The 57,671-nt window shown below is 49.9% G+C and carries 51 protein-coding genes and 1 tRNA gene (1 of these 52 running past the window's edge); 29 read left to right on the plus strand and 23 right to left on the minus strand.

The genetic code is table 11. From position 1 onward, the window contains the following. Window positions 1-46 precede the first annotated feature (46 nt). Window positions 47-2,461 (minus strand): DNA topoisomerase (ATP-hydrolyzing) subunit B, encoded by a 2,415-nt coding sequence (gyrB, locus tag PHT49_00815; GenBank protein ID MDD5450426.1) that lies wholly within the window; start codon window positions 2,459-2,461, stop codon window positions 47-49. Window positions 2,462-2,476: 15 nt separating this feature from the next. Continuing rightward, window positions 2,477-3,592, minus strand: a complete 1,116-nt coding sequence (gene dnaN / locus PHT49_00820) for a DNA polymerase III subunit beta (protein ID MDD5450427.1) — start codon at window positions 3,590-3,592, stop codon at window positions 2,477-2,479. A gap of 637 nt (window positions 3,593-4,229) precedes the next feature. Between dnaN and dksA the strand changes: the two genes are divergently transcribed. The 5 genes from dksA (at window position 4,230) to PHT49_00845 (ending at window position 9,656) form a co-directional block, all read left to right on the plus strand. Next, entirely contained in the window at window positions 4,230-4,592 is a 363-nt protein-coding gene (dksA, locus tag PHT49_00825) for an RNA polymerase-binding protein DksA (GenBank protein MDD5450428.1), read from the plus strand. Window positions 4,593-4,637: 45 nt separating this feature from the next. Continuing rightward, the gene (locus PHT49_00830; protein MDD5450429.1) at window positions 4,638-6,800 is read left to right on the plus strand and encodes a glycoside hydrolase family 57 protein; all 2,163 of its coding nucleotides are present in this window, start codon (window positions 4,638-4,640) and stop codon (window positions 6,798-6,800) included. 75 nt (window positions 6,801-6,875) lie between these two features. Further along, window positions 6,876-7,874 carry a galactose-1-phosphate uridylyltransferase gene (gene galT, locus PHT49_00835; protein MDD5450430.1) on the plus strand — a complete coding sequence of 333 codons (999 nt, stop codon included), beginning with the start codon at window positions 6,876-6,878 and terminating at the stop codon, window positions 7,872-7,874. Window positions 7,875-7,915: 41 nt separating this feature from the next. After that, window positions 7,916-9,283: an ATP-binding protein gene (locus tag PHT49_00840; protein ID MDD5450431.1), complete on the plus strand. Its 1,368-nt coding sequence runs from the start codon at window positions 7,916-7,918 to the stop codon at window positions 9,281-9,283. 13 nt (window positions 9,284-9,296) lie between these two features. After that, window positions 9,297-9,656 carry a response regulator gene (locus PHT49_00845; protein MDD5450432.1) on the plus strand — a complete coding sequence of 120 codons (360 nt, stop codon included), beginning with the start codon at window positions 9,297-9,299 and terminating at the stop codon, window positions 9,654-9,656. Window positions 9,657-9,722: 66 nt separating this feature from the next. Here the strand turns inward: PHT49_00845 and PHT49_00850 are convergent. From PHT49_00850 to ilvD, 3 genes are all read right to left on the minus strand, one after another. Continuing rightward, window positions 9,723-9,797 (minus strand) — tRNA-Thr (locus tag PHT49_00850). Between the two features lie 102 nt (window positions 9,798-9,899). Continuing rightward, window positions 9,900-10,913: an AmmeMemoRadiSam system radical SAM enzyme gene (gene amrS / locus PHT49_00855; protein MDD5450433.1), complete on the minus strand. Its 1,014-nt coding sequence runs from the start codon at window positions 10,911-10,913 to the stop codon at window positions 9,900-9,902. Then, window positions 10,910-12,577: a dihydroxy-acid dehydratase gene (gene ilvD / locus PHT49_00860; GenBank protein ID MDD5450434.1), complete on the minus strand. Its 1,668-nt coding sequence runs from the start codon at window positions 12,575-12,577 to the stop codon at window positions 10,910-10,912. Before ilvD ends, amrS begins: the two co-directional genes overlap by 4 nt. 300 nt (window positions 12,578-12,877) lie before the next feature. Between ilvD and PHT49_00865 the strand changes: the two genes are divergently transcribed. The 5 genes from PHT49_00865 to asnS all read left to right on the plus strand — a co-directional run bounded on the left by PHT49_00865 (window position 12,878) and on the right by asnS (window position 18,447). Further along, a complete protein-coding gene (locus PHT49_00865) occupies window positions 12,878-14,008 on the plus strand; it encodes an iron-containing alcohol dehydrogenase (protein ID MDD5450435.1) in 1,131 nt (376 codons plus the stop codon). Between the two features lie 523 nt (window positions 14,009-14,531). Then, window positions 14,532-15,359 (plus strand): undecaprenyl-diphosphatase UppP, encoded by an 828-nt coding sequence (gene uppP, locus PHT49_00870; GenBank protein ID MDD5450436.1) that lies wholly within the window; start codon window positions 14,532-14,534, stop codon window positions 15,357-15,359. Between the two features lie 44 nt (window positions 15,360-15,403). Then, window positions 15,404-16,492, plus strand: a complete 1,089-nt coding sequence (locus PHT49_00875) for a trypsin-like peptidase domain-containing protein (GenBank protein ID MDD5450437.1) — start codon at window positions 15,404-15,406, stop codon at window positions 16,490-16,492. Between the two features lie 35 nt (window positions 16,493-16,527). Beyond that, window positions 16,528-16,998 (plus strand): TerB family tellurite resistance protein, encoded by a 471-nt coding sequence (locus PHT49_00880; GenBank protein MDD5450438.1) that lies wholly within the window; start codon window positions 16,528-16,530, stop codon window positions 16,996-16,998. Between the two features lie 57 nt (window positions 16,999-17,055). Next, window positions 17,056-18,447: an asparagine--tRNA ligase gene (gene asnS / locus PHT49_00885; protein ID MDD5450439.1), complete on the plus strand. Its 1,392-nt coding sequence runs from the start codon at window positions 17,056-17,058 to the stop codon at window positions 18,445-18,447. A gap of 135 nt (window positions 18,448-18,582) precedes the next feature. Here asnS and PHT49_00890 read toward each other — a convergent pair whose 3' ends face one another. Continuing rightward, window positions 18,583-19,089, minus strand: coding sequence for a hypothetical protein (locus PHT49_00890; protein ID MDD5450440.1), 507 nt, complete (start codon window positions 19,087-19,089; stop codon window positions 18,583-18,585). Between the two features lie 634 nt (window positions 19,090-19,723). Here PHT49_00890 and PHT49_00895 point away from each other — a divergent pair. Then, window positions 19,724-20,605: a complex I NDUFA9 subunit family protein gene (locus PHT49_00895; GenBank protein ID MDD5450441.1), complete on the plus strand. Its 882-nt coding sequence runs from the start codon at window positions 19,724-19,726 to the stop codon at window positions 20,603-20,605. Between the two features lie 24 nt (window positions 20,606-20,629). Here the strand turns inward: PHT49_00895 and PHT49_00900 are convergent, their stop codons facing one another. Then, window positions 20,630-20,932 (minus strand): hypothetical protein, encoded by a 303-nt coding sequence (locus PHT49_00900; GenBank protein ID MDD5450442.1) that lies wholly within the window; start codon window positions 20,930-20,932, stop codon window positions 20,630-20,632. A gap of 552 nt (window positions 20,933-21,484) precedes the next feature. Between PHT49_00900 and PHT49_00905 the strand changes: the two genes are divergently transcribed. Further along, window positions 21,485-22,150 carry a TIGR00730 family Rossman fold protein gene (locus PHT49_00905; GenBank protein MDD5450443.1) on the plus strand — a complete coding sequence of 222 codons (666 nt, stop codon included), beginning with the start codon at window positions 21,485-21,487 and terminating at the stop codon, window positions 22,148-22,150. Window positions 22,151-22,414: 264 nt separating this feature from the next. Here PHT49_00905 and PHT49_00910 read toward each other — a convergent pair whose 3' ends face one another. From PHT49_00910 to PHT49_00965, 12 genes are all read right to left on the minus strand, one after another. Next, the gene (locus PHT49_00910; protein ID MDD5450444.1) at window positions 22,415-23,911 is read right to left on the minus strand and encodes an Rne/Rng family ribonuclease; all 1,497 of its coding nucleotides are present in this window, start codon (window positions 23,909-23,911) and stop codon (window positions 22,415-22,417) included. A 27-nt stretch (window positions 23,912-23,938) separates the two neighbouring features. After that, window positions 23,939-28,123, minus strand: coding sequence for an acyl-CoA dehydratase activase (locus tag PHT49_00915; protein MDD5450445.1), 4,185 nt, complete (start codon window positions 28,121-28,123; stop codon window positions 23,939-23,941). Beyond that, a complete protein-coding gene (locus PHT49_00920; GenBank protein ID MDD5450446.1) occupies window positions 28,120-29,076 on the minus strand; it encodes a radical SAM protein in 957 nt (318 codons plus the stop codon). The genes PHT49_00915 and PHT49_00920 overlap by 4 nt, the downstream gene beginning before the upstream one ends. 3 nt (window positions 29,077-29,079) lie before the next feature. Then, a complete protein-coding gene (locus tag PHT49_00925; protein MDD5450447.1) occupies window positions 29,080-29,253 on the minus strand; it encodes a hypothetical protein in 174 nt (57 codons plus the stop codon). Window positions 29,254-29,391: 138 nt separating this feature from the next. Further along, on the minus strand, window positions 29,392-29,748 hold the full coding sequence (locus tag PHT49_00930) for a DMT family protein (GenBank protein MDD5450448.1): 357 nt from the start codon (window positions 29,746-29,748) through the stop codon (window positions 29,392-29,394). 90 nt (window positions 29,749-29,838) lie between these two features. Continuing rightward, window positions 29,839-30,120, minus strand: coding sequence for a type II toxin-antitoxin system RelE/ParE family toxin (locus PHT49_00935; protein ID MDD5450449.1), 282 nt, complete (start codon window positions 30,118-30,120; stop codon window positions 29,839-29,841). A 3-nt stretch (window positions 30,121-30,123) separates the two neighbouring features. Then, the gene (locus tag PHT49_00940) at window positions 30,124-30,345 is read right to left on the minus strand and encodes a hypothetical protein (GenBank protein MDD5450450.1); all 222 of its coding nucleotides are present in this window, start codon (window positions 30,343-30,345) and stop codon (window positions 30,124-30,126) included. 147 nt (window positions 30,346-30,492) lie between these two features. Continuing rightward, window positions 30,493-31,356, minus strand: a complete 864-nt coding sequence (locus PHT49_00945; GenBank protein ID MDD5450451.1) for a hypothetical protein — start codon at window positions 31,354-31,356, stop codon at window positions 30,493-30,495. Window positions 31,357-31,547: 191 nt separating this feature from the next. Continuing rightward, window positions 31,548-32,489, minus strand: a complete 942-nt coding sequence (locus PHT49_00950; protein ID MDD5450452.1) for a diguanylate cyclase — start codon at window positions 32,487-32,489, stop codon at window positions 31,548-31,550. Then, on the minus strand, window positions 32,465-33,358 hold the full coding sequence (locus PHT49_00955) for an HDOD domain-containing protein (GenBank protein MDD5450453.1): 894 nt from the start codon (window positions 33,356-33,358) through the stop codon (window positions 32,465-32,467). Before PHT49_00955 ends, PHT49_00950 begins: the two co-directional genes overlap by 25 nt. Further along, complete coding sequence (locus PHT49_00960) at window positions 33,349-33,654, minus strand: hypothetical protein (GenBank protein MDD5450454.1); 306 nt, start codon at window positions 33,652-33,654, stop codon at window positions 33,349-33,351. The genes PHT49_00955 and PHT49_00960 overlap by 10 nt, the downstream gene beginning before the upstream one ends. Window positions 33,655-33,723: 69 nt before the next feature. Next, window positions 33,724-35,133, minus strand: a complete 1,410-nt coding sequence (locus PHT49_00965; GenBank protein ID MDD5450455.1) for an AAA family ATPase — start codon at window positions 35,131-35,133, stop codon at window positions 33,724-33,726. A 326-nt stretch (window positions 35,134-35,459) separates the two neighbouring features. On the opposite strand from PHT49_00965, the gene galU reads away from it, so the two are divergent. From galU to PHT49_01005, 8 genes are all read left to right on the plus strand, one after another. Further along, window positions 35,460-36,329 carry a UTP--glucose-1-phosphate uridylyltransferase GalU gene (gene galU / locus PHT49_00970; protein MDD5450456.1) on the plus strand — a complete coding sequence of 290 codons (870 nt, stop codon included), beginning with the start codon at window positions 35,460-35,462 and terminating at the stop codon, window positions 36,327-36,329. Between the two features lies 1 nt (window position 36,330). Next, window positions 36,331-38,820, plus strand: a complete 2,490-nt coding sequence (gene priA / locus PHT49_00975) for a primosomal protein N' (protein ID MDD5450457.1) — start codon at window positions 36,331-36,333, stop codon at window positions 38,818-38,820. Window positions 38,821-38,914: 94 nt separating this feature from the next. Further along, entirely contained in the window at window positions 38,915-39,427 is a 513-nt protein-coding gene (def, locus tag PHT49_00980) for a peptide deformylase (GenBank protein MDD5450458.1), read from the plus strand. After that, window positions 39,424-40,371 carry a methionyl-tRNA formyltransferase gene (fmt, locus tag PHT49_00985; protein MDD5450459.1) on the plus strand — a complete coding sequence of 316 codons (948 nt, stop codon included), beginning with the start codon at window positions 39,424-39,426 and terminating at the stop codon, window positions 40,369-40,371. The genes def and fmt overlap by 4 nt, the downstream gene beginning before the upstream one ends. Then, window positions 40,371-41,135 (plus strand): DUF116 domain-containing protein, encoded by a 765-nt coding sequence (locus PHT49_00990; GenBank protein ID MDD5450460.1) that lies wholly within the window; start codon window positions 40,371-40,373, stop codon window positions 41,133-41,135. Before fmt ends, PHT49_00990 begins: the two co-directional genes overlap by 1 nt. Beyond that, a complete protein-coding gene (gene rsmB / locus PHT49_00995) occupies window positions 41,135-42,490 on the plus strand; it encodes a 16S rRNA (cytosine(967)-C(5))-methyltransferase RsmB (protein MDD5450461.1) in 1,356 nt (451 codons plus the stop codon). Before PHT49_00990 ends, rsmB begins: the two co-directional genes overlap by 1 nt. A gap of 48 nt (window positions 42,491-42,538) precedes the next feature. Then, window positions 42,539-43,195 carry a ribulose-phosphate 3-epimerase gene (rpe, locus tag PHT49_01000; protein MDD5450462.1) on the plus strand — a complete coding sequence of 219 codons (657 nt, stop codon included), beginning with the start codon at window positions 42,539-42,541 and terminating at the stop codon, window positions 43,193-43,195. A gap of 41 nt (window positions 43,196-43,236) precedes the next feature. Continuing rightward, on the plus strand, window positions 43,237-43,494 hold the full coding sequence (locus tag PHT49_01005) for a zinc ribbon domain-containing protein (protein ID MDD5450463.1): 258 nt from the start codon (window positions 43,237-43,239) through the stop codon (window positions 43,492-43,494). A gap of 17 nt (window positions 43,495-43,511) precedes the next feature. On the opposite strand, the gene PHT49_01010 is transcribed toward PHT49_01005, so the two are convergent. The 3 genes from PHT49_01010 to PHT49_01020 all read right to left on the minus strand — a co-directional run bounded on the left by PHT49_01010 (window position 43,512) and on the right by PHT49_01020 (window position 46,351). Further along, entirely contained in the window at window positions 43,512-44,192 is a 681-nt protein-coding gene (locus PHT49_01010) for a methyltransferase (GenBank protein MDD5450464.1), read from the minus strand. Continuing rightward, window positions 44,189-45,916: a DNA polymerase/3'-5' exonuclease PolX gene (polX, locus tag PHT49_01015; GenBank protein ID MDD5450465.1), complete on the minus strand. Its 1,728-nt coding sequence runs from the start codon at window positions 45,914-45,916 to the stop codon at window positions 44,189-44,191. Before polX ends, PHT49_01010 begins: the two co-directional genes overlap by 4 nt. A gap of 156 nt (window positions 45,917-46,072) precedes the next feature. Continuing rightward, the gene (locus tag PHT49_01020) at window positions 46,073-46,351 is read right to left on the minus strand and encodes a hypothetical protein (protein ID MDD5450466.1); all 279 of its coding nucleotides are present in this window, start codon (window positions 46,349-46,351) and stop codon (window positions 46,073-46,075) included. A 364-nt stretch (window positions 46,352-46,715) separates the two neighbouring features. Here PHT49_01020 and PHT49_01025 point away from each other — a divergent pair, with 364 nt between their 5' ends. The 9 genes from PHT49_01025 to PHT49_01065 all read left to right on the plus strand — a co-directional run bounded on the left by PHT49_01025 (window position 46,716) and on the right by PHT49_01065 (window position 57,240). Continuing rightward, on the plus strand, window positions 46,716-51,443 hold the full coding sequence (locus PHT49_01025; GenBank protein MDD5450467.1) for a DEAD/DEAH box helicase family protein: 4,728 nt from the start codon (window positions 46,716-46,718) through the stop codon (window positions 51,441-51,443). A 219-nt stretch (window positions 51,444-51,662) separates the two neighbouring features. Then, the gene (locus PHT49_01030; GenBank protein MDD5450468.1) at window positions 51,663-52,268 is read left to right on the plus strand and encodes a GIY-YIG nuclease family protein; all 606 of its coding nucleotides are present in this window, start codon (window positions 51,663-51,665) and stop codon (window positions 52,266-52,268) included. Between the two features lie 115 nt (window positions 52,269-52,383). Beyond that, window positions 52,384-52,743, plus strand: a complete 360-nt coding sequence (locus PHT49_01035) for a hypothetical protein (GenBank protein ID MDD5450469.1) — start codon at window positions 52,384-52,386, stop codon at window positions 52,741-52,743. Beyond that, a complete protein-coding gene (gene tsaA / locus PHT49_01040) occupies window positions 52,736-53,296 on the plus strand; it encodes a tRNA (N6-threonylcarbamoyladenosine(37)-N6)-methyltransferase TrmO (GenBank protein ID MDD5450470.1) in 561 nt (186 codons plus the stop codon). The genes PHT49_01035 and tsaA overlap by 8 nt, the downstream gene beginning before the upstream one ends. Before the next feature lie 259 nt (window positions 53,297-53,555). Beyond that, window positions 53,556-54,863 carry an ankyrin repeat domain-containing protein gene (locus PHT49_01045; protein MDD5450471.1) on the plus strand — a complete coding sequence of 436 codons (1,308 nt, stop codon included), beginning with the start codon at window positions 53,556-53,558 and terminating at the stop codon, window positions 54,861-54,863. 212 nt (window positions 54,864-55,075) lie between these two features. Then, window positions 55,076-55,936: a hypothetical protein gene (locus PHT49_01050; GenBank protein ID MDD5450472.1), complete on the plus strand. Its 861-nt coding sequence runs from the start codon at window positions 55,076-55,078 to the stop codon at window positions 55,934-55,936. 104 nt (window positions 55,937-56,040) lie between these two features. Then, window positions 56,041-56,394, plus strand: coding sequence for a hypothetical protein (locus PHT49_01055; GenBank protein ID MDD5450473.1), 354 nt, complete (start codon window positions 56,041-56,043; stop codon window positions 56,392-56,394). Window positions 56,395-56,523: 129 nt separating this feature from the next. After that, entirely contained in the window at window positions 56,524-56,763 is a 240-nt protein-coding gene (locus PHT49_01060) for a hypothetical protein (GenBank protein ID MDD5450474.1), read from the plus strand. 117 nt (window positions 56,764-56,880) lie between these two features. Continuing rightward, entirely contained in the window at window positions 56,881-57,240 is a 360-nt protein-coding gene (locus tag PHT49_01065; GenBank protein MDD5450475.1) for a molybdenum cofactor biosynthesis protein MoaE, read from the plus strand. Between the two features lie 27 nt (window positions 57,241-57,267). Here the strand turns inward: PHT49_01065 and PHT49_01070 are convergent, their stop codons facing one another. Continuing rightward, a protein-coding gene (locus tag PHT49_01070) for a sulfide-dependent adenosine diphosphate thiazole synthase (protein ID MDD5450476.1) crosses the window boundary here: on the minus strand, window positions 57,268-57,671 show its 3' portion. 373 nt of this gene lie beyond the right edge of the window; the window shows 404 of its 777 coding nt (coding positions 374-777); the start codon falls outside the window, past its right edge; its stop codon occupies window positions 57,268-57,270.

The raw sequence follows: 57,671 nt of genomic DNA on the forward strand, positions 1-57,671 counted from the left end.
CTTAGGACTGCTGACACTTGTATTCTGTCTTCTGAATTCTTTATTTTTATATGTCAAGGAATGTGACTTCGAGGGCGTTTGTTTGAATAAACTCTCTTCTGGGCTCTACTTTGTCCCCCATAAGAACCGTAAATATCTCATCCGCAGTAAAAACGTCCTCTATTTGCACCTGAAGGAGCGTGCGCCGTGATGGGTCCATAGTGGTGGACCAGAGTTGCTCAGGATTCATCTCGCCCAATCCCTTATAGCGCTGGATAAAAAATCCCTTCCTTCCTTCTTCCATCACCCTTTCCAGAAGCTCACCCCTGGATTTAACATCGTACTCATAGTTATCCATGGATAGCACAAAAGGAGGGTTACCTGGTTGAGAAACCTTTTTCCCCAGTTCACACAGGTTCTGAAACTCCGGAGAACCCACGAATTCCAGTGTAATAGCCTTTTCAGGCCGGCCTTTTGTTTTAGAAGGGCAATGTATCTCTTCCTTTCCATCCCGGACGGTTACTGTTACGTTTTTATAGCCATCCCGGTTCAACACCTCCCGGAAGACCCCGGTATTTATGACCCCTTGAGAAAGGTATTTTTGATCTCCCTGGTTGAGGGCCAGGGTTTCTATAACATCTGCCGCATATCCTTTCCTTGCCAGACTATTGAGCCGGGCCTGATAACGAACCAGGCCCTCCATAAGGGTCACCAAATCCTGGCCGGAAAATATTCTTTCCGTCCCTTTTACAGAGATATTTTTTTCCTGTACGGCCCTATTTAAAAAACGGCGGCTCATCTGAACTTCATCTTTTATAAATTCTTCTTCCTTACCCCTTGCCACCCGATATAGCGGCGGCTGGGCTATGTAAAGAAACCCGTTTTCGATCAACTCCGGCATTTGACGATAGAAAAAGGTTAACAGGAGGGTCCTTATATGGGAACCATCTATATCTGCGTCAGTCATTATAATAACTTTATGATAGCGCAACTTGTTAATATCATAGTCTGCCTTTCCCACACCGGTCCCCAAGGCAGCGATTAGAGTCCTTATCTCCTGGCTTTCCAGCATCTTATCAAAGCGCGCCTTTTCTACATTGAGTATCTTCCCTTTAAGCGGGAGTATGGCCTGAAACTTCCTGTTCCGGCCTTGCTTGGCGGATCCCCCAGCCGAATCACCCTCGACGAGGTAGATTTCACTTCTGCCGGGGTCCTTTTCCTGACAATCAGCTAATTTCCCAGGAAGAACCATATCTGATAAACTACCCTTTTTTCTGGCCAGGTCTTTAGCTTTGCGGGCGGCCTCCCGGGCCCGGGCCGCATCTATTGCTTTAGCCAGTATTTTCTTGGCGATAGACGGTTTTTCCTGTAGGTATAAAGAGAGTTTTTCGTTGACAAGAGACTCTACTAGCCCCTTGACTTCACTATTTCCCAGTTTTGTCTTGGTCTGGCCTTCAAACTGAGGGTTGGGTATCTTGACACTTATTACGGCCGTCAGGCCCTCCCTTACATCATCGCCCTCCATCCTTTCTTTTAGATTTTTGGGGAGGTCTTCATTAAGCGCATACTGGTTCAGCGTCCTGGTCAGCGCGGATCTAACCCCTATAAGGTGAGTACCCCCTTCTTTTGTATTAATATTATTGGCAAAAGAAAAAATTTTCTCTACATATGAATCATTGTGCTGTAAGGCTATCTCTACATCTATATCGCCGCGCCTGCCGGATATGTATATAGGCGTATCATAAATAACGGTCTTGTTTTTGTTGAGGTACTGTACAAAAGATATAATACCTCCTTCATAGAGAAAATCCTTTCTGTTCCCGCTTCTTTCATCTTCTAATACTATCCTTACCTCTTTGTTTAAGAAGGCCAGCTCCCTTAATCGCTGGGAAAGTATTTCAAAATTAAACTCTGTTGTTTCCTCAAATATCTCAGAATCCGGTAGAAAGTTTATCTTTGTTCCTCTTTTCTTTGTATCTCCGATAACTTCTAACTTAGTTACCGGGTTTCCCCTCTCATATCTCTGTTTGTATATTTTCCCGTTGAGAAAGATTTCAACCTCCAGATATCGAGAAAGGGCATTCACAACAGAGACCCCTACCCCGTGCAGGCCCCCGGACACTTTATATGTCTTATGATCAAATTTACCTCCGGCGTGGAGCACGGTCATAACCACTTCTACCGCGGGTTTCTTCTCCGTATGGTGAATATCGACGGGTATGCCCCTTCCATTGTCTTCTACTGTAACGCTTCCATCTTTATGAATCAACACTTCTACATAATTACAGTATCCGGCAAGGGCCTCATCGATGCTGTTATCCACCACTTCATAAACAAGATGATGTAATCCCTCTGGACCTGTGTTCCCAATATACATAGCTGGTCTTTTTCGTACCGCTGTAAGACCACTTAATACCTTTATCTCTTTAGCCGTATAATTATTAATATCTGCATCCTCTATCTGACCTTCAAAAACACTCATTTATATAATCCTCTTTTACACGCGCATGGGCATAATAATACCCAAGAAACCCTCTTCTTCAGTGCCTTTTATAAGACATGGGTTGGTCTCGTTTTCAAATTCTATAGCTATCTTATTGCTCTCCAGAGCCCCAATGGCTTCTATTAAATAGTTAATATTAAAATTTATACTAAATACATCGTCTTCATACTCTATTTCAAGCTCCTCTCTGGCATCTCCTATATCTGGATTTACTGATAAAACCTCCATTTTCCCTTTACTAAAATTAAAGCTGACTGCCTTATATTTATCCGTGGACAATATAGCTGTTCTGCGCAGAACATCCAAAAAAAACTGCCTTTCTATAAATATTTTTTTATTACCCTCCGCAGGTATGATTGTACGGTAATCCGGAAATTCTCCATCAATAAGCCGTGTCACTATCTTTGTTTTATTTGCTTCAACAACGCAGATATCTTCTTTGAATCCTAATAGAATCTTTTCTGCATCTTCGCACAATTTTAGTATCTCCCGGGCGCCTTTCCTTGGTAAAATTACCCCGGAATCAATTTCCAGGATGTTTATACCGGGAACATCTTTTTCCATAAGAGATAATCTATGTCCATCAGAGGATACCATCCTCAATATCTCTTTATCTTCTATTACTGTCTTCTCTATAAAAATACCTGCCAAATTGGTTCTGTTGTCATCAAAAGAGACGGAAAAGATTGTCTTGTTTATTAAATCCTTTATTGTCTTTGCGGGGATTTCAATTGTCTTTGCATCCTCATGAAATGATACCAAAGGAAATTGTTCTGCCGGTAAGCCTACTAACGTATAAATAATTTTACCCGAACTTACATTTATCCTGCCGGATTCTTTTTCCTTTATAGTTATATGAGGGCCTGGGATTTCTCGGACCATTTCATATAGTTTTCTGGCCGGGACGGTTATTTTTCCTTTTTTTATAATCTCAGCATTATGTTCTGTCCTCATTCCCACTTCAAGATCAGTCGCTATTATATTTAAACGAGCGTCTAATGCATCAAGTAAGACATTTGATATAATAGGCATGGTACTTTTCTTTTCAACTACGGTTTGTATTTTATTCAAACCATCCAGTAGCTCATTTCTGTTAATTTTTAGTTCCATTTTTTATTCCTTATTATTTATATAGATTATTAAAAGATACTTCTTAATAATATATCTGATAAAAAATAGTTGAAAAATAACGTAAGGATTTGTAAAAATTAACTATTCACTTTTTTATAAAATGCAGAATTACATATTATTTGTTATTTTTTTATAATCTATAATGCACAGGACATAATTATTAACAAATTTCTAACATAAATTTAAAGAGTATTAAAGACGCATTAGACTCAGAAAAAGATATAAAGAGCACTTGCAGTATAATTTAGAATAAGAAAAACTTCAATCTAAAGGATAATATTATAACATTATGTTTTTATTTTATTTTTTAATATTAAAGAATGAGCTACTGATAAATTCTTATATCATATAGATAGAGAAGAAGGTATAGAAGAAAAAATAAATAAAAACGAACGCCTGATACCGGGATTCACTTATTTTTTAAAGGAAAATGTTGAAAAATTAAATGGATGTAGGGTAAGAGTAGGCCCGGTCTTTATAGACGCGTTACCTTTTTTTCTTTCCGATTCGAAGATTGGATTTAATAAGAAGTTTAGGGTATGATTATACTTTACTTTATCAGAAAAAATGGTAGGTTTTTGTATTTATACATTTAAGTATTGGCGGAGGATTGGGAATGAAAAAGGAAAAATTAGAATATTTCAGGGTATTGCTAAACAAAAAAATAGAGGAAATTCTAAGTGGGGCGGAAAAAACCCTTTCTGATATGACAGACTTAAGTGATAATTTCCCTGACCCGGCCGATCGCGCCACACTTGAATCAGATCGTAATTTTGAGCTGCGTATTCGGGACAGGGAAAGGAAGCTTTTACAGAAGATACGAAGCGCATTAGAGCGGATAGATGACGGTACATTTGGTATTTGCGAGAGTTGCGGGGAAGATATTTCGGAAAAAAGATTAGAGGCTCGCCCGGTTACTACCTTATGTTTAGATTGTAAAAGGAAACAAGAAGCCACAGAAAAGATGCGCGGTACATAATAGGCAATGAAACAGCCGCCGCTATATATCTCCTTTCTATGGCACATGCACCAACCAAACTATAAAGACCCGCTTCGGGGCCGGTACTCTATGCCCTGGGTTCGTTTGCATGGTATAAAGGCTTACCATGACATGCCATCCCTACTTTCTAATTTTTCATCGATAAAACAAACCTTTAATCTCGTACCGTCCCTTTTGGTACAGTTACAGGATTATGCCTCAGGCCAGGCCAAGGATGATTTTTTGGATATAAGCGCCAAACCGGCCGGGGAGCTTACTAGCGAGGATAGGGAATTCATCCTTAGTAATTTTTTTAATTGTAACTGGGAGACGATGATCAAACCATACCCGCGCTTCTGGCAGCTATTACTCAAACGCGGAATGGTAATTGATGAATCCCGGGTTAGAGAAAGTGTGGCACGTTTCAATACACAGGACTTCCTCGATCTTCAAATATGGTTTAATCTTACCTGGTTTGGCTATACCAGCCGGAAAAAGCCGGATATTTATGGATTGTTCCGAAAAGGGCAGTTTTTTTCAGAGACAGATAAGGGTATAGTCCTGGATACGCAGCAAGAAGTAATTAAAGAAGTCATTCCTCTGTATGCAGGGTTGGCTGAAAAGGGACAGATAGAAATTACCACCAGCCCCTTCTATCATCCAATCTTGCCACTTTTGATCGATTCTGATTTCGCCGGACGGCCTATTCCAGAGGTAAGTCTCCCCCAACGTTTTCAATACCCTGAAGATGCCCTTTGGCATCTCGCAGAAGCTATGAGCCTCCACGAAAAGATTTTTGGGCAGAGACCTCGTGGACTATGGCCCTCGGAAGGCTCGGTTTGCCCGGAACTCATTCCAATTATGAGTGAACTGGGCATCAAATGGGCAGCGACAGACGAAGGCATTCTTTTTCATTCCCTGGCACGCCAATACATATCTTCGACCGGTAATTATAACCGTGACACCCTTTTTTATCCATACGCTGTTGAGCATGAGGGGGCAAAGGTAAATATGGTTTTTAGGGATCATGGCCTATCAGACCTCTTTGGATTTGTCTATTATCGCAACCAGCCCCGCCAGGCAGCGGAAGATTTCTTTTCCCATCTTCACAATATAAGGAATAATTGGCAGTCAGGTAAGAAACCGCTTCTGTTAAACATTATTTTAGATGGAGAAAACCCCTGGGAGCATTACAGCGATGGAGGGGAGACCTTTCTTACAGAAATTTATAAGAGATTTTCAGACAGCTCTGATTTTAAAACCACCACTGTTTCTGACTACCTGGAAGAATTTCCACCAACAGAATCTATAGCCCATCTTTATACCGGCTCCTGGATAAACCACAATTTTGACATCTGGATTGGTGGAGTAGAGGAGAATGAGGGCTGGGATATCCTGGGAAAGACGAGATCCTTTTTAGCCAGGAATCTTGAAGAGAGAAGGGATTTGTCTGATGAGGCCGTCTCTAAGGCCTGGGAAAGCCTTCATGCCGCGGAGGGCAGTGACTGGTTTTGGTGGTACGGAGAACATTTCTCCTGCGCTTATTCTTTTGAGTTTGACCGCCTTTTCCGGGAATATCTATCCCAGGTATATCGGGCCATGGGAGAAGAAGTACCTGAAAGACTGAAGTCTCCTATAAAAAGGCTCAAAAAAGTGATTCCACCTATAGAGCCAAAGGGATTTATATACCCTGTCCTTGACGGACGCCTGACGCAGTTTTATGAGTGGAGCGGAGCAGGTTATTTTGAAACCAAAACAACGGGCGGGGCCATGTATCAGGGAAGGGAAAAAATAACAGCCATATATTATGGTTTTAATGTGGACAACCTCTGTTTCCGGCTTGAGACAGACGAAGCGGATTTTTCCGGATGGTCTCAGGACCAGGAGATTTATCTCTACCTTTTGAACAGCCGTCCTTACTTCCTTACTGTCTTCCCGGCAGCTAAAGGAGACGGTTTTTATTACCGATTATATAAGGGCAGGCCAGACGACCATGTTCTGGTTGATGAGTTCAACTCTATTGGTATTTATAAGTTTGTTGAATTGGCGGTGTCTTTTAAATATCTTGGTTTCAATGTGGGCGAGGAGATCCGTCTTGTGGTGGAGGTAAGAGATAAGGGGTTGGTAAAGGAAAGGTATCCATCTGTAGGCTATCTTGCCATTATTGTGCCAGATGAAAACTTTGAGCAGATTCATTGGCAGGTATAATCTTCTCTTTGGTATCTTAAACGGCAAAATCCAAGAGACGCCGGCTGTACAAGGTTAAGTTAGGAGGAGCTAGTAATGCCTGAATTGCGTAAAGATCCCATTGTTGGGCGATGGGTTATTATTTCTAAGGAGCGGGGCAAAAGACCGTCTGATTTCATTGTCGAAAAGGAGATCGCGAAAGGCGGGTTTTGTCCACTTTGCCCCGGTCACGAAAACACCACACCCAAAGAGGTTTTGGTTTATGGGCGTAATCATGGCGAGCCAAACACACCGGGCTGGACACTGCGAGTGGTTCCCAATAAATACCCGGCGCTTATGATTGAAGGGGACCTGGACAAAGAGGGTGAAGGTGTCTATGACAAGATGAACGGTATCGGCGCCCATGAAGTGATAGTAGAAACTCCTAATCATGATGAGACCCTGGCAGAGCTATCCCCCGAAAGGTTAGTAGAAGTCCTGCGGTCTTACCGTGATCGGATAATTGATTTAAAAAAGGACATGCGCTTTCGTTATATTATGATATTTAAGAATTATGGGCGTGCAGCGGGGGCGTCCCTAGAACATTCACACTCCCAGCTTATTGCCCTTCCGGTTGTCCCGGAATTGGTATGTGAAGAGCTGCAGGGGGCAAAGACTTATTATAATTACAAGGAGCGCTGCGTTTTCTGCGATATAATACGTCAGGAGCTGACCCGAGGGAGCAGATTGGTATGCGAAAACGAAGACTTCTTAGCCATTACTCCGTTTGCCCCCCGCGCGCCTTTTGAGATGTGGATATTACCAAAAAGGCATAGCTCCTCGTATGTGGACGTGACCGATGACGAGTTTAGCCGGTTGGCACAGATTTTTTCAGAGACATTTCGACGCCTTAACGGCGCAATCCCCCGGGTTCCGTACAACTATGTCTTACACACTACTCCTCTTAAGGAAGGCGCACTGGATTACTATCATTGGCACTTTGAGATAATGCCTAAATTAACCATGATCGCAGGTTTTGAATGGGGAACAGGCTTCTATATAAATCCTACCCCGCCCGAAGATGCGGCCAAATTCCTGCGTGAATTGACGCTCTAGAATGATCCAGATCCCTTAAGGAAGGTTGAGAACAATAAGAGATGAGCCCTAACCACAGCCTGTTTAAAAAAACAAAAAAGGAAAGGACAGTGGAGACGCTGGCCCGCGAAAACGAAAGCATGGTACGGGAGATCTCCACACTTTATAAGATAAGCGGTCACCTGATGACCACCGTTTCGGTAGATGAAATAGGAAAAACCGTTATCAGTGCTATAACCGGTGAAGAGGGCCTGGGCTTTGATCGAGCGGTAATCTGTCTGATGGATGAACAGGAGGCGGAGTTAAAAGAGGTATGGCGTGGGGAAAAAGGCGAGGAATCGTCGGCACGAGATATCATAATACCATTAAACAAGGATGGCGGGGCGCTGGCTCAAGCCGTGCAGGAAAAAACCCCTATAACTATTAATGCCGGTTCAGATCCTGTGCTTAGCAAGATATGGTTTGAGGGCTCGGACTGTGCTGACTGCGCGGTGGTTCCCATTATAGCCAAGGACAAGGTAATGGGCGTCATAGTGGTCGATAATTCCTGTAATAATCGCGCCACAACTAAAGAGAATGTCCGTGTTATAAGCATGTTGGCCAATCGTACCGGCCTCGCCCTGGATAATGCCAGGCTCTACACCCTTCTTGATAGGACCAACAAAGAATTAGTGGAGGCCAGGGGATTGCTGGCAGAGGCGGAAAAGTTGGCCGCCATGGGGGAGATGGCCTCTACCCTGGCGCACGAGATCAGGAACCCCCTGGTATCCATAGGTGGTCTGGCACGGCGGGCGATTAAAGTAGTAAATGGAGATAGTGGTGGAAGGCGCTACCTCGAGGTAATTGTAGATGAGGTGGGGAGGCTGGAAAAGACCTTAAATGAATTATTGGATTACGCCCAGGAACCGGAAGAGGCTTATGCAAAAAAAGACCTGAACCATGTTGTCAAGGAATGTCTGGAACTGATGCGTCGTGAATTTGAAGAAGGGTCTATAATTGTAAAAAAAGACCTGAAGTCTATTCCACCGATATGGTGCGATGGGCGACAAATCAAGCACACCTTATTTAATATCCTGCTAAACGCCCGTCAGGCGATGCCCGGGGGCGGGGCCATTTGGGTAAGCAGTTCCGTGGAAGAAGACGATGCAGGGAGGTTTGTCACGTGCACCATAAAAGATACCGGTGGGGGCATACCGGAGGCCATTCTTCACAATATATTCAACCCCTTCTTTACCACAAAAAAGGGGGGATCCGGGCTGGGCTTGGCTATTTCTTACCGGATAGTTTCTCATCATGGCGGCAAAATAGAGGTTGAGAACGAGCCGGGTCAAGGGGTGGCTTTTTCCGTAAAACTGCCGATGAATCCTGAGCCTAGAGGGCATAATGTGTATAAACCAAAAAATAAGGTAAAAAAACAAAAGAGCGAATAATGGAGGGCTGGCCGTGGAAGAGCATAAGAGAATCCTCGTGGTAGATGATGAAGAAAGCATCCATCTGCTCTATCGGGAAGAGCTGGAAGAAGAGGGCTATCAAGTTTTTTCAGCGATGAATGGGGAAGAGGCCCTCGAAATATTCGGATCTAATCCCATAGATCTTGTGATTCTGGATATAAACATGCCGGGAATGGATGGCATAGAGGTGTTAAGGCAGCTCAAGGCCCAAAAGCCTTCTCTGCCGGTCATTCTAAGCACAGCATATAGCGAATATAAACACGACTTGGGGTCATGGGCGTCTGATGATTATATCGTCAAGTCGTCAAGCCTGGATGAGCTGAAAACGTCTATTAGAAAACGACTGGAATAGGCGTATAGAGAACAATTATGGTCAACGTGGAGACGGACGATGTGGCAATCTAGGAGGTATTTTTACTGGAGCCGGCAGGGGGACTTGAACCCTCGACCTGCTGATTACGAATCAGCTGCTCTACCACTGAGCTATGCCGGCCCGGACAGTGATAGCAAACGGATATAACACGAATTCAAAGGCTTGTCAATTTGTGCCCACCCTTCCCTTGTACCGTTCGAAACAGTCCTTTTCGCGCTTTCTTCACATGCCCACCCCATGAACCGCCGCATGGCACTTTGGGCACTTGGCATCAATTACATTATACTGCAGGATAGTGAACCCAAGGCGCTCGATTAATAGGGCGCCGCATTTATGACAGTAAGTGTTCTCCCCTCCCTGCCCCGGGATATTACCGGAATAGACATAATAGAGACCGGCCTTCAGGCCGATCTCCCGGGCCTTGAGCACGGTTTGCCCCGGTGTGGAGGGGACACTGGTTAACCTGTACATGGGATGGAACCGGCTGACGTGCCAGGGGGTTTCCGGCCCTAACTCTGTCCGGATAAAGGCGGCAATCTCCTGTAATTCTTTTTCAGAATCATTGAGTGTGGGGATGATAAGGGTCGTAACCTCCACCCAGATGCCCAGTTTTTTCATCAGGTTAAGGGTTTCCAGGACCGGCATTAGTTTAGCCCCGCAGGTCTCCTTATAAAATTTCTCGCTATAAGCCTTGAGGTCGATGTTCGCTGCGTGGAGGTAGGGCTGAATGGTTTTGATAGCTTCTTGGCTCATGTAGCCATTGGAGACAAAGACATTTTTTATCCCCCGGTCATTGGCCAGTCGCGCTGAATCATAGGCGTATTCAAAGAAGATAGTGGGTTCGGTATAAGTATAAGAAATAGATTGGCACTTCAGCTTCTCAGCGGCGGCTACTACTTCCTCCGGAGGAAAAGGCTCGCCCGCGATCCTTTTTTCGTCTTTGGGCATCTGTGAAATCTCATAGTTCTGGCAAAAGAGGCAGTGAAAATTGCATCCCACCGTGGCTATGGAGTAGGATTTTGAACCGGGATGGAAGTGAAAAAGGGGCTTTTTTTCTATAGGGTCTATATGGCGGGCAATGACCTGCCCGTAAACCAGGGAATACAACATCCCTTCTCTATTTTCCCGCACGCCGCAAATACCGTGCTTGCCGGGCATAATAAGGCAGTGGTGGTTACAGAGGTTGCACCGTACCTTCTGTTCCTCTTCCTTTATATAAAGCATGGCCTCTTTCATGGCTTCTCCTTAAAGACGGCCCCGGTACTGCCGGAGGTCACCCACTGGGCGTACCGATAGGCATAGCCCTCCTTGATCTTTGGCTCCAGAGGTTTCCAGCCCTTCTTGCGTCTGGCCAGTTCCTTCTCATTGACTTTCAGGGTTATCGTCTTTCCAGGAATGTCGATACCGATGCGATCACCCTCCTGGACAAGGGCGATGGCCCCACCCTCCGCAGCTTCCGGAGAGACATGGCCGATAGCCGCCCCCTGCGTGCCGCCACTGAAGCGTCCGTCCGTAATCAGGGCCACATCTTTCCCCAGGCCCATCCCCACGATAGCCGAGGTCGGGGTTAGCATCTCGCGCATACCCGGGCCGCCCTTGGGCCCTTCGTACCGGATGACGACAACGTCACCCTTTTTTATCTTCCCCCCTAAGATGGTGGAGACTGCCTGTTCCTCCGAATCGAATACCCGGGCCGGCCCTTCGTGCCTTAACATTTCCGGGGCGACGGCCGACTGTTTCACCACCCCCCCATCCGGCGCCAGGTTGCCATAGAGTATGGCGATGCCTCCCTCAGCATGGTATGGGTCTTTGACCGGCCGTATTACGGTCTTGTCAAGAATGTTTTTACCTTTAAGATTATCCGCGAGCTTTTTGCCGGTCGCGGTCATAACCGTAGTGTCTATTAATCCGACCCCCGCCAATTCGGAGAGGATGGCCGGGATGCCGCCGGCCGCGTCGAGGTCCTGGAGATGATGGTGCCCGGCCGGGCTGAGACTACAGAGGTGCGGGGTTTTCCGGCTGATTTCATTAAATAGAGAAAGGGGAAGATTTATCCGGGCTTCATGGGCGATGGCCGGCACATGAAGAACGGTGTTGGTTGAACACCCCAAGGCCATATCCACGGCAATGGCATTCTTAAAGGCAGAGAGTGTGGCAATATCCCGCGGCCGCAGGTTCTTTTTCAGCAGCTCCATGACCTTAATGCCGGCTGCCTTGGCCAGGCGCTGACGGGCGGCTGAGACGGCCGGGATAGTGCCGTTGCCGGGCAGGCCCAGGCCCAAGGCCTCTGTCAGGCAGTTCATGGAGTTGGCCGTGAACATACCGGCACAAGAACCACAGCCCGGACAGGCCGCATCCTCAAGGGCCTGAAGCATTTTTGCCGGCATCTTGCCGGCCCTGACCTTACCGACGCCTTCAAATACCGTGATCAGGTCTATCTCCTTTCCCCGGAAGGAGCCCGCCAGCATAGGGCCGCCGCTGACCATTATGGCCGGTATATTAAGGCGCAACATGGCCATTAACATGCCCGGGATGACCTTGTCGCAGTTAGGGATCAACACTAATCCATCAAAGGGGTGGGCCCGGGCCATGACCTCAACCGAATCGGCTATAAGTTCCCGGCTGGCCAGGGAGTACTTCATCCCTTCGTGGTTCATGGCAATTCCATCACAGACGCCGATGGTGGAAAACTCGATGGGCGTTCCTCCGGCCATGCGCACACCGGCCTTAACCGCGGCCGCGATCTGATTGAGATGGACATGGCCGGGGATTATTTCATTATAGGAATTGGCTATGCCGATGAGGGGCCGCCTGATCTCCTCGTCGGTGTAACCCATGGCCTTAAAAAGGGCGCGGTGTGGTGATTTCTCCAGCCCTTTTTTCATAGCATCACTTCGCATATAAGCCTCCTCGTAGATTCAAATAATGACCACATCATAAGGAAAAAGGGCACGATTGACAAGGGTAAAGAGGGATAATTTTTATATCATCTTCTTTATTTAATTATGTTAACATATCTAAGCGCACCTGGGCAGAATTTATAGGCAGCCTCACTGGTCATCAGTCATTGGTTAACCGTGGAAAATTTTTAACTATTGGTTTCTCTTAGCAGTGACAAATGACTATTGACAATTGACAAATGACGTTCACTATAAAATAAGCAGGACATTCTGAAAACCATACCACACGGAGATCGGCATTTGAAGGTTACATTTAACGAACTCACTCTTCCAGTGCCTACCCGGGTGCTTTATGGGCGAAATCTTATCGATAAGCTGGTAAAGTTCCTCCCTGCCACAGTCAGAAAAGTAACCATCGTTATTGGAAAAGGAAGCGTAAAAAGAAGTGGTTTACTTGACCGTGTATTGACCTTACTCCGAAAACACGGCCTGGAAACGACTGTATTTGAAGGCGTGGAAGAAAATCCGTCCTGGGCTACCTGCCTGCGGGGCAGGGACTTCCTCTTAAGGCAGGGAATAGAGTTAATCATCGCCTTGGGCGGCGGCTCTGTCCTGGATACAGCCAAGGCCATGGCCCTGGCCGTTACAAACACGGGATCGCTGGCCGGGATGATAGAGCGAAGGGATTATTTACGGGAACCCCTTCCCACTATGGCCATCCCGACCACGGCGGGGACCGGGAGCGAGGTGACGCAGTATTGCATCATCACGGATGAGAATACCCATGACAAGTTAAACCTGCATACCCCGCACTCCTTTCCCAAGACCGCTATTCTCGATCCTATTTGTACGATATCCATGCCGGAGGCTCTAGCCATAGGGACCGGGATGGATGCCCTGAGCCATGCCGTAGAAGGCTATCTCTCCCGGAGGGCGGGCAGCGAATCCGACCGGTTGGCCTTGGAGAGCATAGAAATGATCGGAAAGTTCCTGGAGGCAAGCATAAGAGAGCCCCATAATCTGGAACTGCGCGAAAACATGCTCCTGGCCGCTGCTAAAGCCGGCACGGTCATCTCCCGGACCGGTACTATACTGCTGCACGCCCTGGGCTACCGCCTTACACTCGACCACGGCGTGCACCACGGCCTGGCCAATGCGGTTCTTCTTTATCCTTTCCTGCTGGTCACGCAAAGGTATCAGCCTCAAAAAGTGCAAGGAATCCTGGACGCGCTTCTCGGAACCCACTCCACGCTGGAGGCCCTCAAGGGTTACCTGATGCGGCTCGGCATTAAACCGGACATCGGCCGCTTCGGTGTTAAGTCCGGGGATTTCGAGGCCATAGCCCGCTATGTCCTGGCTAAAAAGAACCTTCCGGATACCCCTTTTTCTGTAACCTCAAGGGATATTTTTGAAATACTCACCCTGGCGTAACCATTCACCGTTATCAGTTCACCGTTGTCCGTGAAAAGCACGAAAAACGTCTTCTTCGGTGAACGGCAAACGGTCAACGGTGAGCAGTTGCACTCTGGCTATGAACTAAAAATGCCCCTTGGTCGTCAAAGAAATCAGACACTTTTTAGCATTTGTCTGGACTTTCCCCAGAAATGTTATTTCTGAAATGGAATCCTTCGTTCCTTCGCTTCATGGCTTCTGCAGTGATCCGCCTCCGGCGGATTCGCAGGCGGGGAATACTTACCCCTTCCCGCCTCTGAAGGGCGGGCTTTCCCCTTCCTGCTCACCCTCGCTGGGTTCCCCCCTGCTCCAGCAAATTTCGCTCAGGAACAAAGGATTCCATAAAAAATGGGGGGAGCCCGGTTAGCATTTTTAGGTTTACTTTTCACCGCACAGCCTTATAATGAGAGCCTTTCTGCAAGGCTTGACCAGTTCAGCGAACAGCCGGACGGGTGAGCATTTGCTGATAGTTCATGGCGTATAGCTGATAAGGACTTAGTTTATGAACGAATTCTATGCCATATTCCTGGGCGTCATCCAGGGATTGACCGAGTTCCTGCCCATCTCCAGCTCCGGACACCTGGCCCTGCTGGAGCATTTTTTTGGCCTAAAGGAGGCCGGTCTCGGCTTTGACATAATGCTCCACATGGGCACACTCCTGGCCATCCTTGTCTATTTCCGTGAAGACTGGTGGGCCATGGCCACGTCCATCTGGCCCGGGCAAAAAGATGACTTTGCAAAAAATAATCACCGTCTTCTTATCTATCTGGCCATAGCCACTATACCGGGAGGCGTCTTTGGCTATCTTCTGGAAAAAAAGGCGGAGACCGTCTTTCGGGAACCTTCGTTGATCGCTGCTACCCTGGCGGCAGCCGGGATACTCCTTATCCTTGCCGAGCTTTTTTCCGGCCGCCACAGGGAATTTGATGATATATCCCTCAAGGACGCCGTACTTATCGGCCTTGCCCAGGCCCTGGCGGTTGTTCCCGGAACCTCGCGGAGCGGCATTACTATCGCCATGGGACTTTTTCTGGGAATGAAACGCCAGGCGGCGGCCAGGTTTTCCTTTCTCCTGTCTGCACCGATTATCTTTGGCGCCGGCCTGAACCACATATTGGATTTATATAAGTACGGCCCTGACGGAAATAACGGCGCATATTATTACATTATTGGCCTTGCCTCTGCGGGCATAAGCGGCTATCTGGTAATCAAATATCTCCTTGCTTATCTGCGCCGGCATAGCCTTTACGTCTTTGCCTATTATCGGCTTTTGATAGCCGGCGGTGTTTATCTGGCGGTACAGTTTCCCTGGTTTAACCTTGCCACTTAACAAATCTCAATAGATCCGCCGGAAGCGGGTCCGGGAGGGTTGCCTTGCAAAACAAAAACACTTCTAAAAATTACCTCATAATAATTGGCCTGGCACTGATTTACACCCTTCTCCTGAGCCGGACAGGGGCAGCCCTGACAGAAGATGAGAAAAATAACGTCTCTGTCTATAATCAAGTCGCCCCCAGCGTAGTCAATGTCTCCAGCGTGGTCATGGAGCTGGATTTCTTTCTCAATCCGGTGCCCAAACAGGGTTCCGGTTCAGGGATAATCCTGGACAGCCGAGGGTACATCCTTACTAACCATCACGTTATTACCGAGGCGCAATCGATCCATGTAACCTTATCCGATGGAGGCTCCTATCCGGCCAAACTTGTGGGCTCGGATCCGGATAGTGACCTGGCGGTCATCAAGATCGATGCGCCAGGGGACAAACTAAAACCTATTCGTCTGGGGGATTCAGACCAACTCCAGGTGGGACAAAAAGTTCTGGCTATTGGAAATCCCTTTGGGCTGAAAGAGACATTGACTACGGGTATTATCAGCTCGATAGGACGATCCATAAGGGCGCCGAGCGGCCTCTTAATCGAAGACATGATTCAGACCGATGCCTCCATCAACCCGGGCAATTCCGGAGGGCCTCTTCTGAACTCGCGCGGCGAGCTGATCGGCATAAATACGGCTATATTCAGTCCCTCCGGGGGGAGTGTAGGGATTGGTTTTGCCATCCCGGTCAATACAGCCAGGAAGGTATTTCCCCAACTCATGGCCCGGGGCTACGTAGAATACCCCTGGCTGGGCGCCGGCCTCCAGACACTGCGGCCCTCTCTGGCCGAGGCCCTTAAGTTACCCGTCCGCTACGGAGTAATGCTTGCGGAAGTGGTTAAGGATGGACCAGCCGACCGGGCCGGGCTCCGTGGCGCGACCAGACAGGTCCGTCTCGGGAACACCATCGTGGCTATAGGCGGTGACATTATCCTGCAGATCGATGGGAAAAAGGTGGAGTCGGGCGATGTGTTAATTCGCTATCTCCGGGAAAAGAAACCGGGGGACAGGGTGCTTCTTACCGTGTTACGTGGCAGCAAGACCATCAATGTGCCGCTTACCCTTGGCAAGAGGCCGCGCCGGGGATAGGGAGAACGGCCCCCATTACCAGTATGGACAATTGAATGCTTGGCATAATTAAATCCTTTTTCAAAAAAGAAATAGCTATAGAAAGTGGAGTCCAATCCAGGGATGCCACCTATACCGATAAAGTTCAGGTGGCAACATGCGCCCTTCTGCTGGAGATGGCGCGTGCCGATAATGAGTTCAGCACAGATGAGAAAGAGCATATTATTGAAACTGTAAAGAGGCATTTCGGCCTTCCAGAAGAAGCAACCGATAAACTGATAGAACTTTCTGAAAGGGAGCGCAAGGCAAGCATTGACCTCTGGCAATTTGCCCAATTAATAAGAAACAATTATTCTGTTGAGCAAAAAATAGAGCTGATTAAGTTGATCTGGAAGGTAATCTACGTTGACGGTATCCTGGACAAACATGAAGACTATCTGGTGCATAAGCTGGCTAAACTGCTTGGTTTAGACCACAAGCAGCTTATTGATGCCAAGATGGAGGTCCTTCGAAAATCGAGTTCCTGACTAAAATCCCTATGTTCCCTTAGCGCTTAATTTCGTAAATCCATTCCAGGTGATATTATGCCCAGAAATATAAAGATAGCGTCACTGCTCACGGGAAAATACTGTGACCAAGAGGTCTGCGTAAGGGGATGGGTAAGGACCAGGCGCGACTCCAAGGGGCTTTCCTTCATTAACCTGAACGATGGCTCCAATCAGGCCGGGATACAGATCGTTGTGGAGGCCGGGCTGGAAGACTACGGGGAAGCACTAAAACTCAATGCCGGGGCCTCCGTAGAAGTCCTCGGAAGACTCGTGCCCTCCCCCGCCCAGGGACAACCCTACGAGATTCAGGCCAAGGCCATCCGGATATTCGGAAACGCGTCAGGAGAAGAATATCCCCTCCAGAAGAAAGGCCATACGCTGGAATTCCTCCGAGAGATTGCCCATCTGCGCCCGCGCACGAACACTTTCGGCAGCGTATTTCGGGTCCGCAACACCCTGTCACAGGCCGTCCACACGTTTTTCCAGGAACGCGGGTTCATGTATGTCCATACCCCGATAATCACCGCCAGCGATGCGGAAGGGGCCGGGGAAATGTTCCGCGTAACCACCCTGGACCTGGATCGCCTTCCCAGGACGGAGACGGGCGTGGTGGACTTTTCCCATGATTTCTTCGGTAGAGAAGTGAGCCTGACCGTTTCGGGGCAACTTGAGGGGGAAATCTTTGCGACGGCCTTCAGCGAGGTCTATACCTTCGGCCCCACCTTTCGTGCCGAAAACTCAAATACCTCCCGCCACCTGGCCGAGTTCTGGATGGTGGAACCGGAGATGGCGTTTTATGACCTGGGCGACACCATAGATCTGGCCGAGGCCTTCCTGAAGTATCTCATCAGCCGGTGTCTGGAGGACCGCGCCGAAGACCTCGCCTTCCTGCAAAAATACTACAATAAGGAACTGATCAATACCTTGGAGCTTATCGTCCATTCTCCGTTCCAAAGGGTTTCGTACACGGATGCCGTTGAGATTCTCGAAAAATCCGGTCAATTATTCGAGCTCCCGGTGAGTTGGGGAACCGACCTGCATTCGGAACACGAACGGTTTCTGACCGAACAGCACTTTAAATCGCCGGTTGTTGTCGTGGACTATCCGAAGGAGATCAAGGCCTTCTACATGCGGCAAAATGACGACGGCAGAACGGTAGCAGCCATGGACGTGCTCTTCCCGAAGCTGGGAGAGGTGATCGGCGGGTCACAGAGAGAGGAACGCTATGATCGCTTGCTGGCAAGGCTGAGGGAGCTTAATCTGAATGAAAAGAACTATTGGTGGTATCTCGACCTGCGACGGTTTGGAACCGTTCCCCATTCCGGCTTCGGTCTCGGATTGGAGAGATTTGTTCAGTTCGTAACCGGCATGAGTAACATTCGTGATGTGATTCCGTTTCCTCGTGTTCCGAAAAACGCATCCTTTTAGGGTTCAGCCGGTCGCTTTCTCAAAACTTACGCCGTATTTATTATATTGGTTGGCCTGCGCCTTCTTGATATCCCACTAGAAATTGTAATTTACGGCCATCATCGCCCGCCCGATTTTGTGGTATTGCGGACCTATTCAATTTTCACGTTGGACCTCCTTTATGTGCTTCTGAGCATATGTCGAGAACATCGCAAGGAATGATTCCATATCTCGGGCAAGCCTACGAGGACTGAACGTTATCCACTTCCCACGCCCAAGCGGATTCGTCTGGTGTGGATGCTCACCAATCATCGTAGTCATTGTGAGATCCCAATCATTCCCATTGTGCCATCCAAAGAAAACAACATGCCTTTCTGCCGCATGCATCAGGTACTTATCTCTTAAGAGCTTCAGAGGCACTTCAAACCAGCCCGTGCCATTCACGATTAGGTAGATATATTCACCGTGGTGCTTAGAAAGGGCACCAGCGTTAGTCTTTAAGAAAGCTTTGTGTTTAGAGAATGACGTAAAACTTGGAAGGTTGCCGCCTTGGAGGAAGCGGCGGGAGATCGCAATTGTTCTATCGAGTAAAATGTAGGCATGGATTATAAGGTTCTGATAATCCAATTCTATGTAGGGCATTGCTGCCTTCGCCTTGGCCACGATTCCTCTCTGCCTTAACGAGAATTCCCTGTTTACGGGATGCCATCGGAGTTCTTTATCGTATAGCCGCGCTACGGAGCAAAGATTAAGCGTTCGTTTGAGGCACAAAGAATACCAGCCGAAGGCTTGGACGTACCTTCCAATATCACCTTGAAAAAGTTGCGCCTCCCGATCATTTATTAGGGTAAGACAGGAGTCCATAGGGTCCCTACAAAAACGACGCATCTCGCGTTTCAGATTTAGACGGTCAGACACCGGCTTGTGTCCAACGTCTCCATCTGGCAGTCTGCGTACTAGGTCGAGAAGGTCCACTGGTTACTATGTCCAATGCGGCAGTCGCGCAGTGCCCGGGAGTTCCATAGTTCTGTGTATATCCATGAATTAGAAGGAATCCTCTGGGTTATCTTCGCTTGGCGCAACATGTTTATATTCCAAATAAAATATTCTTGACAAGCATTTTCTAAACGCTTACTTCTTTCCTTGTATCGTGCCGGTTGTAATGTTGTCACGCTTCCGGATAACTTCGGATGCTCAAAACCCCTTCAGCTTTGCAGGCACAAATTGAGGCGTATTTACGCGGAACATGACCGGGGCCTCCGAAAGCAGGAGTCTATTATAATATTATAAGGAAAAGATGAAGGTATTCCTGACTGGCGGAACGGGCTTTGTGGGCAATCATCTGGTGAATGCCCTGCTGGACAATGGACACCAGGTGCGCTGCCTGGCACGGCCCGGCTCGGAGAAAAAATTGACGAGAAGACAGGATGTTACGTTTTGGCCGGGGGACATATTTGATGGGGAAAGCCGGCTGGCTGATGGCTTGGAGGGCTGCCAAGCGGTAATCCATCTAATCGGGATCATCCGGGAGTTTCCCCGTAAGGGCATCACCTTTGAAAGGATGCATTATCAGGCTACTGTTCAAATTGTGAACGCTACACGGACCAACGGCATCAAGCGCTATATCCACATGAGTTCCCTGGGCACGCGTCCCAATGCCCGCTCTCGTTATCATCAGACAAAATATAAGGCTGAGGAATATGTCCGCCGGAGCGGCCTTGATTTTACCATATTTCAACCTTCCGTCATCTTTGGCCCGGACGATAACTTCGTCAATCTATTCAAGCAGATGATGATAAAGACGCCTTTGGTCCCGGTAGTCGGCGATGGCTGCTATCAGATACAACCCGTAGATGTCCACACGGTGGCCCGGGCCTTTACACTGTCCCTTAAAGAGGAAAAAACTATCGGGAGGGTGTTTCAATTACCGGGGCGGGATCGGTTCACATTTAATGACATCCTGGATATGATGGCCCGGAGCTTGGGTAAGAAGATTATAAAAGCGCACGTGCCGGTCTGGCTGGTAAAAACTACAGCCTACTTCCTGGAAGGTCTGCGGGCTTTCCCCCTGACACGGGATCAGATTACTATGTTGCTGGAAGGAAATGTTGGAAACGACAGCACCTTCTATGAGGAGTTCGGCATTGCGCCTATTCCTTTTGAGGCGGGGATCAAATAATATATTCGGGGAGGTTAAAAGTGGTTATTGTGCCTCATTTTCTTCGCAATTGTCTTTAATGATATCCTTGACATTTTCCAGGGTATAAAAAATATCATGTATGGTCAGATGGGGATGCTCCTCACAAAATTCGTCGACAACTTCCAGGATGCGCTCCGCAAAGTCCTCATACTCATCGACCGTAAGGGCCTTTGCCGGTTCGGAGGCCAGGAGATGGTCAAGATCAATGCCGTGAAAACGCAGGAGTTCTTCTTTAATGACCGCAAGCCGCCGGCCCCGCCCCTTTTTAACTACTCTTTTATTTTTGATACTTACTACCTTGGCCATAGGCTGACGCACTCCATATTGCAAGATTTTATTTATTTTAAACCAAGCCCTGTATAAAAACAAGTTTTTTCCTTACTTCTTCTTTCCTGTCCAACTCTGAAAAAGACCCGGCTGGAGCCACCCTTGATATATATGGCACTTCCCCGCCTTATGGCATCTCCGGCAGACTTCTACAGCCAGCCTTGGGTGATTTCGGCGATTTTCGCATATGACAAAAGATTTGTCTTTTAGCATTTAGTTCAGATTGCATGCACCAATAGTCATTAATCAGTGCTCATCCGGAAACTACCGTTTCCAGATTCACTAATTACATCTTAATTGCTTTTAGAGGTATTTGCTACGGTGAATATATCTATATTCAAGAAAAAAGTTGATTTTAGCGAAACGTATTATAGCAGATTAATCCATCACCCCACTTTTGGTTTCGTGGGGACGAAGTAAAAGAACAGGGTGACCGTGTCGTAAAAATTGACATAAGCCGCAAAAAAGCATAAATAAGAAGCGGCATAAGGCCCGTCCTTTTTGCAATATATACTCAGGTGGAAGCAAAGTATGAAAATAAGTCTTAGCGAGAAACAGTATGTTATCGATTCCTTCACGATTAAAGACTCATGGCGAATGTTTCGCATTATGGCTGAGTTCGTGGATGGGTTTGAAACCCTGGCCGAGACCTATCCCGGCGTTTCTGTTTTTGGTTCGGCCCGCGTAACTCCAGGTAGTCAGACTTATAATATGGCCGAGAATATAGCCCGTCTTCTGGTTGAAAGCGGTTTTTCCGTGCTTACCGGCGGGGGGCCCGGGGTGATGGAGGCGGCTAATAAGGGGGCCGCAGAGGCTGGAGGCAAATCGGTTGGACTAAATATACAGCTCCCCTACGAGCAGAAACCGAATCCCTATGCCAACATAAGATTAAACTTCAAATATTTCTTCATCCGTAAGGTGATGTTTGTAAAATATGCGGTGGCCTTTGTCTGTTTGCCGGGTGGATTTGGCACCCTGGATGAGTTCTTTGAGGCCTTGACCCTGATTCAGACCAATCGCATCAGGCCGTTTCCGGTGATTTTGGTGGACAGTTCTTATTGGAAAGGCCTCTTGAGTTGGCTGGATAAGCGTATGTGCGTTGACTGCATGATCACCCCCGAAGACCTGAAGGTTTTCAAGGTCGTGGATACGGCCGAAGAGGTTGTGGATGTTGTAAAAAGAACAATTATTGTATGATCAAGTGTAACGGCTTCGTAAAAAGTCCATTTGCTGCGTTACGCGGCATCCTTCGTCACTGCGGCGTAGCTATGGAAATAGTTCACCGTTCACAGTTCACCGTGCACCGACAGCAAAGAGCAGACTAGAATATGTCCACGCATTATCGGTGAACGGACAACGGTTAACGGATAACGACATGCATGCCTCATTCCTCAGGATTTGCGCGCCTTGCAACTGGAGCTTTTTACTGTGCCATCCAAACTTTGACTTTTTACAAATTCATCAGGTAGGCGTTTTGCTGAATTCTATATGGGCTTCTCCGGGCAAGAGATCGGCCTGACCATCAATGTGAATGCCCATGCCACGACGGGTTTCCAGATGAAAAAGTTCCCCGCGCTTTCTATTTAACAGGTAGGCGGCCACATCTACAGGGACGCGGACCTGAACTCCACTCACATCGCCACGACTTAGGCCGGCCTGAATACGGCGCAGGACAGCTATGGCCTGGGCCTCAACAGAACGCACTATACCGCGCCCCTGGCAGTGGCTGCATGTCTTGTAACTGCCCATGATTATAGGTGAGCGAATCTTCTGGCGCGTTAATTCCAGGAGGCCGAACTTGGATATCTTGCCGATCTCGATTTTAGCCTTATCCTTCTTCAGACTGTCACGAAACCTTTTTTCTAAGGCGCGTTGATGCGTTGCCTGCCGCATATCTATAAAATCAACAACTATTAAACCGCCCAGATCCCTTAGGCGGAGCTGCCTGGCAATCTCTTCTGCCGCTTCCATATTAGTCTTAAAGGCCGTTTCTTCCGGTTCCTTTTCCCGCACGGAGCGACTCGAGTTTACATCAATAGCAACCAGGGCCTCGGTGGGATTTACGACTATCGAGCCGCCGGACGGGAGGTTTACCCTGGATTCATATATCTTCTCAATCTGGGCCTCCAAATTATAACGAGAAAAGATAGGCCCTGAATCCTTATAGAGTTTTACCAGCGGGTAATGCCTCGGCGAGATGATGCGCATGAAATCACGTATCCGGTCAAATGATTCCTTATCATCAACCAGTATCTCGCATGTATCTGAAGAAAAATAATCACGTAACGACCGGATAATAAGGTACTCTTCCTTGTAAATAAGGGCAGGGGCAGGCAGGGTTTGTCCTTTGTCTTTTATATCTTTCCATAAGCGCAGGAGATATTGCAGATCTTTAGACAGCTCCCTCTTGGTGGTTTCCAGGCTCGCCGTACGCACGATAAAACCAATACCTTCCGGCAGTTCAAAATCCTTCATAATTTCCTTAAGTTTTTTGCGCTGTTCTTCGTCTTCTATCTTACGGGATACCCCGGCGCTGCTGCTGCCGGGCAAGAGTACCAGATACCGTCCGGGAAGGGATAGGTAAGTTGTCAATGCCGCCCCTTTTTGCCCGGCCGCTTCCTTGACCACCTGTACCAGCATCTCCTGCCCTTTTTCGATCAGGTCTTGAATTCGTAGTTTTTCACCCTTTTCACCCGGCGTCTCTACCCCGTAATATTCGGGATGGATCTCCGATAGGGACAAGAAACCGTTTTTTTCTCCGCCGTAATCTATAAAAGCCGCTTGGAGGCTGGGCTCAATGGATACCACCTTGCTCTTATATATGTTGCCCCTGGTAACCTCATGGCCGATGGTCTCGATATGAAAGGCCTCCAGCTTACCGTCTTCTACTAAAGCTATCCGGCATTCCTCGCTGGCCTCTGCATTTATAATCAGCTTTTTTCCTGGTTTCCTTGACATGCGTACGCCTTTTAAGTCTTTCTTTTATTATGAGGCCATGGTCCTGGCCTTGTAATGGTTGACCTGGTACATAAAGGCCTCTAACCGGGTGCGGGTATTGGTCGACTCCTGTCCGTCGTAGGAGATACTTAAGAAAGGAATGTTGTTATTCTGCTCCCGGAACCGTTTTAAGATGGTGCTGACTATAGTGCCCGGCATGCAGGTAAAGGGCATGACGTTTACTATTCCGCTGACATTTTTCTTCAAATAGTCATGGGCCTTGCCCACGCTGAGTACGGCCTCGCCTTCAAAGGAAGAATCAATATACGGCTGGGCGTAAGACAGGATATCCGGTATGCTCGGTTCCGGAGAATTCCGCAGGGCCCCGTCAAACACCGCGCAAAGGGTGTGTTCATCCTTGAGCTGGAAGCGTTCTTCCATGGCCAACCGTAAAAATTGCTTGAGCCCCTGCTCACGGCGGCTCTTTCTCTTGGCTGTGAAATTAATATAAAGAATCCATTCGCTTATGGTCGGCAGCCAGGCCTCACCGCCCAAGGCCTCGATCTGCTGCACAAGATTTTCGTTAGAAAATTTATTAGAACGTATGTATATCTCACCGACAATGCCTAAAACCGGCTTTTCTCTGTAGCCATTTAAGGCCACACCCTCAAAATCCTTCCGCGCCTGCCGCAAGACCGGGGTGAGATTTTTTCTTTCCTTTATAGCCTGGCAGACCTGACCAAGCGCATGTCGATAGACCGCCCCAGCCTGTCCCTTTCGCTTTTCGTATGGCCGGGTTTCCCGCAGTTTCTTTTCTAAAAGGTCAACAGCTACCATGCCTTGCCATCCCAGGCGAGTGAAATTACCGCCAACCATGCCCAGCCGGTCGTAAAAGCTTTCGTCTTGATTGGGCGCAAAAATGGGCACCTGGGGAAATCCCAGAGAGTCCAAAATCATACGGTGAAACCGATGATACTGGCCAAAACGGCAAGGGCCGTTTCCGGATGGCATGAAAAAGGCCGAATGGTCAGGGTCAAAATCCGTGCGCTGCACCATCTTTGCCATGTCCCCGGTGGTGAGTATGAAGGGATAACATTCCTTGCTGGAGGTTAATTTGCGCCCCAACTGCAAAGTCTCCTCGTCAGACTCCGGTAAAACCTCGGATTCTACTCCGCAGGCCTCAAATGCAGCGGCTATGGCATAGGCATGGTCGGCCATCGGTGGAAGATAAATCTTTCGCCATTCCAGTCCGGCTTTTCGAATTACAGAAGGCTCTTCTTTAGCAGGCTCGGGTCTTACGCACTTCAGGCTGTCCAGATAAGCCTCCAGGCGGGTCAACGCGCCGGCATCGGCGCTATGTTCATCTATCTCTATTTCCAGATACGGCTTGCCGCGCAGTCTTTCCCTAAAGAAGGGAAGGATAAAGGAATCCGGACCACAGGCAAAATAGGTCAGGCATACGGCAAAAAGGTTGGGGTTTTCCCGAATTAACTCCGCGGCAGTAAGGATTCTTTGTCCGTATCGCCAGTACATAAACCGGGCTGATTCCACATCTATATCGTCTGTAGGAAGAAAATCCATGGGAATGGCCAGGACTCCCAACTTTTTCAGTTTACGCGCGATATTGAGATTAATCCCCGGATCGTATGCCGTATAAGGACGCCCGATTATGACTACAGCCTTTTCATCGGGGGCAAGGGAATTAAGGACTTCCCGCCCGCGCATTTCGAGGCGGCGGTAGAACTCGGCCTGGGCCTCTTCTGCCGCACGACAGGCCCGGGATACTGCGAAAGGAGAAATCCCCATGTCGGCAACCATCTTGCGCAATATCCGGTGAACATCTTTACTCTCCCGTCCAAATCGCAATACCGGCTGTAAGACCCGTATATTTTGCCTGCTAAAATCGATGGCCGATTGCATAATATAGGGCAGGGCCTGGTTGTACGGGCAGACAAACCCATGGTCAAAGGGGTCTTCTTTCGGTTTCATCTCTATAATGCTGGGCAAGAAGAGGAAATCAACGCCTTTTTCGATAAGATTGAGGACGTGCCCGTGGGCTACCTTTATAGGGTAACAGGTCTCAGACACAATCTGCTCCAGGCCTTTGTGTATCATCTGTTTGTGTGTGGGTTCGGACAGGACTACAGTAAAGCCCAGGGCCGAAAAAAAGGCCTGCCAGTACGGAAAAAGTTCATACATATAGAGGGTGCGCGGGATACCCACCCGGCCCCGTTCACCCGCCTTAGATACTCCCTCGCCGGATTTAAAAAGCCATTCATCCCTCTCTTTAAACAGATCCGGGAGGTGCGCGCCTTTATCCGACCGCTGGTCCACATCATATTTTTCGCAGCGGCTGCCGTAGAATAGCGGACGTTCACCTTCAATAGATACCTTTTTGATCTCGCAGTGGTTCGGGCAGCCAGCACACTCGAAAGATTCTGTGGTATAGTTTCGTTCGCTCAGCATAAAGCCCTTGAAGCGGCTTTTCTCCCAGGTTCGTTCCCTCTGGGCCAGGATGGCTACGCCTATAGCCCCGGTTACCTCATGGTGCTCAGGAACGGTAATCTCCCGGTCCAGGACACCTTCAAAGGCGGCCACAATGCCCAGGTTGGCCGCGGTTCCGCCCTGATAAAAGATGCGCTTGCCGATCTTCCTGTCTTCTACGACTTTATTCAGGTAATTTTGTACGATGGCGTAGGAAAGCCCGGATACCAGATCAGCCCTGGAGGCTCCTCCCTGTTGATAATGCACTATATCCGATTTCATAAAGACAGTACATCGTTCCCCCAGGGGGACGGGCGTTGATGATTCGAGGGCAAGCCTGCCAAAATCATTCCGGATGGAGATACCCAACTGCTCGGCCTGTTCTTCCAGAAAAGAGCCGGTTCCCGCCGCACAGACCTTGTTCATCTGGAAGTCAACGATGGCTCCGTTTTGCAGGCTTATATATTTTGAATCCTGCCCGCCTATTTCAAAGATAGTATCCACCTGTGGATCAATATCAGCGGCCGCCGTGGCCTGCGCAGTGATTTCATTGACGACGATGTCCGCTCCGACAAAGTCGCCGGTGAGATAGCGCCCGGATCCCGTGGTCCCGGCCCCGATAATCTCCAACCGGTCGCCGATCTCCTCTCCTATCTCCTTCAGGCCTTGCTTGACGGCATCGAGCGGCCGGCCGGCCGTCATGAGGTAGCGTTTGGCCAGAACCCGCCTCTCTTCATCGATCGCTACTACATTGGTGCTTATGGACCCCACATCTATTCCCAGAAACGCCTTGATTTTTTTGACTTCCGGATCCTTATAGATGTGTCCCTCGGGCACCTTATGTTCCGGGTCGGCCAGGCGTAACGGATTATGATACCGGATATCCGTTTTTCTCTCCCCTATAAACCTGAGAAGTGGTTCCAGACCCTGGAATTTATGCACATAAGCCGGGTCTTCCAGCGTCAGGAGGATAGCGCCCACCGCGCCCATGGAGAGGAAGTGCCGGGGTATGACCAGCTCTCCTTCTTCAAGTCCCAGGATGTCCGTAAAGGCCCGGCGTACGCCCAGATTTGCGGCCACCCCACCTTGAAAGGAGATAGGCTTATGAAATTTCTTGCCCTTGCCGATGTTACCCTTCAGGTTACGGGCCATAGCGTAGCAGAGGCCGGCGACAATGTCATACACCGGCGTGGCTTCCTGCTGCAGATGTATCATGTCGGATTTGGCAAAGACGCTACACCGGCCGGCAATGCGTGGTGGGGCCTTTGATTCCAGGGCGAGACGGCTGAACTCCTCGATAGACAGGCCAAGCCGCGAGGCCTGTTGATCCAGGAAAGACCCCGTACCCGCCGCACAAAGGGTGTTCATGGCAAAGTCTTCTATTTCCATGCCGGCGATCGAGTTCTTCAGGAGAATCAGCTTGGAATCCTCGCCGCCCATCTCGATTACCGTTCGTACCTCCGGATGGTAAAAGGATATGGCCCGGGCCTGGGCAATAATTTCATTGGTAAAGTTAGCTCCTAACAGTTTGGCCATTAGGCCGCCGCCTGATCCGGTAAACGAAACGGTCTTTATGCTCTCCACAGGAAAGCGGGAAAACACGCCTGTTAATGCACGGGCCACCGTTTCCAGAGGTTGTCCCTTGGTCCGGGTATATTCCTCCAGGAGAACCCCTTTATCATCATTCATGATGACCGTATTTGCGCTGGCTGACCCGACATCTATTCCTAAGTGTAGCCTATCACTCATAAGCGCTTCCTCCCTAAATCGAGGTTAAACTCAGGGATGATATAAAAGACGCGCCGGTCATATGTCTTACATTGTGCCCGATGCTCCTTGATTAAAGGCTCCATAACGGCTGAGATATCATCCGGTGAGACATTCAACAAACCGGAAATATCCTCTGCCGTGCAGGGCCTTCTGGCCAGCATGGCCAGTATTTCGCTTTCCACAAGAGGGCGGAATCCCTGTTGAATACGGCGCTTAAAGTCAACAATAACCTCCGCTCTTTCTCCCAAGACTTCCCTGATGGTCTCCAGCCGGGCGCTGCTTAAGGGCGCGGCATAGTTTTCAGCCGGCGGTCTATCCACGGTGTTCAATTGGATGCGGTCCGGCTGAATGGCCTGGAGAGCCTTCCGCAGTTCCTCTACCTCTTCCGGGCGGTCATTGATGCCCTGCACAAAGAGTATCTCCAGCCAGATCTGCCCCGTATATTCCTGGCGGAGGTCTTTAAGTCCGCTGATAATCTGTTCTATGCGGATGGATCGGATAGGCCGGTTGATACGACGAAAAGTATCCGGTCTCACCGCATCAAGCGAAGGCAGGACAACATCCGCTTTAAGCAGCGCCTGTCTTACCTCCGGGAGATGGAGAAGAGAACTGTTGGTTATTACCGCCACCGGTTTAGGTGATACATCTTTCAGCCTGGAGACTATGTCTCCTATCTTACTATGAAGGGTCGGCTCCCCTGAGGCCGTAACCGTCACATAGTCTATTTTTGCTGCTTTGGACTGTAAGTAGTTTTCAGCCTCTTTTAACACCCCGGAAGTTGGGACATACTCCTTCCGCCTGGCGGTACGGAGCGTAGTCCGGCCAATCTCGCAATAGATGCAATCAAATGTGCATATCTTGGGCGGAAGTAAATCAATACCCAGGGAAAGACCAAGGCGACGGGAAGAAACCGGGCCGAACAGAAAGGCCATGACCTAAAAACACCCCAGTTGACATTGTACAATTTTTATGTTGAGTTCGTCTATGAGCCTGCCGACTTCTCCGGGTGACACACCGGCCTCTTCGGCCAGTTTACAGGCCACCGCGCAGGCTATGCGGTTGTTTACTGCGGCGGCGCGTATCTTGTCCTTCAACTCTTCTGTTTTCATGGGCGCTTCTTTTGCTCCACAAACTGGTTTTAATAGCTATAAATTTACGCTGTACATTCCCTGCCTGTCAAGTCAATTGTGGAAAACTGTAGGAGGCATGGGATGATAAAGGTGAACCCGCAGCAGGCTAGCAGCCGGCTATGTGCCCATGATCTTGCTTCGAAAGATAAAGAATACCGCTCCCATTAGACAGAGCCCCGCCCAGAAGTAGTCCATGGACAGCTTCTCTCTCATATAAAGAACAGAAAACGGCGCAAAAACCGTCAGGGTAACCACCTCCTGCATAATCTTGAGCTGCCCGACCGTCATGACTTGGTGCCCAATTCGGTTTGCGGGAACCTGAAGGAGGTATTCGAAAAAAGCGATCCCCCAACTTACAACTACGGCAATAAGCCATGATCTTTGGTTCAGGCTTTTGAGGTGGCCGTACCAGGCAAGGGTCATAAAGACATTACTGAAACAGAGCAAGATCAGCGTCGTGGTGTAGTTGTTCATGTCTTCTCATTCCTATTTTGACACACAGGCGTTAACCGGGGCATCCTTCTTGCTGGTACGGAGTCCGGTCAAATGATTTGTTCGCCCCGGTTATCTTCTTCTCAAATAGTTTTTCAATTCTCGATAATAGTTTTCGTGAGGACCAATCATAATCAATTCCAGATCATTACCAACCATTCTGTACGAGAGCAGATACTGAATCGTCCTGATTTTGAATTTGTGGACATAAACACCACGGAGATCGCCCATCTTTTCTTCTCCAACAGATGGATTTTGCATTATCTTTTCGATTTCCTGATCTAACACACCCGTTTCGATTTCAGAAAATCGCTTGACTCTTTTTTCAAAGGACCTTGACTGGTAAACCCTCATCTGCTATCGCCCGAATCTGTATTCTGATTTGTCGCCTTGTTCCAATTCTTCTATTCCTATTAGAATCTCCTTGATAAGGCTGTAGGTCAGGTCCGGGTTTTCCTCGGCACACTTGCCGATTTTCGCCCAGTGTTCGATTTGGCCCGTCATAGATCTGTGGTCGATGCGGCTATATTTTTTTGCTTCGCTGACCAGTTCGTCTGATATTCTCACCGGAGTAGGCATAAAAAGTACCCCCATAACTTTGGGTTATAAATTTTTTGGTTACATCTTATCATGAGAGTAGCAAAATGCAACAATATGTATACGAAGTGTTGCGCGGAAAAATCGAACAGATGAACTCCCCCTCCACGGTCGTCCGGAGCTTACGGGCTATTTCCTGAAAAGCTCCTCGTCCCCGACCCTCTCGTAAACCTTCACGTCAACAAAGACCGGGAGGCTGTCCCTTATCTCTATTTTGTAAATCCCGTTGTCATTGGGAAGGAGAATAGTCCCGTCAGGCAGCATGAGTTCATGTTTGCTGTACAACGTTACCGACTGGCCAGGGCCGAAGCGTATGCTGCCGTCCTTGTATGCGCCCGTCAGCTTCCCGGTTTTTTCGAAATGCAGAGGCTTGTACTGCGGCTTAGGCACCCACATGCCGTTGTATCTTTCAGACTTGACCATCGTCCACCTCCTGTCTTTGCCCTCGATGACATCGACCCACAGGGCAAACACACTGACCGCAGTGCCATCCGCACACGTAAGATATCCGTTTTTTACCTCAAATTTTATCTTCCCTTCCCCAGGTATGACGTGGAACGCACCGTTTGCCAAGACAAAATTGACGGCAGTGGTGACTGTCGCGGACTGGTCGGGAAGATAGGATATCCTGCCCTTTTCCTCGGACCTGCCCCTGATCTCCGCGTCGCCGTCGAAGGAAAACTGTTGGTAGCCCGACTTGAAGCCCTTTACGGTGAACTCCCCGTCCGCAACCCCGAAGGTGTTGTCCCCCCTTATGATCATCTTGCCGCCCGACCAGTGCTGCTCGATGCTCCAGCGGTAGAGGCCCTTGAGGCCGTTCAATGAAAACTCGCCGTCAAGGACACCGAACGTGTCCTTCTCGGTTATCGCAGGCACATCAGCGGCGCCGCAGGCGGAAAGATGACCGTCGAGCAGAAACAGAACGACAGGAACGAATGCCGTCAGGGACGTTAGGAGAAGAGTCCTGGCCAAGCGTAAACCCCGGCACTTCATCGTTGCACCTCCATGAGTCCACGTCTTATTGTGCAATCTCTTTTATGCGTTTCAGTTATCGATTCGATTTCTTTCGTCGAGATCTGCATTAAGGGTAATCGTATAAGAAGTTACCAAATAACACAATAAGATAAAATCTATTCAAATATTAAGTGGATAGGGTTGATAAGACAAAGAACCACATTGGCTTCTCAATCGGACGGTTTGCGGCGGTCGATGAGGTAGTTGCTGCCTTCCAGAGATTTGAGGTGCTTTTTAATCTGTGTGGCGGCCTCAGCCACCTCACCATAATGGCGAAAGCGGTTATTATGATTGGAAACAACGGCTATAGAGAGGCTGGGCAGCGGGAAATGTTGTTCGTTCCCCTGCCTGTCCCTGGCCACAAAATAATTCCTCTTGAGATCATCTTTGTCCACTAAATTTTTCACCAGGGCATCAAAGCTGGATATAATCTTTTCACAGACCTGTGTCGCCCGGTCTGAAGGCACCATGAAGCTAAAATCATCTCCGCCCACATGACCCGCAAAGACCTTGCGGGTATCTGTCTCGCGCAGGATATTGGTAAGCAACATGGCTACCATACGTATCACTTCATCACCGCGCGAAAAGCCGTACCGGTCATTATACGGCTTGAAATTGTCGATATCCACATAGCCTATGGCCACTTCTTCGCCCGCATCCAGGGCGGCCTGGATGGTCTTTAAGATGGAGGTATTGCCGGGCAATCTGGTCAGAGGATTATTGTCAAAGACCCGTTGCATCCTTTCAAAACACAGCGACATCCTGGCAAAAAGTTCTGTATAATCAATAGGTTTGCTGATAAAATCATCGACCGGATATTGTTCCCATTCGATGCCTGTGGATATAGCTTCTCTGGAAAGGGCGATAATAAATGGTATATGGGCACAGTATATGCCCCCTTTTACAGCCTGAACCATCTCTAATTCCACCTTGTCCTGCATATCAGCCATGACGAGGATTAGATCCGGAGGATCATTGAAGATGGTATCCATGGCTTTTTTGAAGGTGGGGCTGGAAATTATTTGATACCCCTTGGCTTCAAAAAGGTATTCTTGTTCTTTACCGGGTTTATCACCCTTGCCTATTATCAGGACTCGATGGCGGGCGGGCATTTTTCACCTAAGGTCTGAATCTCAAAGCTAAACCCCCTTAGCTCCACAAGAACCTCCTCGGCCTCGGCTATGAGGCCGGGCAGATCCTCTTCCCGGAGGGTCAAGGCCGCCCAGGCATTATGATCCAGGGCCGGGACCCATTTGTCGCCGCCAAAACCAAAACCCCTGGCCCGGACCAGGACATCGGCTACATGGACGATAGCCGTGCTCACATAATGATTGGCGCTTTTTTTGGGTTCGTGGTGGTAAGCGATGGGTTCGGCCAGCCTGTCCGGAAGGTTCCAATGCCGGCAGAGCCTTTGTCCTACCTGGGTATGGTTAATCTTAAGTATCCGCTGCTCTGCCTCATAAAGAGAGATATTTTCGCCCAGTATGGCCTCGTCCAGGACGGCAGCCTCTTCGGCCAGGTTTTCCCTGATCACCACCTTGCCGATATCATGCAGAAGCGCCGCCGTGGATATCTCCTCAGGATCGTTAATGCTCAGCCGCCGGGCGATTACATTAGCGATGGCTGCACATCCCAGGGAATGTTCCCAGAGACCAACCACTGTCTTTTCCATGGCCTCGAAAATAGAGGCGCTCAATACCAGGCTCCGCACCACATTAAATCCTAAAAGGATGACGGCGCTGCTTACCGTAGAGATGCGCCCGGGAAACCCGTAGAATGCTGAATTGACCAGCTTAAGGAGTTTTGCCGCCAGGATCTGATCCTTGGCGATAACGCGTCCGATCCGGTCGGCAGAGACCGAGGGGTCTTCGACCATCTGGGTTAACTTAGAGACAATGCCCGGCAGGGTTGGCAGGGCCTTCGCCTGTCTAAGTTTTTCTCTGAATCCGGCGATTTTTTCCTCGTCCCACTCTATTGCCATGAAGTTACGATCAGATCCTTTATTATTTCCTTTACGCGCATGAGGAGGGGGTCGCCTGTCCTGGGGCGAAATCTTTCCTCAAGGTCGGCCAATTCTCCTTCCAGCGTTTTTTCACCTTCCTCGGCAATGGGGTGTCCCTCCACTGTTATGGTCTGAACCCCCAATCTCTTCAATCGTTCGATCAAGGCCACAGACAGCACGGTTCCTTTCCCGCAAAGGATGATGCCGTCTTCGCGGAGGATATCCCGGGCCAGGGTCATGCCGGAAGTAGCAAGAGTTAACGGGATGGCCTGCATGGGCGATAATACCTCTTTCGTAACGTTTTAGTTTTCATCCGAAAACGATAGTTTTTGGAGTCAAATTACTTAACGCCAACCGGCATAAACATGGTCAACCTTTTTTTGTTTGCTGCCGAACGTGGCGCCCGTCTCTCCTTTGATAAACTGAAAAAACGCCGGGGCAATTTTTTCGTCGGTCGCATTTTCCAGGAGTTGACATAGACCTCTATCTCCAATGTGCCTTTGCAGTATAGTACGTAATATGTTGAAAATACACCGGGAGGCCTGACTTTTTGGCCTTTCCAGCAGTACGGGCACAAGATAACGCACCACGTTTTTAACTTCCCGGTCAAAGGAGATGCCGGGTAAGGGCAAAATATTTATAGAGAGATTTTGTCTGGCAATTTCGGCAATGCGGGTTGAAATATTGCCATCAGCGCCTGCCTCTATCATATTGACAACCAGGTAGGGGCAAAACTCATCCATTTTCTCCTGCAGGAAAAGCCCCCAATCCGTATTTTTTTCCCGGACAAGAGCCAATAGCTCATCGATGCGTTTTATGCGGCGGTGGTCGGAAGAGGTGGTGGTTTCAAAGATCAACCCCTTAAATTCGTTAATGCGCCCCTGCAGCTTCCTTGCTTCTTCTGGTCTCAGGATATCAAAAATATTCTTGTTGAGGTAGCGGAGCAGACTGACCTTTATAAAATTATAGACATCCAGGACAGAGCTCGGTTCCGGTGAGGTCACGGCTATCCGCTCATCTGCGGCTAAAAAGAAGTCCACCATGTTATAGGAGGTATCTCCGCCCAAATCGATGACCACATAATCAGCCGGCAGACCTTGCAAGTCCTTAATGAGCTTTTTCTTTTGCGCCGTTAGGATGTTGGCCATGCCCAGGTTGGAACTATCTCCGGCTATGATTTTCAGATTCTTAACCGCCGTGTCCAGGCAGAGTTCGTTTAATGGCTTCCCGTCTTTAAAATAGTGCTGCAGGGTGAGCGGCGGGAACTTTACCCCCAGGTGGAGATGTAAGTTAGCCCCGCCCAGGTCCAGATCCACGGCAATGACCCTTTTACCTAGCGATGCCAGGCCGGCGCTCAGGTTTGCGGAAACAATGGTCTTCCCTATGCCTCCCTTGGCGCCGCCCACGGCAAATATCAGCTTGCGTTGGGGGGCGCATTGCTCTGCGGCATCAGACGTAACCTTTCTTTTAAATTGGGGCCACGGGATATCTTCTCCCCTTTCCCGTGCCGTTTCCAAATAGCCGTTTAAAAACTCATGGGCCTGCTGGATGCGTATAAAACGCTCATGCCTGTTGCGGCGAAAGCTCTCGGGCAGGTTATGGATGAGGTCGGGATGGCATTGCATGACCTTCGTGCGAAAGGCCTTTTTGAGGGTTTCGGTATCAAGCGATGCCAGAAAGGCCGGCGATTCCAATTGTTCTTTTGGGAAAAGCACAGAGAGCGCATAATAAAGTTTTACACTATCTCTGGACATATTTCTTCCTCCGGGATGTAAGACAGATCATTAATATCTTTTTCGGCTATTTATTTCTTTTCTTTAGGGTTCATTTGACTTTGTTTCATCCTCCTTGTATAAATTAACCAAGAAGTTCCAGACGACGTGCCTGTGCGTTGCACCTGTCTGCCGTGCCAACGGCACAGATAGACGCAGACAGAGCAGTCAGCATTCAGCGATCAGCTTAATGTGTTGTTTGTCTTATATTTTTGCTGATAGCTGATCGCTGAATGCTTGAATCCGACCGTAGGCCGGAAACGACAGTTTCCGGATGAACACTAACTATATGTAACTCGGGAGATCTTATGAGGATAAGAAAGGCCGTTATTCCGGTAGCCGGACTGGGTACCCGGTTTCTGCCGGCTACAAAGGCGATCCCCAAGGAGATGCTGACCATTGTTGACCGGCCTACCATTCAGTACATTGTGGAAGAGGTGGTGGCCTCGGGTATCGAACAGGTCATTATGGTCACCGGCAGTGGCAAGTCTGCGATCGAAGACCACTTTGATTATTCCTATGAACTGGAAACGATCCTGGAACAGAGAAAAAAGTGGACGCTTCTGGAAGAAGTCAAAAATATCTCTAATTTGATCGAGATTACCTCTGTCAGGCAAAAGCGGCCATTGGGGCTGGGCCATGCGATATTATGCACAAAAGACCTGGTGGGCAATGAACCGTTTGTGGTGGTCCTGGGTGACGACCTGGTGGATGCCCCCATACCCTGCACCCAGCAGTTATTGAATGTCTTTAATGAATTTCATAAGCCGATAGTGGCTGTCTATCCCGTGCCGAAAGAAGAGATTCATAACTATGGTATAGTCGAAGGGACGGAGATCAAAGAACAGACCTATAGGGTGACAAGGATGATGGAAAAACCGGCCCCGGAAACAACAGATTCAAACCTGGCTATTATCGGACGGTATATCCTGACGCCGGATATATTTACCATCCTGGAAAACACGCCAACAGGGCATGGCGGAGAGATCCAGCTTACCGATGCCCTCATGGAACTGGCGCGCCAAAATCAGATATACGCCTATCGTTTTGTCGGCCGGCGGTATGATGCCGGGGACAAATTCGGCTATATTCAGGCCACGCTGGCCTATGCCCTGAAACACCCGGAGATCGGCCCAAGGGTCAGAGAATACCTGCAAAAGGAACTATGCATCGGCTAAAATGGCCCTGATCATTGAAGCAGCCCCGGCCCTACCTGTCTTTAAGACCTTCCACTATCTTGTCCCGGCTGAACTGGAGGAAGACATACAACCAGGGCTGCGTGTGCTTATACCCGTAGGGTTACGCACCGTTACCGGTTATGTCCTGGGCACCGTGGCCTCTTCAGACCGGCCGGAACTGAAAGAGATCCTGGATATACTGGATGAGCGGCCCCTCTTTCCTCCCGGCCTCCTTCGCCTTTTTGAGTGGATGGCACGCTATTATCATTATCCCCTGGGTAAGGTGATAGAGTCGGCCCTGCCAGCCGGCCTGAATGTATCCAGCCGGCGGTTGTTGATTCTTACCGGGACCGGGCAGCGTGCTCTGGCCGCAGATACGCATCCGCCAGAGGGAGGCGGACATCTGCGACCGGAGTGTAAGGAAAAAAATATCTCTCAAGAGATCCTCTCCGTTTTGAGTCTTTTTCGGGGGGAAAAACCAGTCGCGGTCCCGGCTATTGAAAAAATTTTTCCGGGCGCCGGCCGCCATTTAATCCCCGGCCTGGTTGATAAAGGCCTCCTCGCCTGGAAAGAGGTCGTGGAACGACCGCGCACCAGGCTTAAAGAGGAGCGCATGGTAAGGCTCACCGGAAAAGCTTCGGAAAAACCCTTATCCGGCGATGAAGAGGCCATCCTTACCTATCTGCGGGAGCAAGGAGAGGTTCCGGTAAAGAGACTCGGGGCCTCCATGCCCCACCTGACAAAGAGATGGAAAAAACTGGAGAAGACCGGCCTTATCTCCTTCTCCAGGGCTATTATTTACAGAGATCCGTTCAGCGCCGAGGGCTTCTGGTATAGACGCCCTGCCACCCTGACGGCCGAACAGAAACAGGCCGTTGAAGATATCACCAGGGCCCTCTCCAGCCATGAATTTTCTGCCCATGTCCTCCACGGGGTCACGGCAAGCGGAAAGACAGAGGTGTACCTGAGGGCCGCCGAGGCGGCCCTGGCTCAAGGAAAGGACTGCATAATTCTTGTCCCTGAGATCGCCTTGACTGCCTATCTGGAGGCGGCCTTCATCTCATGTTTCGGGGATAAGGTAGCCGTCCTGCACAGCGCCCTATCCCCCGGCGAAAAGTTCGATCAATGGCTGCACATACTGGAAGGAAAGGCCCGAATAGTCATCGGCGCCCGTTCGGCTGTATTTGCGCCTCTTTCCTCCCTGGGCCTGATCGTGGTGGATGAGGAACACGACAGCTCCTATAAGCAGGAAGACAAGCTCCGTTATCATGGCCGGGATGTGGCCGTAATGCGTGGCCGTCTGGAGAAAGCGGTGGTTATTTTGGGTTCGGCCACTCCCTCCATACAAAGTGTATTTAATGTAAAATCAGGACGTTATGGATACCTGGCGCTGACCAGGCGGGTTGAAGAGAGGGCGTTGCCGGAGGTGTCTGTTATCGATATGCGCAGCCCCGGGTCACAGACCGGGGCCGGCAGGGCAATCTTTTTCCCGGAACTCCTTGATGCCATAGAAGATAACCTGCAAAAGAAGGAGCAAACCCTTATCTTTCTTAACCGTCGGGGCTACTCGCCTTCCATGCAATGCAACTCCTGCGGTCAGGTCCTGATCTGCCCTAATTGCAGTGTTTCTCTGACCCATCATCTGTCTGAACAGACCCTCCTTTGCCATTATTGCGGCTATTCAGTCCCGGCGCTTCCGGCCTGTCCGGCCTGTGGTGGTATTAATGTCAGGTCGATCGGCTGGGGGACGGAACGTATTGAAGCGGAACTAAAAACGCTTTTCTCGGAGGCGCGTATAGCCCGTCTGGATCGGGATACAACCACCCGGAAAAGGGCGCACCATGGTATTTTGCGAGCTGTTCAAAAAAGGGAGATAGATATCCTGGTAGGCACACAGATGGTGACCAAGGGGCATGATTTTCCTTATATTACCCTGGTTGGCGTGATTTCCGCCGACCTGTCTCTGAACCTGCCGGACTTTCGGGCGGCGGAAAAGACCTTCCAACTTTTAGCTCAGGTGGCAGGCCGGGCCGGTCGAGGGGAAAGGCCGGGAAAGGTTATAATCCAGACCTATAACCCGGATCACTACAGTATTATTAAGGCCAAACAGCACGATTTTCCGGGATATTATGAAGAAGAGATTGCCCTTCGCCGGGCGCTCGGGTATCCACCTTTTGTGCGCCTGATTAACCTCTTGCTGGAGAGCAACAGCCAAATCAAGGTCAAGGATTATGCCCGGGAGATGAGCCTGCGGGCGCATGCACTTTTGCAAAAAAACATGGATTGGCTGGATACCGTGGAAATCCTTGGGCCAGCCCCGGCGCCGCTCTTCAAAATAAGAGGAAAGTTTCGGTATCAGATGTTTTTGAAGGGTCTCAAGGTTGGGCCGCTACATGCCTACACTAATGGTCTTCTCGAATATCTTAAGGCAAAACCTCCCGTCTCAGGTGTCAAATTGATTATAGACGTTGACCCCGAAAGCATGTTATAAATAGCTTACAGTGCCCAGCACTCAGTAACCAGCCAGGCAGAGGTGAATTTTCTCTGAAAGCTGACCACTGAGGGCTGATAGCTACGTGAATTTTATGGCTATACGCAAGATTATCACCTACCCACACCCGGTTCTAAAACAAGTGGCGGAGCCGGTGAAGAAGATAACGTCTGAGATTCTGGCATTGGTCGCTGACATGGCGGAGACCATGTATGCGGCTCCGGGAATTGGACTGGCCGCTAACCAGATCGGTGTCCTGAAAAGGGTCCTTGTCTTTGATTTGTCCAGGGAAGGCGAAAATAAGAAATTAACGGCCTTGATTAACCCGGAGATCATCCGGGCAGAAGACGAGACCACCTATGAAGAGGCCTGTTTGAGTGTTGTTGACTATTCTGCCGAGGTCAGGCGCAGCGCCAGGGTCAAGGTGGGGGCCTTGAATCTCGAAGGGCAGCCGATAGAGGTCGAAGGCGAAGGGCTCCTGGCCATCTGTCTTCAGCACGAGATCGACCACCTGAACGGTATCCTTTATATCGACCGTATCAGCAGCCTCAAAAGGTCGCTCTACAAACGTCGCCTCAAAAAAATCCTTAAGGTAGAAGCATTATGAATCCGCCGCGTTGGCGGGTAGTCTTCATGGGAACACCGTCATTCGCTGTGCCCTCCCTGGAGGCCCTCATCCATTGTGGCGGAGTAGAAGTTGCAGCGGTGGTCACTCAACCGGACCGGCCTAAAGGACGAGGTCTGGCCGTCGCCCCTCCCCCGGTCAAGGTCCTGGCCGAACAGTCAAAAGTCCCTGTCCTCCAGCCGGAGAAGATACGCACAGAAGATTTTCTTGGCGGGATGCGAAAACTGGCCCCGGAGGTCATAATTGTGGTGGCCTATGGTAAGATCCTGCCCGCGGAACTACTGGCCATACCGCGGCGCGGCGCCATCAATGTCCATGCCTCTCTCCTGCCCAAATACCGGGGGGCCGCCCCTATTCAGCAGGCCTTAATAAACGGGGAAGAAATAACCGGTGTAACCATTATGCAACTGGATGAAGGCATGGATACCGGCCCGATTCTTCTCATGGAGGAGACTAAAATTGATGCAACGGATACGGCGGGTACATTGCATGATCGCCTGGCGGGCCTTGGAGCCAAGGCCCTCATCAAAACCCTTGACGGCCTCCAGAAAGGCACTATTATACCAAGGCCGCAGCCAAAAGCCGGGGTTTCTTGCGCCCCAATGTTAAAAAAAGAAGACGGGCGAATCGATTGGCGGCAGCCGGCCGTAAAGATTTTTAATCTTATCCGGGGCCTTGACCCCTGGCCTGGTTCTTATTCATACTGGCGAGGCAAGCTCTGTCATCTTTATAAGCCGCGCCTTATCGGGGGGGCAGAAAAAAAGGCGCCGGGGGAGATAGTCCAGGCGGATGATTCCGGATTCCTGGTTGCCACGGGCAGGGATTATATCCTTATCACCGAGATCAAGATCGAAGGCGGCCGGCGGATGGCCGTAGCGGATTTCCGCCGGGGCCATAAGATAGATATAGGCGAAAAACTGAACTAATGTCTGAAGAAAAGTCACATAAGATTTTATTTGTTAGTCTGCTTTTCGTAACCTGCGCCTTATTTTTTCTGGTTGCTGTCCTTCTCTGGTGGATACCATACGTGGGATTGGCCAATATCCATCGTGCTCTTCCTGCTCTGCTGGCCGTTTTCTTTGGCACCCTGCTTTTATTAGTAGTGGGGGGCATCTTTTCCATCGTACTAACCCTGATTTTCAGGAAGGACCTTTTACTCTCCAAACGTCTGCGCGGCGCGGTAATCAAGGTTATCTTTCCTGTTTTGATATTAGTCGGCAAGCTCTTCGGCATCTCGAAAGAAAAAATCCAACATGCCTTTGTAGAAGTAAATAATGATATAGTCATAGCCCAGGTCAGCCATATCAGGCCTGAACGCCTACTCCTCCTTATGCCACACTGCCTCCAGAACTATGACTGTAAGGTAAAGATCACCGGGAATGCGGACAACTGTAAGCGTTGCGGGCTGTGCAAGATCAAAGATCTGGTGGAAATGGCAGAGACTTACCATGTCGGTCTTTCTGTGGCTACCGGCGGCACTATTGCCCGTCGCATTGTGGTAGAAAAGAAACCACGGCTTATAATCGCCGTGGCCTGCGAAAGGGATCTGACCAGCGGCATTCAGGACAGCTATCCCGTGCCGGTTTACGGAATATTTAATATTCGGCCTTATGGACCGTGTTTTAATACCCAGCTGGACCTGAAAAAGGTGGAAAAGGCCATGCTCCATTTCCTGCAGGGAGGGGCATAATGTTTGCCAACCCCCGGCAGGTTGCCCTCGCAGTTCTGGATGAACTGGATAAAGGGCAAGAGACCCTGGATGCGCTCATGGAAAAGGCATTCCGCAAGCACTTCACCCTGGAAAGGCGGGATCGGGCCTTGACCATGGAACTCGTTTATGGCGTCCTCAGGCAGCGGGCACGGCTTGACTGGATCATAGACCAATTTTCCAGGACCCCGCGGGAAAAAATTGAGCCGTTGGTTCAAAACGTCTTGCGGCTGGGGATATATCAGCTCCTTTACATGAATCGCATCCCGCCTTCGGCCGCAGTCAATGAATCTGTGAATCTGGTCAAGGTCAGCCAGCCGGAATGGATCACCCGTTTTGTAAACGGTGTGCTGCGGGCTGTGGAACGGGGAAGAGAGGAGATCAGGTGGCCTGATCCAAAGGAAGATTTATCGGCCTGGCTGGCGGTAGAGTCCTCCCATCCGCTATGGCTGGTGGAACGCTGGACGGGACGCTATGGAGCGGATGCGGCCCGTGACTTATGCGAAAGCAACAACAAGATGCCGGTTCTGGCCATTCGCACCAATACCCTGCGGTTAAAGCGCGATCAGCTCCTGGAGTTTTTGCGCAAAGAGGTCCCGGGTATTGAGCCTGCCCCCTATTCTCCGGACGGGCTGATACTAAAGGGCTTTTTTGGCAATATCCTGAAACTTACCGGTTATAAAACCGGCTGGTTCCAGGTGCAGGATGAATCCTCACAGCTTGTTTCCCATCTCGTCTCGCCCCAGCCCGGTGAGTTAATACTCGATGCCTGCGCCGGTCTGGGGGGAAAAACCACGCACATGGCCCAGATAATGCGCAATCTCGGGCGCATACTGGCCCTTGACATCCACGGCGGACGCCTGGAACGGCTCAAAGAAAACTCAACCCGCCTCGGCATCCAGAATATCGAGGTAATCAAAAAAGATGTCACGCAGTCGCTGGCAGGCCTGGGCGGGAAAAAAATTGATCGTATCTTGGTCGATGCCCCATGTACAGGCCTGGGTGTCATACGGCGCAATCCTGACATCAAATGGCGCCGCAAGCCGGAGGACCTTGTTTTTATGGCCGAACGGCAGGGACGCCTTCTGGACGAGCTGGCGCCGCTCCTTAAACCCGGGGGTATCCTGGTCTATGCCACCTGCAGCCTGGAACCGGAGGAGAACGAAGAGGTTATAAAAAACTTCCTGATTCGTCATCCGGAGTTTGAGATAGAAGACCCTGGATCGGTACTGCCGCAAAAAGCCGGCGAACTGGTGGAAGACAATTTTTTGCGCACCTATCCCAACCGGCATGGGACCGATGGATTTACTGCGGTGCGGATGAAAAAGGGGAGCTGAAAGCAGATAGCCGACAGCTAAAGCTAATATGAAAACGAGGTACATTTTATGAAAAAAATTGCGCCATCCATACTTTCCGCTGATTTTAGCCGCCTAGGAGAAGAAGTTCAGGCGGTAGAGAAGGCCGGGGCTGACCTTATACACATCGATGTCATGGACGGCCATTTCGTCCCCAATATTACCATTGGGCCCCTGGTGGTCCAGGCGGTCCGTAAGGTGACCGCCCTGCCATTGGATGTACACCTGATGATCTCCAATCCGGATCAATATATAGAGGATTTTTCCCGCGCCGGAAGCGACATTATTACCGTGCACGTAGAGGCCTGCATCCACTTGAATCGAACGATAAATCTTATCAAAAAGCAGGGGGTCAAGGCCGGTGTAGTCCTCAACCCTGCCACGTCCCTTTCTGCCTTGGAGTATGTGCTGGAAGAGGTAGATATGGTCTTACTAATGAGTGTTAACCCCGGGTTTGGGGGGCAGTTTTTCATTCCCGGCGTGGCCCACAAGATAGCCCGGCTACGGGAGATTATTGACGTACGCAACCTCCCGGTGGAAATTGAAGTGGACGGAGGGATAAACTTTGATACGGCCCGAATGGTGGCTAAAGCCGGTGCAGATATCTTTGTAGCCGGGTCTGCCATATTCGGCAGCGATGATTATGGCAAGACCATCCAGGCCCTGCGCAAGGCCATAACAGTATAGGCGGCCTGTGGTCAGTTGATGGCCTTGAGAAGGAGGATTCTATGCCTATTTTTGAGTATTTCTGTAATGACTGCAAGCAAAAGTCAGAAATTATAGTCTTTAAATCTACTGATACCGCAATCTGTCCCCACTGTGGCTCGAAAAGCCTCACCAGGCTTGTTTCTGCCACGTCTTCCCTTACCGGACAACCGGGCAAAAACCTGCCGGGGAAGGGTGACACGGCCTGCTGCGGCTCTTCGCCCGGTATGGCGGCCGGCTGCGCCGGACCGGGCAGTTGCTGCGGAAAAGTGTATAAGTAGAACGTTATTTCGCAGGGCTACTTCCGCGTCAGCCGATGGAGTACTATATGAAACTCTTCATCCTCCGCCCGCATCAACCGCGCCTTGCAGCCAATCTTAAAGTCCTTCTGGGCCAGTTCGAAGAACCTGCATGGAGACATGCGACTCTTGTCATGGGCCAAATAGACAATGCCGTCCGGCGCCAGGGCCCTTTTTAGAAGTTCATAGAGTGGCAGTAAAAGCCTTTCATTGAAAAGCACTTCAGAGCCTATAATATAGTGGTACTTCTTATAGAGGGCGGGTGCACACCAGTCTAAGGACTGAAAGCGCACCTTATCGAGACCATTGCTCCCGGCGCTGAGCATGGCAAAACAAAGGGCATCCTGGTCGTAATCAGTGATGGTTACCTTATGGCCGAAGGCCGCGGCAAACAGGCCGGACAGCCCTATGCCGGCCCCGAGCTCCAGCATTTCCTTGCCGTCATCCGGTTCAAGCTGTGCCAGTTCATCGGCCAGGATAATGGAGGCCTCCCAGATCCTGGCCCAGAAAGGAAATCCGGCCAGGGGATCATCCTGTGAAAACTGTTTCTCCACCAGACGCTTGACATCCCTTACCTGGGCTATCTGCAGGGTCTTGCCGCGGACGGTGACCGGCGAGGTCTCGATCCCGAACCGCTCTTCAAGTTCTCTTATTTTGTCTTTTGTAGCCAACCCGTTCATGTTACGTCTCCATCTTTGCGCAAATAGGACATAAGCTCACCATAAGTCATGGTATTCAGAATATCTTCCCTTGTCAGCCAGCCGCGGCGGGCCACCGACACACCGAGTGACATAAAATCCATCTGCTCCATAATATGGGCATCGGTGCCGATGGCCAGCTTGCAGCCCTTCTCTTTAGCGGCCCTGGCCTGTATATCGTTTAAATCCAGCCGCTTGAAGTAGGCGTTGATCTCCAGCGCCGTGCCTGTTTCTGCGGCCACCCTGATAATTTCCTCCATATCCACGGCGTAGGGCTCCCTTTCCCCTATGAGGCGGCCGGTGGGATGGGCGATAATATCCACATGCGGGCTTCGCATGGCCGAAGTTATCCGGTGAGTCAGGGTCTTCGCATCCTGTTTAAAGCCGGTGTGGATGGCCGCTACAACTATATCCAACTGACGCAATATCTCATCTGGATAATCCAGTTTGCCGCTGCTGTCAATATCTACTTCCGTGCCGCAAAGGAGTTTTACCGGACTCCTTTTTTGGTTGAAGGCGCGAATCTCTTCCATCTTCTTCTGTAAGTCGGAAACAGACACCCCGCCGGCCACCTTAAGCGAGGGAGAATGGTCGCAGACAGCCACCCAGGAAAGGCCCAGTGAGGCGGCCTTTCGGGCAATCTCGGCGAAAGAGGCGGTCCCGTCACTGTATTTGGAGTGGACGTGCAGATCTCCTTGAATATCCTCCAGCTCCACCAGAAGCGGCAGTCCCCCGGCCTGGGCCGCCTCTATCTCGCCCCGGTCTTCTCTCAATTCGGGAGGAATGTAGGGCAGCCCCACGGCCCGGAAGACCTCCTCCTCCGTCCGGCCCCCCAGCCATTTTTCGCCTTTGAATATGCCATATTCGTTGATCTTCAGCCCCTGACGCACGGCCAGATCCCGAATACGGATATTGTGGGCCTTGGAACCGGTAAAGTAACAAAGGGCAGCGCCCAGACTCTTTGGCTCCACCACCCGGAGATCGACCGAGATGCCTTCTCTGGTGCGGATGCTGGCCTTTGTTTCACCGCGGGCCGTGATCTCACTCACTAAAGGCAGTGCTGTAAAGACCTCCATGACCATTGCCGGTTCATCCGAGGCCACCAACAGATCAATATCCTTGGCCGTCTCCCTTCTGCGCCGGAGACTTCCGGCCAGGTGCACCCGCCCCAGGCGGGGACACTTTTTGCGCATCATGGCCATTATCTCTTCGGCCACCGGAAGCACTATGCCGACAGGGAGACGTTCCCGGCCTTTTTTGAGGATGGCGATGCCCTTAAGGATGTTCTCTTCGGTCCTGGCCTTGATCCCGGGTAGGCCCTGTATCTTGTGCTCAACCGCCAGGTTCTCTACCTCCTCTATCGAGGAGACGCCAAAATGGTCAAAGAGGAGCTTGGCCGTGCGCGGCCCCACGCCGGGAATGGCCAGAAGAGTGACGATGCCGGACGGAACTTCCTTTTTTAAATCCTCGTAGTCTTTAAAAGTACCGGTAGTTATAATCTCCTGGATTTTTCCGGCCAGATCCCTGCCGATACCGGCAATGGACTCCAGGCCGCTCCGGGCCGCAACCACGGCAATGTCTTCGGTGAGATTCTCTATATTCTGCGCGGCCTTGCGATAGGCGCGAATGCGAAAGGGATTCGCACCCTGTATCTCCAGGATATCGGCTATGCCGTCAAATACCGCGGCCACTTCCTGATTCTTCATGGTGCACTCTTGATGATCTCGTAAAAGGCCTTTTCTGTGTTGTCTTGTGGCATTTTTATTTGGGCTGATTGATCCTCATTTTAAACAAATGCAATCAATTGATTTCATAGCCATATTATATTTAGATCGTTTAAAAATCGTTTAACTTCACACCCATTAATTCCCAAAAAGACGCCGGTCCTTAGAACGCATTTTAATATTACCCTTTTTATCACCCTCTTTTAGAGGTATTATCTCTTTTCCCCCAATGCGCCCCCGGCCAAGGCATTCTATTTCTTTGCGGCTTTGGAGATCCCGGAGCACCTTAAGCCTCTGCGGGGCCTGTTTGGTAAAGAGTTCTTGTTTGCCGCGGGCTTCGCTGAGATCGGCAAGATACCAGGATGTAATCGCCGGTATGGTCTCGGGCTTATTGGAAAACTGCCGCAAAGTATTCACGTCTGTTGTTCTCCATTCTAATGTACCAGGCCTGTTCTTATGTGCGGCGTGCGGGACGCCCTTATCCTTATATCCCAGAAAAGAAGTAAGCGTTTAGAAAAAGCTTGTCAAGGATATTTTAAATGGAATATAAATATGTTGCGCTAAGTGAGGAGGCTAAATAGTGTCCATAAACAAAACAGCCGAATTTAAGATTGTCCGGTATTTTGAGCATAGCGTGTAACAGGCACTGGATAACATGACGGAAAGGGGATTATTCAACTCGTTAACCATAGTGAATTCAAATAGTTACGTCAAGATGTACTTTTTATTTTATTGATCATGCTGAACCTTCCTGATATTATCCAGAAAACTAGATAATAATATGTTAGACATGAACGATTTCATTGATCAATCGCGAGAAAGCAGGCTTCAGGCATACAAAGCCTCGCCTGGCGATATCCGGGAACATTTCGCCATCGAACAGGTTGTCCTTGCCGGTGGATATGGCTACCGGCAGGTGTTGGAGCTTGTTCAGAACGGCGCCGATGCCATTCTTGAAGCCCATGAGTCTGGTGCCGGCCAAGATGACCGGCCCCGCATCGAGGTTCTGCTGGACGGCTCGTGCCTCTATGTGGCGAACACGGGCGCGCCGTTCAGCAAGGAAGGCATTGACGCGTTGTTGCGTTCCCACTCGTCGCCGAAGCGGGGCAATCAAATCGGGCGATTCGGACTTGGGTTCAAGTCATTGCTGCGCCTTGGCGGGAAGATCGACATCACCAGCGGACAATCTGCCTTCGGGTTCGATCCTGCGAGATGCCGCACTGAGTTAAGAGACCGATTTCAGGTGCAAGACGCGCCTGGATTGCGCCTGGCGTGGACGCTGGCCGAAGATTCTACCGCCACTCTACGCGACCGATTCCCGTGGGCGACAACCGTTGTCTCTGCGGAGATCAAGGCCGAGAGCTTCCACGCCCATTTGCAGAAGGAGATTGGGGAGTTTCCCGCCGAATTTCTCCTTTTCCTGCCGGTTGCAGTCAGCCTGGCGCTCGGCGCCGGCGGCGATGCAGCGCCGAGGCGCGAATTGCGCCGCGAGTCCGATGGCCAAGACGTTATTCTCTATGACGGAAGAGCGAAGTCACCTTCACGGTGGCGAGTTGTGGAGAAGTTGATTCACATCACCGACCAACGCGCCAAGGACGATGCAACGCATGTCCATGAGCGCGATGAGGTGCCGCTGGCTTGGGCGATGCCCATCGAAGGCAGGCGCGAGGAAGCGGGACGTTTCTGGGCGTTCTTCCCGACGCATACGTCGACGTACCTGACCGGAATTCTCAACGCGCCGTGGAAACTGAACAGCGACCGCAATGCCATCATCCCCGGTGAATGGAATACGGCTTTGATGAAGGAGGCGGCCAGGCTCATCGCCGACACGCTGCCGCAACTGATGACTGCAGCCGATCCGGGCCGGGTGCTGGATGCGTTCCCGCGTCAACTGGAGCGGGCGGACGAGGATGCGAAGCCGCTTGTCAAGGCGCTCTGGAATGCGCTCGAAATCTCCGCGGTGGTCCCGGATAGTTTGGGCGCTCTCCGTCAAGGGACCGAGTTGTGGCGCCATCCACGGGAAAACGCTGACCTTGCCCGTTCGTGGCAGGCGCTCGCGGACGAGAAGCAACTGAGCCAGATTGTCCATCCTTCCTGCCTGGAAAAACAACGCGGCAGCCGTCTCAAAGCGCTCGCGGAACGCATCCGACCTGAAGGAACAACAGCCCCTTCGTGCTCTAACCTGCAACAGCGGGACGTGAGAAAATGGTTTGCTGCTGTTGCGTCCGTCGAGCACGACAAGGCTATTCAAGCGCTCAAACTCGCGGAGGCATACGAGAAGGACTGCAAACCCGGTGAATGGTCGATGGTTCGCTCGACGATCGCCATCATTCCGTCCGACGACGGCAATCTGTTGACGGCGAATCAGGCGGTCATTGCGCCAGAGGGAACGTACGTTCCGGACGGTCGGCATCCGGCCGCCAGGTGGCTATGCGAGGATGCAGAAGCGAATAGGATTCTTACCCATGTGTTGAAGGTGAAGCCGCTCGACGGCAGCGTGTGGCTTGATGTCCTTCAGGAAGCTTTACGGAGAATTCCCACCTATCCCGCCGACGCCAAGAACAACGGATGGCTGGCGTTCTGGACGCGGTTAAGGGCGGCACCATCTGCAATAGGCCGGGAGTTCGTCAATTCCAATACCAGCCAAGTTCGAATCCGGCGTCGCGATGGCGAATGGGTCTTCGCCGACGATGTTTTGTTGCCTGGGGAATTGGTGAGCGCTGATGATACTTCTTCCAATCAGCAACTGCTTGTGGACACGGAAGTTCACGCAGAAGACAAGGACTTGTTGGCCAAGTTGGGGGTGTGCCAGTTCCCTACGGGAACTGGCACGGTTAACGATTTCGACAGAGGGAATGGCATGTACGAATGGCTTTCGCATTGGAGAAGCTATTACGGGAAAAAAGTGAACAACCGAGCAGATTCGACGTATCTGAAGCCTTCAGGACTCGATATGCCGAACGGCTGGCACTTTTTGCCGAAGTTGACCGAAGGTCCGAACTCCAAGCTCACGGCATGTTTCTTGAATCTACTTGACCATGGACAAATTCCTAAGAGTGTGAAATTCGGTCATGCCACCGTTGCAAACTATCCCAAGATAGACGTCCCCCATCCGCTCCTCTGGCTATTGCTTCGCTACGGATCATGGAACCTCGGCGGCATGGTCATTCGTGTTGCTGCGATTGCAGAACGAGCGCACGAACGTACGATGACCTTACTCCTCGATTGGGAGAAACTACAACCCGCACTTGAGACGCTGAAAGCGGCCATTCCGAAGGTCAATGCGACACCGGATCAGGTTCGCGACATGTGGCAGGTGCTCATCAAGGCGCTCGTGACTCCAGAGACACTGGCGAACGATTCGCTCCGTGAACTTTGGACGGGCGCGGCGCGCGACAAAGTCGTTCCGCAATCGCTCCGAACGGTAGAGGGGAACGTTTCTTTGGCGGAGGTTTTCGTGACCGGTTCGCCAGACCTTGCCCAGCGCGGACGAAGCCAAGGGCACGTTGCAGTCACGCTCGACGCGGATGCGCTGTCGTTGTGGCTGAAGAATGGAGCGCGAGACCTGGCGGAGTTGATGAAGCCCGAATGGAGTGAGGCGACAAGTCCCGAAGGACTTCTTGTCGAGACCATCCCTGAGTTGGCCGACGTGCTTCGGGACGATGTTCGAGAAACCGCTCGTTGCCAGCCAGTGTCGGACCTGAGACTGCTGGTTGCTGGCAACGCCAGCCCCGTGCATTGTCTGATGTGGGAGAATAAGTTGCTCCTCAATATGGCGCAACTGGCGCAGATGGCGCGGACCGAAAGACTTCAACATCTGCTCGCGGAAGCCGCAGCGGCTGGGTGGCTCAAGCACACCGCCGACGAGGCGTTGCGCATTCTTGGCGATGCGCAAGTGGACAAGATCCGCACACATGTTGCGCGAGGCTCCTCGCTGGCGGAACGACTGCTGCTCGCGGTCGGCAATCGGGAGGAACCATTGCGCCAGGCGCTCGGCAGTATCGGGGGCATGGCCTTTCTTCAAACTGTTGCGCCAATGCGGCTTGCCGAACTGGTGCTCGCTCAGCTTGGTCCGGCTACGCTTACTGCCCTCAAGGAAACGCTGGAGCAGGAGGGTTTGAAGCCTCCGTCCCGCTGGAACACCGCCGAAGCACGTGCTTTCGTCGCGAGCATCGGTTTCCCCAATGATTTCGCCGCATCCCCCAAATCCCGCCGCGAACCGGAAGAGTTCATCAGCGGTCCCATCGAGTTGCCTCCGCTCCACGACTTCCAGGAGGATGTGCTGGATGGCATACGAACGCTGATTACCAGCGGAACAACTCGTCGCCGCGCGGTCGTCAGTCTCCCCACTGGTGGCGGCAAGACCCTTGTGACGGTTGAGGCTGCGGTCCTGTATGTCCTTAAACCTGAAGGCGCCCAGCGCAGCGTCATCTGGGTGGCGCAGACTGACGAACTCTGCGAGCAGGCCGTGCAGGCATTCCGTCAGGTCTGGCTCAATCTTGGCGCAAAAGGAACCGACCTGCGCATCGTTCGCTTGTGGGGCGGCAATCCCAATCCGGCGATTCAAGAGCCGGACAAACCGGTCGTGATGGTTGCCTCGATTCAAACGCTCAACAGCCGCATGGGCGTCGACGGGCTGGCTGGGCTGCGAAACCCGGGGTTGGTTGTGGTGGACGAGTGTCACCACGCCATCACGCCGAGCTACACCAACCTTTTGCGCTTCCTCGACGCAGAAGCTCCGAGACCGGGTGCGCCCCCGAAAGACGAACCGCCCATTCTCGGACTCAGCGCCACTCCATTCCGGACGGACGATGAAGAAAGTGGAAGGCTGGCCCGCCGCTTCGACAGCCGATGGCTGCCCCCCGATCAGAAAGACCTCCATAGCCGCCTTCGTAATCAAGGTGTCTTGGCAGAAGTGGACAATGATGCATTAGAGAGCGGCATCGACCTGACGCCTGAAGAAATTGAACGGCTTTCCACGATTCTTGAGCCATGGGAGGGGCTTGACTTCGAGAACCTGCTTGAATCTATCAACCAACGGCTGGCTGGTAGCGAGCAACGCAACGAAAGACTTGTGAACTGTATCAAGGAAGCAGAGGAAGGTTCCATCCTGTTCTTTTCCAACTCCGTTTTGCATGGTCAGGAAATGGCAGCTCGACTGAATCTTGAAGGTATTTCCGCAGCCGCAATCAGCGGAGATACTCCAACCACAGCACGGCGTTATTTCCTGTCCAGATTCCAGCGTAGCGAAATACGCGTTCTTTGCAATCACACGGTTTTGAGCACCGGTTTCGACGCGCCAAAGATCGACATGATTCTCATATCCCGTGCAGTCTTCAGTCCAGTCCGCTACATGCAAATGGTGGGGCGTGGTTTGCGTGGCGAGAAAAACGGTGGAAAAGCAAGATGCCGGATCGTGACCGTACTGGACAACTTGGGACGTTTTCAAGATCGGCATCCGTATCATTATTGCAAGGGTTTTTTCGCTGAAAACGCGGGAAATGTATGAGGAATATGTCTAACAATGGCATGCACTCGGACGGGAATTCCGCTGCGCTCCATTCCCGCCGGTGATGCCAAGCGATAGGCCGACGCTTCGCGTCGCCCTATCGGGCCGGATGAGGACGGATTGACAGCCCGCGCGAAGCGCGGCCTATCAATCCGAATCGAACAGACACCCCTACGGGGTGCTCCTCATCCGGCCCGTTAGACGACAAGGATGATTGACATGGCCGTAAAAGCTGGCTTCATTTACGTACTCATACATCCGTCTGATCCAAATTTAATCAAGGTGGGTCTGACTACAAGAAATCCCGAAGTCCGCTTGAAAGAGCATAATACTCAATTCGACAAGGCCGCTGGTAAGGTTGTTGAAGCTACTGGTCAAAAATGGGTTATAAAAGAGTTCTTCGCTGTAGAAGATACTTACAATGCTGAAAGCGCGTTTTTCCAAAGATCACCACTGACCGAAATCCCATATGCCCTGAGTGACGAGCTGTTAAAGCTAGATGATAGATTCATCACTTGGGATTGGGTTAATCAGGGGTTGGAAGTAGCTAAGTCAGTGGGCATTCGCAGAGATACATCACAAGCACCAATTCCAAAACCCAAGCCAAAAAATGGTGCTCAGTGGATTGAAGACCAGCTTAAAGACTCTGGTCTGAGGCCGTTAAAAGGTTTTGGGAACGGAATAACAAAAGTTGCTTTTGAGTGCCCCAATGGACATGTCTTCAAGCTTGATGGGCGAACGCTAGTTAGGTTCCCCTTCTGCCCTGTTTGTGAGCCCGAGCGATTTGATGCTTACACACTTAGAAGAGTTGAAATTTGTCTTTAAAACTGAATCGGGATAAGTCGCCTAACACGGCGCTCAAAATGGACGCCAATTCCGCTGCGCTCCATTGGCGCCTTTTAGCTCAGCGTTAGACCAATAAAATAAAAATAGGAATACAATGAAAATTATAAACAAAACAACAAAAATAAATGCTGCTGGATCTCCCCCGAAGCAAATAGAAGAATTGATAGGATTAGTAAATTCAAAAGATGACGATGTTAGTATCGCAAGGATGAGAAGTCCAGAAGGATGGTCTGAACCAGGTCAAATACCTGATTTCAACGAATATACTATAATGTTAAAAGGGACATTAAAAATTGAGACCAAAAATGGGATATCAGAAATAAAAGAAAATGAAGCTGTTATCATTGAAAGAGGTGAATGGGTAAAATATAGTACTCCTTATAAGTATGGAGCAGAATATATAGCAATATGTATCCCAGCGTTCTCTCCCAAAAGAGTTCATCGAGATGAATAAAAATAAAATCGGTATAACAGGTGGCAGGAACGGACGCGCAAAGACACACTCCGATCAACCCACCGTTAAACAAAAAATAATAAATATGAAATTCCAGATAAAGCAAATAGGAATAATTCATTCTCCATATAAAACCAAAGATAAATGCCCGATTCAAGGCTCTGTTAAACCTAACAGCAAAGGGATAATTGAGGTATTTCCGGAATACAAAGAAGGATTAGAGACAATAGAAACTTTCTCACATATCATTCTCTTCTACATATTCGATAAAGCGGGAGAAATCAAACTATCTCGACCAACATTTTTAGATGATACACCACATGGAGTTTTTGCTTCCCGCCATCCCTGTAGGCCTAATAGCATTGGGATATCTATAGTAAAATTAGAAAAAATAAACAAAAATATATTAGAAGTCAACGAAATAGATATTTTAGATAATACACCGCTGATTGACATAAAGCCTTATATTCCAAGATTTGATTATCGGAAAAATGCCAATAATGGCTGGATACAAACAAAAAAATTGCGTAAAAAACCAGCAAACAGAGAATAAAAATGTCTAACAAGGCAATGTGCCGCTGCGCGCCACGCCAACGGCCGAGCTCAGCTTCGCTGAAGCGAATTATTGGCTATTTATTTTGCGCGCATCCAATTTAAATTTGTATGGCACGGCCTGATAGTTGGCTGCGCGCTTGATCGCGGCCCGCCAACAATTCGCTTCAGTGGAATACGTATAACCGGGCTGCGAATTCTTCGCACCCCTTATTATACGCATTCCACTGAGCTCGGCCGTTAGACCTAAGGAATAAATAATGGCAGATGACGAACAAATCAAAAAAAATTTATGGCAAGAGGCGTGTAACGCCATTGATGCGCATGATGCTGCTAAGATTCGCTCACTGGTTTCAAAGGGTCTCGACATCAATTCGCGATCCCCAATTACAGGCCATAGCGATGCCACACTATTAATGATAGCGGCATGGGATGCCAGCAACAGCGAGATAGTTGAGCTATTACTGGAGCTCGGTGCTGACGTAAATACAGAAGCCCACTGTGGGAACGTGCTCACCAGGGCAAAGGGCTACAGGAATATCAAACTCTTGCTTGATCATGGAGCAAATCCGAATATTCCAACAAAAACCGATAAGGGAACACCATTGCTTTACCACTCGGAATATGGGAATGCCGATATTGTTAAGTTGCTCATTGAACACGGAGCCGACATACATGCTGATTGGGATCGGATTGGGATCGGATATAGGAATGTTTTTAGTTCAGCTCTATCCAACGGGCATTTGAACGTCATAGATGTATTATTGGAGAGCCTGCACGAGAAAGTGCGGAAGAATGAGATAAATTGGGCCAGCTTGAATAACTGGTTTTACCTTGCAGTCGAACATAAGGATAACAGTTTGATAAATCGTCTATTCTCAATCGTAGTGAGCGACAGGGCATCTGCAAGTGTTGCATTGTCCTCCGCTTTGGACAACAGCAACTATGATCTAGCAAAAGCACTTATTAAACATGGTGCAACACCGGACGAATATGAAGTGAATGAAGCTGTTCTTGATGGCGATTGGGAACGTGTAGATTTTCTGGTGAAGAATGGCGGGGCAATCAGAGCGGACAATTTACCAGAGGCGGCCAGAAAAGGTGATATGAAAGCAGTTAGGTTTCTTCTGAAACATGGTGCAAATATTGATGAAAAAGATGGGTTTGGAGGAACAGCATTGCATAATGCCGTTGTAGAGCGTCATTTAAATCTTGTAAAGATTCTTCTCAAGAAGGGTGCATCCATAAATATCGTAAACCGGATGCTGCGTTATGATAAAACTCCTCTCCTCACAGCTTTATGGCAACTCCATGAAAATAGGTATGAGGGTGATGTCGCGAAAACATATCTCCAAATAATAGAAGCATTGCTTAAATCAGGCGCAGATCCTCATTTCATTGTGGAATTCACTGATTCTGACGGCTTGCCTTATAAAAGGTCTGCATACGAGTTGGCTCCTCATGAGGCAGAGGGTTATGAAAATGAGGTGATGAGAATGTTTGACAAATATTCAAAAAAGAACATAAGCAAATGGAGCTTGTTTAACATATTTAAGAAGCATAAATGATGGTCTAACAACCGCATCAACTCGGACTGGCAATTCCGCTGCGCTCCATTGCCAGCCGGTTATGCGGAACGTTCCCCCGGCGCTTCGCGCCGTGGGAATGCGGGGCTGAGCCGTGTGCCCCTTCCCGGCGAAGCGCCGGGAGAACCAGGGGCACGAAACCGACCGCTTCGCGGCGGCTCAGCCCCGCATTAGCGTACCAGATGGAGGCCACCGTGGAAACCGCAGAGAGAGTCTTAACCATATTTGGGGATAAGCTATATCAGCGCCGAGGTCGAGAAGCCCTGCCCCTACTTGTTAGACAAGCAGAGACCCACACGCCAATCTACTACTCTGATTTAGCAAAAGAACTTGGCATGTCGAATCCAAAGAATTTGAACTACGTTCTTGGTAGTATTGGCCACACACTTCTATCACTACCAAAAGAATTGGGGGAGATTCCGCCGATTCAGTGCCTCGTTGTCAACAAAAACACGGGCCTTCCTGGAGAAGGAATAGGTTGGTTCATAGCAGAAAAGGAAGACTTCCGACGATTACCCCTGAAACAAAAACGCGCCATAGTAGACGCCCAACTGCAAAGAATATTTGCATACCCAAGATGGCGCGACATTCTGGCCGAGCTGGAACTCCATCCGGTCTCTACTGATTACTCTCCGACATTAGCGAAGGCACGAACAGGTGGCGGAGGAGGAGAAAGCGAGCAACACAGGAGACTAAAAGAGTTCCTTGCCAAAAATCCTCGGATTCTCAAGTTGCCTGCTCGGACAGAAGAAGGCAAAACCGAGTATCCACTCCCTTCTGGCGATTCCGTGGACATTCTCTTCAAGGTCGGTATTGATTGGATTGCAGTGGAGGTGAAATCTTCAAAATCTGATTGGTCCGACATTGTCAGGGGCATATTTCAGTGTGTAAAATACAAATCCGTCATTGAGGCATATCAGGCAGTTACCAACCAGCCTCAAAGCGTAAGAACACTGCTCGTACTGGAATCCGCCTTGCCTCAAGACTTGTTGCCAATGAAGAATGCCTTGGGTATCGAGGTAATGGCAGGAATCACGATGGAAGCGGACAGCTAACACGTCAGTCCAGCCGACGCCGTGGAACGGGGTTCGATTTTTTCGGAAGGCCACGGGCCGACGCGGCTGAGTTCAATTCGACTGCCGGCGGCTTATTGCACGCTGTGTTCGATGAAAGAAAGGATTGTTTTATGAGCCACGGAAGAGAAACTGATTATAACGATACAATACGACAATTAATAAACCCCCTTCCAATTAAAGAAGGAAGAACCTGGCTCAGACATGGGATTAACACGCAAGGCGGTCTAATTGATCTTATGATCTTGGAAGGGAAATATTCAAAAAAAGACATTGCTCGTGAGTTAAAAAATAAGACTGATTGTAGGAATCCATTAGCAAGAATTGAACGCCACATTGATCATCTTCAGAATGCTGATGGAGTGGACGCTTGGACAGGGAATATTCCACATAAATGCAAAATTAAAGAGGTCAGTGGAATATTAATGTTTACGGAATAGTATCGTTTCTAAATATAACTTTGTGCGAACAATGGGGACGGTCATGTAAATATGCTTTTATTGTTTTGTTTGGTGAATACGTCAAAAACTACGTCTTCTTGAACCAGTTCGCCGCATAAAGGAAAATCCATGACCAAGACCAGAAAATCAATCATGTATGGCGAATTCGCCGCAATTAAAAGTTTTAACCCCCGCGAATTCGAGGGGTTTAAAACCAATACCGGACTCAACAGCATTTGGGAGCAGCTCAACAACCCTGATTTTAATCCCGTCGAATTCGACGGAATTAAAATGCTGGCCGGGTTAAACAGCTTCGCCCTGACCCCGAAACTCACCACAGCGCCCGCACTGAAACAAATCAAGGGATAACCTTTTCATGCACGAGGGGCTGGTTAAAGAAAGAAGGCAATGAGTCGGTTACAACATGTAACCGACTGAAAATGGAAGCTGCAGGCAGTAAGACTAACGAAAGGGAGTGGACATATTTTGGACGCAGGTAAACTGATAGAAAAGATCAAGGCCCATCCAAAAATTGCGGACGCCGGAATGATTCTGTGCCATAACGGCGTGGTGCGCGCGACTTCGCGGGATGGACGGAAGGTTCTGGCCGTGGAAGTAAAAGTAGATCAACAAAGACTGGCACAGGTCTTACAGGATACAAAGAAGAAACCGGGCATAGTTGAGTGCCTGGCAGAGATAAGGGAAGGCCGGTTTTCTGTCGGCGATGACCTGATGATCCTGGTCATCGCCGGTGATTTTCGGGAAAACGTGATCGCAGCTATGACGGAGGCAATAGATTTTATTAAAAAAGATGTGCTGACGAAAAAGGAGATCTTCGCTGCATGAACCCCGCGGGCCTAAACCTGTTTTTCTCTAAGACAGCTTTTCGTTGATTAGCCCGGCTACTTTTTCCCCGGAAATAAGCATCCCGCCAAAAATAGGACCCATGCGGTAGGAGCCAAAGGTGGCATTGGCAGCCATGCCCGTCACAAATACCCCCGGAAAGGCCTCTTTGGTATTCTTTAAGGTGTTTTCTTCGGCTACCTCCGCCCACATCGACTTTTCTCCAGCCACACGGCCTGTCTCGGTAAGCAGCGCCAATCCAACCTTGCGCTCAATGACCTTCATGACCTCGGTGGCATGTCCGGTAGCGTCCACCACATACTGCGCCCGTATGGCCAGGGGATCGACGTGAAGGCCGGCCATATCCACGGCCGTCCAATTTATTACCAGCCCGCACACCCTGTTTTCGCGCACCATAACATCTTCCACGGTTA

It is taken from the genome of Desulfovibrionales bacterium (assembly GCA_028715605.1).
In the GTDB taxonomy this organism is placed as follows: Bacteria; Desulfobacterota; QYQD01; order QYQD01; family QYQD01; genus QYQD01.

Coding starts and splice junctions, on each gene's coding strand:
- gyrB (MDD5450426.1), bottom strand. CDS start 2,461: ATGAGTGTTTTTGAAGGTCAGATAGAGGATGCAGATATTAATAATTAT.
- dnaN (MDD5450427.1), bottom strand. CDS start 3,592: ATGGAACTAAAAATTAACAGAAATGAGCTACTGGATGGTTTGAATAAA.
- dksA (MDD5450428.1), top strand. CDS start 4,230: ATGAAAAAGGAAAAATTAGAATATTTCAGGGTATTGCTAAACAAAAAA.
- PHT49_00830 (MDD5450429.1), top strand. CDS start 4,638: ATGCACCAACCAAACTATAAAGACCCGCTTCGGGGCCGGTACTCTATG.
- galT (MDD5450430.1), top strand. CDS start 6,876: ATGCCTGAATTGCGTAAAGATCCCATTGTTGGGCGATGGGTTATTATT.
- PHT49_00840 (MDD5450431.1), top strand. CDS start 7,916: ATGAGCCCTAACCACAGCCTGTTTAAAAAAACAAAAAAGGAAAGGACA.
- amrS (MDD5450433.1), bottom strand. CDS start 10,913: ATGAAAGAGGCCATGCTTTATATAAAGGAAGAGGAACAGAAGGTACGG.
- ilvD (MDD5450434.1), bottom strand. CDS start 12,577: ATGCGAAGTGATGCTATGAAAAAAGGGCTGGAGAAATCACCACACCGC.
- uppP (MDD5450436.1), top strand. CDS start 14,532: ATGAACGAATTCTATGCCATATTCCTGGGCGTCATCCAGGGATTGACC.
- PHT49_00880 (MDD5450438.1), top strand. CDS start 16,528: ATGCTTGGCATAATTAAATCCTTTTTCAAAAAAGAAATAGCTATAGAA.
- asnS (MDD5450439.1), top strand. CDS start 17,056: ATGCCCAGAAATATAAAGATAGCGTCACTGCTCACGGGAAAATACTGT.
- PHT49_00895 (MDD5450441.1), top strand. CDS start 19,724: ATGAAGGTATTCCTGACTGGCGGAACGGGCTTTGTGGGCAATCATCTG.
- PHT49_00900 (MDD5450442.1), bottom strand. CDS start 20,932: ATGGCCAAGGTAGTAAGTATCAAAAATAAAAGAGTAGTTAAAAAGGGG.
- PHT49_00905 (MDD5450443.1), top strand. CDS start 21,485: ATGAAAATAAGTCTTAGCGAGAAACAGTATGTTATCGATTCCTTCACG.
- PHT49_00910 (MDD5450444.1), bottom strand. CDS start 23,911: ATGTCAAGGAAACCAGGAAAAAAGCTGATTATAAATGCAGAGGCCAGC.
- PHT49_00915 (MDD5450445.1), bottom strand. CDS start 28,123: ATGAGTGATAGGCTACACTTAGGAATAGATGTCGGGTCAGCCAGCGCA.
- PHT49_00920 (MDD5450446.1), bottom strand. CDS start 29,076: ATGGCCTTTCTGTTCGGCCCGGTTTCTTCCCGTCGCCTTGGTCTTTCC.
- PHT49_00925 (MDD5450447.1), bottom strand. CDS start 29,253: ATGAAAACAGAAGAGTTGAAGGACAAGATACGCGCCGCCGCAGTAAAC.
- PHT49_00930 (MDD5450448.1), bottom strand. CDS start 29,748: ATGAACAACTACACCACGACGCTGATCTTGCTCTGTTTCAGTAATGTC.
- PHT49_00935 (MDD5450449.1), bottom strand. CDS start 30,120: ATGAGGGTTTACCAGTCAAGGTCCTTTGAAAAAAGAGTCAAGCGATTT.
- PHT49_00940 (MDD5450450.1), bottom strand. CDS start 30,345: ATGCCTACTCCGGTGAGAATATCAGACGAACTGGTCAGCGAAGCAAAA.
- PHT49_00945 (MDD5450451.1), bottom strand. CDS start 31,356: ATGAAGTGCCGGGGTTTACGCTTGGCCAGGACTCTTCTCCTAACGTCC.
- PHT49_00950 (MDD5450452.1), bottom strand. CDS start 32,489: ATGCCCGCCCGCCATCGAGTCCTGATAATAGGCAAGGGTGATAAACCC.
- PHT49_00955 (MDD5450453.1), bottom strand. CDS start 33,358: ATGGCAATAGAGTGGGACGAGGAAAAAATCGCCGGATTCAGAGAAAAA.
- PHT49_00960 (MDD5450454.1), bottom strand. CDS start 33,654: ATGCAGGCCATCCCGTTAACTCTTGCTACTTCCGGCATGACCCTGGCC.
- PHT49_00965 (MDD5450455.1), bottom strand. CDS start 35,133: ATGTCCAGAGATAGTGTAAAACTTTATTATGCGCTCTCTGTGCTTTTC.
- galU (MDD5450456.1), top strand. CDS start 35,460: ATGAGGATAAGAAAGGCCGTTATTCCGGTAGCCGGACTGGGTACCCGG.
- priA (MDD5450457.1), top strand. CDS start 36,331: ATGGCCCTGATCATTGAAGCAGCCCCGGCCCTACCTGTCTTTAAGACC.
- def (MDD5450458.1), top strand. CDS start 38,915: ATGGCTATACGCAAGATTATCACCTACCCACACCCGGTTCTAAAACAA.
- fmt (MDD5450459.1), top strand. CDS start 39,424: ATGAATCCGCCGCGTTGGCGGGTAGTCTTCATGGGAACACCGTCATTC.
- PHT49_00990 (MDD5450460.1), top strand. CDS start 40,371: ATGTCTGAAGAAAAGTCACATAAGATTTTATTTGTTAGTCTGCTTTTC.
- rsmB (MDD5450461.1), top strand. CDS start 41,135: ATGTTTGCCAACCCCCGGCAGGTTGCCCTCGCAGTTCTGGATGAACTG.
- rpe (MDD5450462.1), top strand. CDS start 42,539: ATGAAAAAAATTGCGCCATCCATACTTTCCGCTGATTTTAGCCGCCTA.
- PHT49_01005 (MDD5450463.1), top strand. CDS start 43,237: ATGCCTATTTTTGAGTATTTCTGTAATGACTGCAAGCAAAAGTCAGAA.
- PHT49_01010 (MDD5450464.1), bottom strand. CDS start 44,192: ATGAACGGGTTGGCTACAAAAGACAAAATAAGAGAACTTGAAGAGCGG.
- polX (MDD5450465.1), bottom strand. CDS start 45,916: ATGAAGAATCAGGAAGTGGCCGCGGTATTTGACGGCATAGCCGATATC.
- PHT49_01025 (MDD5450467.1), top strand. CDS start 46,716: ATGTTAGACATGAACGATTTCATTGATCAATCGCGAGAAAGCAGGCTT.
- PHT49_01030 (MDD5450468.1), top strand. CDS start 51,663: ATGGCCGTAAAAGCTGGCTTCATTTACGTACTCATACATCCGTCTGAT.
- PHT49_01035 (MDD5450469.1), top strand. CDS start 52,384: ATGAAAATTATAAACAAAACAACAAAAATAAATGCTGCTGGATCTCCC.
- tsaA (MDD5450470.1), top strand. CDS start 52,736: ATGAATAAAAATAAAATCGGTATAACAGGTGGCAGGAACGGACGCGCA.
- PHT49_01045 (MDD5450471.1), top strand. CDS start 53,556: ATGGCAGATGACGAACAAATCAAAAAAAATTTATGGCAAGAGGCGTGT.
- PHT49_01060 (MDD5450474.1), top strand. CDS start 56,524: ATGACCAAGACCAGAAAATCAATCATGTATGGCGAATTCGCCGCAATT.